This window comes from Kitasatospora sp. NPDC058048 (assembly GCF_042885555.1).
GTDB lineage: Bacteria > Actinomycetota > Actinomycetes > Streptomycetales > Streptomycetaceae > Kitasatospora > Kitasatospora lactacystinica.
This window is the reverse complement of the sequence record NZ_JBHVRT010000026.1, coordinates 1-55,780: the sequence shown is the minus strand read 5'-3', so window position 1 is coordinate 55,780 and position 55,780 is coordinate 1. Positions and strand designations below refer to the sequence as shown.

The following is a 55,780-nucleotide window of genomic DNA, read 5'->3' as shown; positions in this document are numbered from 1 at the left end:
ACCGTGAAGCGGCCGCCGAGCGCCCGCGCCCGGGCCCGCATCGAGGGCAGCCCGAACCCGCCGTCCCCGTCGGGGCGGCCGGCCGCCACCACCACCGGGTCGAACCCGGCGCCGTCGTCGTACACGTCCAGTGCCACTTCGCCCTCCATGTAGCTGAGCGTCACGTCGGCCCGCGAGGCGCCCGCGTGCCGGACGGTGTTGCCGAGCGCCGACTGCGCGATCCGCAGCAGCGCGACCTCCTGCGCGGCCGGCAGCCGGACCGGGTCGCCGAAGACGTGCAGGTGGACGGGCAGCGTGCCGTGCGCCGTCGTCGTCGCGCACAGCCGCTCCAGCGCGACCGGCAGCGGGTCGCCGTCCAGCGCGGGCGGGGTGAGCGCCCGGACGAACCTGCGGGCCTCGTCCAGGTTGTCCTGGGCGGCCTGCCGCGCCTGCTCGACGTACCCGGCGGCAGCCTCGGTGCGCTCCGGCAGGGCCCGCTGGGCCGCCCGCAGCAGCAGCTGGATGGAGCTGAGGCTCTGCGCGAGGGTGTCGTGGATCTCCCGGGCGAGCCGCTCCCGCTCGGCCAGCACCCCGGCCGCGTGGTGCGCGGCGGCGAGGTCGGCGCGGGCGGCGGTCAGTTCGTCGATCAGCCGGCGGCGCTCCTCGCTCTCCCGGTACAGCGCCTGGTAGCCGAGCACGGTGGCGGTGGCGACGGCCGCGCCGAGCGCGGGCCCGATCGAGGCGGCGAAACTGAAGCTGTGCTGGTGCCAGGACCAGGCGGCGATCGACGCGGCGGCGGTCAGCCCGACGGCGACGAGCCCACCGCGCCGCCCCAGCAGGTGCAGTTCCAGGAAGTACAGCGGGAACGCCAGCCAGACCCCGTCCTGGGTGGCGATCAGCACGCCCGCCCAGGTGGCGCCGAGCAGCACCAGCCAGAGCGCGGCCGCCCGGCGCGAGCGGCGCACGGCGGCCAGCTGCGGTCCGACGGTGTAGACGGCGGCCATCGCGGTGGCCGCGGCGGCGACGGCGGCGGGGTCGCCGCCCCGGTCGACGAAGACGGCCCGGGCGACGGCGAGCGCGAGCAGGCCCGCAACGAGCAGGTGCAGGCAGACCTGGAGGACGCGGGCGACGGGGGTGGTTCTGGATCGTTCGGTCGCCATCCGTCCAGCCTAAGTTCCGCGCCGGCGTCCGGCATCAATCAAAAGGTTGAACTCGACCTCTTCCCTTTGATGCCCAGGATGCAATCCCCGGCGCGATGCCCCGGGCCCCCTCCGTCCGGGACGGTGGAAGAGTCGAAAACACCTGTGCAGAGGAAGGTTCACCGTGTTCGTCGCCTGGAGGGACCTGAGGTTCGCCAAGGGGCGGTTCGCCTTGATGGGAACCGTCATCGTGCTGATCACCGTACTGGTCGGCCTGCTGTCCGGGCTGACCGCCGGGCTCGGCCGGCAGAACATCTCCGCGATCACCGGCCTGCCCGCCGACCACCTGGTCTTCGGCAAGCCCGCCGACGGGCAGAAGCTCTCCTTCACCGATTCCCAGGTCACCCCCGACCAGTGGCAGGGCTGGGCCCGCGAGCCCGGCGTCACCTCCGCCCAGCCGCTCGGCATCACCACCACCAAGGCGGCAGCCGGGCAGCGCACCGCCGCGCTCTCCGCCTTCGGCGTCCCGGAGGACTCCGGGCTCGCCCCGCAGGGCACCCGGATCGCCCCCGGCCAGGCCGTGCTGTCCAAGACCGCCGCCGAGAACCTGGGCGGCCTCGCCCCCGGCGCCGAGTTCACCCTCGGCGGCCACCCGCTGCGGGTCGCCGCCGTCCAGGGCGACGCCGCGTACAGCCACACCCCGGTGATCTGGACCTCCCTCGGCGACTGGCAGCAGGCCGCCCCCGGCGGCACCGGCCACGCCACCGTCATCGCCCTCACCACGGCGAAGGGCGCCGACCTGGCCGCCGCCGACGCCCGCCACGGCACCGAGACCCGCACCCGCGACGACGCCCTCACCGCGATCGGCTCCTACACCTCGGAGAACGGCTCCCTCCAGCTGATGCGCGGCTTCCTGTTCGCCATCTCCGCCCTGGTGATCGGCGCGTTCTTCACGGTCTGGACGATCCAGCGCAGCGGCGACATCGCCGTCCTCAAGGCCCTCGGCGCCTCCACCCGCTACCTGCTGCGCGACGCCCTCGGCCAGGCCGTCCTGCTGCTGGTGCTCGGCGCCCTGCTGGGCACCGCGGTCGCGGCCGGCTTCGGCGCGCTGATCGGCTCCGCCGTCCCCTTCGTCCTGGACGCCCCGACCGTCCTGCTGCCCGCCGCCGTCATGATCGCCCTCGGCGCGATCGGCGCGGCCCTGTCCATCCGCCGGATCACCTCCGTCGACCCGCTGACCGCCCTGGGGAGCGCCCGATGAGCCTGACCCTCGACCGCATCACCCTGACCTACCCGGACGGCGACGGCCGGCTCACGGCCCTGGACGAGGTCTCGCTGACCGTCCCCAAAGGCTCGCTCACCGCCGTCGTCGGCCCCTCCGGCTCCGGCAAGTCCAGCCTGCTGGCGGTCGCCGCCACCCTGATCACCCCGGACTCCGGGCAGGTCGTCATCGACGGCACCGACACCACGGGCCTCGACCGGGCGGAACTCACCGCGCTGCGCCGCACCAGGATCGGGATCGTCTTCCAGCAGCCCAATCTGCTGCCCTCGCTCACCGCGGTGGAGCAGCTGCAGGTGATGGCCCACCTGGACGGCCGCGCCCCGCGCACCGCCCTGCCCCGGGCCCTGGAGCTCCTGGACGCCGTCGGCCTGCGCGACCAGGCCGCCCGCCGCCCGCACCAGCTCTCCGGCGGCCAGCGCCAGCGGGTCAACATCGCCCGCGCGCTGATGAACGACCCCACCGTCCTGCTGGTGGACGAACCGACCAGCGCCCTCGACCACGAGCGCGGCGCCGCCGTCCTGGACCTGATCACCGACCTCACCCACCGGCGGGCCACCGCGACCGTCCTGGTCACCCACGACCGCACCCACCTGACGGCCGTCGACCAGGTCGCCGAGGTCCACGACGGCCGGCTGACCCTGCCCGCGGCGGCGCTCTGACCTACTTCTTGGCCGTCAGCACGTCGTCCACCGAGAGCGTCACCGACGCTCCGATCGACTCCGGCAGGGTGAAGGACTGCCCGGGGTGGTGGACGGCGTGCACCCGGTACTCGCCGTCGTCGGGTTCGGTCAGCACCATCACGCGCTGGTTCATCCGGTCCACGATCACGTAGACCGGCACCCCCGCCGATGCGTAGGCGGCAGGCTTCTTCTTCAGGTCGTCGCCGAAATTGGAGGAGGTCACCTCCAGCACGAGCCGGAAAACCGCCGGGTCGTAGCAGTTGTACTCGATCAAGTGATCGTCGCTGTACGCGTCGAGGATCGACAGGTCGGGGATCGCGAAGTCGGACGGGCCGCCCGGCAGCCAGATACCCACGTTCTGGAAGACCTCGACGGCGTCGTCGTCGAGGCCGGCAGCGAACAGCAGACGCATGAGCCTGGTCAGCGACCGGCTGTGCTTGATGTTCGGCGGCGGCGTCACGGTGATCTCGCTCCCGATGATCTCGACCCGGTAGCCGGGGAGCTGCCCGGAGATCAGCTCGGCGGCTTCGAGCAGCGTCGGCTGCTCCATGGGCTCTTCCACTGCTGCGGCGGACATGGAATTCCTCCTGGCTGCCGATGTCGAGAGCATCATCGTAGAACTCGGACGCCTCCCGGCGCCCGGTCCTCGATCCTCACCCGGACGAGTGGTTCAGCTCCGGCGGGCCCCGAGTCGCAGGGCCGAGGCCTCCGGCTCGGCGGGCTTCTCGCCGCCGGCCCACAGCGAGCGGACGTGGCTGAGGTGGCGGGTCATGCAGGCCTCGGCCCCGGCCGAGTCCCCGGCGAGCATCAGGTCCAGCAGCTCCAGGTGCTCCTCGGCCGAGGAGACCAGCTCGCCGCGCTCGTCGAGCCGGTTGAGGCCGTAGAGCCGCGAGCGCTTGCGCAGGTCGCCGACGACCTCGACCAGGCGGGAGTTGCCGGCCAGCCCCAGCACGTCCAGGTGGAACTGGCGGTCGGCCTCCAGGTAGCCGATCAGGTCGTGCTTGCGGGCCGCCGCGACGATCGCCTCGGCCTGCGGGCGCAGCCGTTCCAGCTGCTCCTTGGTGGCGGTGCGCGCCACCCGGCCGACGGTCGGGACCTCGATCAGGGCGCGGATCTCGGTGAAGTCGTCGAGGTCGCGGTCGGTCAGCTCGGTGACGCGGAAGCCCTTGTTGCGGACGGCCTCGACGAGGCCCTCGCGGGCGAGGTCGAGCATGGCCTCACGGACCGGGGTCGCGGAGACCCCGAAGTCGGCGGCGAGCGCGGGTGCGGAGTAGACCACGCCGGGGCGCAGTTCGCCGGAGATCAGGGCCGCCCGGAGTGCGTGGGCGACCTGGTCGCGAAGCCGCTCCTGTACGGAGATCAGGGTGCGGGATTTGAGGTCGGCCATGGTGTTCCTCCGGGTGGGTGCAGAACACCAGCGTACAATGTCACGTTACGTTGCGTACGCGACAGCCGGTGATTCGAACACCCGTCACCGGCCCGCCGGACCGGCCCTCCGTGACGCCGAATGCCATGGTGGCAGCGGCCGTCGGCCGTGACAACGGCCGACGGCACACGATCTTCAGGTCCGCACGGAGGGCTACGCCCGACGGAACCGGCCCACCAGGGTGGTCAGGCCGGCCGCACCGTCGCCGGCCGCCACGCCCCGCCGGACCGCCTCCGCGAGGACGGCCGGCAGGGCGCCGTCCACCCCGGAGGCCTCCGCGGTGTCCCGGACGTGCTCGATGCTCGCGAGTGCCATCGTCAGCCGGTCGACGTCCCCGCGGTGGTCCCCGGCGGTGATCCGCGGCGCGTAGAACTCGATCATCCGCGGCACCAGCGAGGCGGTGGGCACGGCGTACGGCCGGAACTCCTCGGCCGAGATGCCGTTGGCCTCGGCGATCGCCGTGGCGTGCAGGTAGCCGACCATCGAGGACCAGAACAGGTCCATCTGGATCTGGTAGTACAGCTGCGCCAGCCCGGGGTCGTCGCCCCGGTAGTCGGCCCCGGTGAGCACCTCCAGGGCGGCCCGGTGCCGCTGGAACAGTTCGACCGGGCCGCTGTAGAAGGTGGACGACTCGGGGCTGCCGATGCCCGACGGCGGCACCTGCACCCCGCCGGTCAGGTGGCCGGCGCCGCGTTCGGCCAGCCAGCGGGCGGCCTCGCGGGCCCGCCCGGGAGTGTCCGAGCCGAGGTTCACGATCGTCCTCCCCCGCAGCGCCGGCCCGACCGGCTCCAGCACCTCGAACACCGCGTCGTAGTCGGTCAGGCTGAGCACCACCAGGTCGTTCGCCGCCACCGCCGCCCCGGCGTCGGATGCGGCCCGCGCACCCCGGGCGACGAGCGCGTCGGCGCGCCCGGCGGTGCGGTTCCACACCGTGACGGCGTACCCGGCGTCCAGGAACGCCCCGGCCATGGCCTGCCCCATCGGGCCGAGCCCGATCACCGTCACGGATCGCCGCGCCTGCTGCTCCACGGACATGCGCTTCCCCTCCTCTGGAACGAACGCTCTATTTAGAACGCCGGGCCGACGCTAGCACAGGACTGGAACGAACGCTCTACCCAGAGTCTCGGCTAGGATCGCGGCGTGAACACGCCCGAGAGAGCCGACGCGAAAACGAACGCGAGGACGAGCTCGAAGACGAGCGCGAAGCCCGAAGCGAAGCCCGGCACCCGCGAGCGGATCGTCCGGGCCACCTCCCGGCTGCTGCAGCGCCAGGGGTACGAGGGCACCGGAATCAAGCAGATCTCCCGCGAGGCCGAGGCCACCCTCGGCTCCGTCTACCACTTCTTCCCGGGCGGCAAGCAGGAGTTGGCCGCCGAGGCGATCCGGCACGGGGACGAGGAGTTCGCCGTCCTGCTGCGCGCCGGGCTCGGCTCCTCGCCGGACCTGGGCGAGGCGATGACCTCCTGCACCCGGATGCTCGCCACGGAACTGCGCGAGTCCGACTGGCAGGACGGCTGCCCGATCACCAGCACGGCCCTGGAGACGGTCGGCCGGGTGCCGGTGATCGAGGAGGCGGTGACCGAGGCCTTCGCCAACTGGCGGGCCGTCGTGGCGGAACGGCTGCTCGCCGCCGGCATCGGCGAGCAGGACGCCCGCGAGCTGGCCGGCACCGTGATCAGCACCCTGGAGGGCGCCGAGCTCGCCGCCCAGGTCGCCCGCAGCGAGCAGCCGCTGCTGGTCACCGGCAAGCACCTGGCCCGCCTGCTCACCGCCTACGCCGACGACCGGGCCTGACCCGCGGCACCGGACCGCCTGCCCGCAAGACGAACCGAAAGACGAACCGAAAGACGAGCCGAGAGACGGGCCCGAAAAGCCCGGGAGACGGCCGGAAAACGTGAGGAGCCGACGCAGCGGGGGATCCCTTCCCGCCGCGCCGACTCCGGTTTCACAACTCCCAACCACGGCCAGGAGTAACGCACTTGTCGATCGAAGCCGCGCTGTACGACGGCCGCCCGAACAACGGCCGCCGCACCAGCCCGAACCTGCTGCACCTGTCCACCGACCACGGCGCCGGTCTCGCCGACGCCCTGGCCGCGCACGCCCGTCCGTCCGACCACCGGCTCGGCCGGATCGACCCGTACGGCGACACGCTGTTCAATGAGCAGGACGCCGGCGCCGCCTTCGAGGAGGCCACCGCGCTGCTCGCCCGCTGCACCACCGGGGAGCAGCGGGCGGCCGTCCGCGACCTGCGCAATCTGCTCGCCAACTGCGCCGCCACCCCGGGCAGTTGGCTCATGTTCCTCGGCGACTGAACGGCGCCCTACGACGCGGCCCGGTACACCTCCGCCGCGACGGCCAGGTCCTGCCAGGCCATCCCGACGCTCTTGAAGAACCGCGGCCGCCCGTCCGGCACCAGCGCGTCGCCGCGCACCAGCTCGGAGAGGTTCCACAGCTGCCGCCCGGCCACACCCGCCATCAGCAGGTCCCCGGCCTCCCGGCCCGCGACCGTGCGCGCCTCCACGTACAGCTCGGCCCGCTGGACCAGCAGTTCGTCGACCTCCCGCGCGTCCGGCTCGTGCGAGCCCACCGCGGCCACCGCCGCGTGCGCGGGCACCAGCGCGCCGTCGAACAGCGGCGTGCGCGCGGTGGTGCAGCAGACCACCAGGTCCGCCTCGCGGACCGCCCGCGGCCCGCCGACCTCGGCCGTCAGCCCGAGCTCCCGCCCGTACACCGCCAGCGCCTGCGCCCGGTCGGCGTTGCGCGCCACCACGGTGAGCCGGCGCAGCGGCCGGACGGCGAGCAGGGCGTCCAGGTGCCCGTACGCCTGCGGCCCGGAGCCGAACAGCACCAGGTGCTCGGCTTCCGGCACCGCCAGCCGCCGCAGCGCGGCCGCGGTGACGGCGGGCGTGCGCAGCGCGGTGAGTGCGGCGCCGTCCAGCAGGGCGAGCGGCTGCAGGGTGGGCCCGTCCAGCAGCAGGTAGCTGCCGGTGATCCGGGGCAGCCCCTGCTCCGGGTTGGCCGGCGCGACACCGGCGATCTTCACGCCCGCGTACGGCCCGGCGGCGGCCGGCATCATCAGCAGTTCCCCGGCGGGCACCGGTACGGCGGATCGGGCGGGTGCCGCCTCCGGGTCGAACCCGTCCAGCAGCACCCGCTCGATCGCCCCCACCGCACCGGCGGGTCCGACTCCGCCGGTGCCCGCCACGGCGTACTGGAGCGGCACAACCGCCGTACGGGGCAGTGCGGTCGGGCTCGGGTCGCTCGGAACCACAGCGGTCCGGTTCTCGGCCGTCCGGCTCTCGGCGGCGGCCCGGCTCTCGGATGTCCGGCTCTCGGATGTCCGGCTCACAGCAGGAACCCCGCTCCCAGCTCGTCGTCCGGCTCCAGGACGAAGCCGTGCTCGCCGGTGCGGAAGGCCGCCCCGCCGACCTCGGTGACCACGCCCTCGCCCTGCGGGTCGCCGCCCGGCAGGAAGCGGCCGGAGAAGACCGTCCCGATGATCGACTCGTGCCGCAGCGGCTCGCCGGGGGCCAGCCGCCCCTCGGCGGCGAGCACCGCCAGCCGGGCGGAGGTTCCGGAGCCGCAGGGCGAGCGGTCGATCTGGCCGTCGGCGAAGACGGTGACGTTCCGCTGGTTCAGCACCCCGTCCACCGAGGGGAGTTCGTCGTACAGCACCACCCCGTACACACCCGAGAGCCGGGCGTCCGTCGGGTGCGCGACCGCCTCGGCGCCGGCCAGCGCGGCCCTGATCTCCCGCCCCACGGCGGTGAGCTCGGGCAGCCGATCCGGTTCCACGGCGAGCCCGAGGGCGGCCGCGGACACCGAGGCGTAGCAGGCGCCGGAGTGCGCCACGGCGACCTCCACGGTGCCGAGCGAGGTCTCCACGGGCAGCTTCAGCGCGGTCACCCGGCTGGGCACGTTGCGGAAGGTCACCCCGGTGGTGCGCCCGCCGGCCCGGTGCACCAGGGCGGTGACCCGGCCGGACGGCACGTCGATCCGCACCCGTGCCACGCCGTCCTCGGGAGCGGCCACCAGTCCGGAGTCCACCGCCCAGGCGCCGAGCGCGATGGTGCCGTGCCCGCAGGCGGTGGAGTAGCCGTCCTTGTGCCAGAACAGCACGCCCAGGTGCGCCTCGTCGTCGTCCGGCGGCACCAGGAAGCCGCCATACATCCCGGCGTGGCCGCGCGGCTCGCGGACGAGCAGCTGCCGGACGTCGTCCAGCGCGCTGGGCCGGGGCGCGGTCGCGCTGCCGCCCGCGCCGAGCGCGATGGCCCGGCGCTCGGCGACGGTGTCGCCGGGGATCGGCGGCACGCCGTCCAGCACGATCCGGAACGGCTCGCCGGCCGTGTGGTAGTCGACGGTGCGGACGAACATCAGGCGCCACCTCCCGGCAGCACGCTGACGGTCCGGCTGACGGTGTAGAAGTCCAGGGCGGCCTGGCCCTGCTCGCGCTCGCCGTGGCTCGCGCCCTTGGCCCCGCCGAAGGGCAGGTGGAAGTCGACGCCGCTGGACGGGGCGTTGACCCGGATCATGCCCGCGTCCAGCCGGTCGGCGGCGGCCAGCGCCACGTCCAGGCTGCGGGTGTGCACCGAGGTGGAGAGGCTGTGCGGGGTGTCGTTGGCGAGCGCGATGGCCTCGTCGAGGTCGGCCGCGGCGTGCAGCACGGCGATCGGGCCGAAGAACTCCTCGCGGGCCAGCGGGTGTTCGGCCGGCACCTCGGCGAGCAGGGTCGGCTCGACGTACCAGCCGTCCCGCTCGGGCACCCGGCCGCCGGTGAGCACGCTCGCCCCGGCCTCGACGGCCGAGGAGACGGCGCCGGTCAGCCGCTCCCGGGCGGCGGCGTTGATCACCGGCCCGCAGACCGCGTCGTCGACCGCCGCCAGCGCCTTGACCAGCGCCTCGCGCAGCGGCTCGTGGGCGGCGCCGACCGCGATCACCCGGCTGGTGGCGGTGCACTTCTGCCCCGCGTACCCGGCGATGGCCGCGGCGATGTGCCCGGCGGCCTGCGTGATGTCGGCGTCCGGCAGCACCAGTGCGGCGTTCAGCCCGCCGAGTTCGGCCTGCACCGGCACCCCGCGCTCGGTCGCGGCCCGCACCACGGCCCGGCCGACGCCGGTCGAGCCGGTGAAGGAGATCACGTCCGCGGTCTCCACCAGCGCCGCGCCCTCCTCGGCCCCGCCGGGCAGCACCGTGAACACGTCCTCGGGCAGCCCGGCCAGCTCGGCCAGCCGCAGCGCGCAGGCCGTCGCCTCGGGCGCCGGCTTCAGCACCACCGCGTTGCCGACGGCGAGGGCCGGCGCGGCCTTCCAGGTCGGGATCGCCAGCGGGAAGTTCCACGGCGCGATCAGCCCGGCGACCCCGTAGGGGCGGCGCCGGGTGAGCAGCAGCCCGGGGCCGGCGGCGGTCTCGTGCACCGCCCCGGAGGGCGCGTACGGCGCCTGCGCGTAGTAGCGCCAGATCGCCGCCGTGCGGGCGACCTCGCCGAGCGCCTCGGCCAGCGGCTTGCCGACCTCGCGCACGATCAGCGCGGCCAGCTCGTGGGCGTGCGCCTCCACGGCGTCCGCGATCCGGCCGAGCGCCGCCGACCGGGCGCCCGCTCCGGCGGCGAGCCAGTCGCCCTGCGCCGCCCGGGCCCGCCCGACGGCGGCCCGCACGGCCTCGGCGCCGGGCTCCTCGACGGCGACCACGAGGTCGGCGGGGTCGGCGGGGTTGTACGAGGTGATGGTCACAGCCAGCAGCCCTTCGAGGGAGGTACGGGGAACGAAGGAGGGAGGAGGGGGGTCAGAGCAGGAAGCCCGCCGGGAACGGGTCGCTCGGGTCGAGGAAGTACTGGGCGGTGCCGGTGACCCAGGCCCGCCCGGTGACGGTGGGCACCACCGCGGGCCGCCCGGCCACCTCGGTCTCCTCGACCAGCCGTCCGGTGAAGGTGGTCCCGATGAAGGAGTCGTTGCGGAAGTCCCGCCCGAGGGACAGTTCGCCGCGCGCGTGCAGCTGGGCCATCCGCGCCGAGGTGCCGGTGCCGCAGGGCGAGCGGTCGAACCAGCCGGGGTGGATGGCCATCGCGTGCCGGGAGTGCTCGGCGGTGGAGCCGGGGGCGAGCAGCTGGACGTGGTGGCAGCTGTGGATGGACGGGTTCTCCGGGTGCACCGGCCGGTCCGGGCTCGCGTTGATCGCGTCCATCATCGCCAGGCCGGCGTCCAGGATCTCCTGCTTGCGCTCGCGCTCGAAGGGCAGCCCGAACTCGGCGAGCGGCAGGATGGCGTAGAAGTTGCCGCCGTACGCGAGGTCGTAGGTCACCGTGCCGTAGCCGGGCACCTCGATCTTGCGGTCCAGGGCGACCGAGTAGGAGGGCACGTTGCGGATGGTCACCGCCTTGGCGGCGCCGTCCTCGACGTGCACCTCGGCGACCACGAGTCCGGCCGGGGTGTCCAGCCGTACGGTGGTGACCGGTTCGACCACCGGGACCATCCCGGTCTCGACCAGCACGGTGGCGACCCCGATGGTGCCGTGCCCGCACATCGGCAGCAGTCCGGAGACCTCGATGTAGAGCACGCCGAAGTCGGCGTCCGGCCGGGTCGGCGGCTGGAGGATCGCGCCGCTCATCGCGGCGTGGCCGCGCGGCTCGTACATCAGCAGGGTGCGGAAGTGGTCCAGGTGCTCCTGGAAGTGCACCCGGCGCTCGGCCATGGTGGCGCCGGGGATGACGCCGAAGCCGCCGGTGATCACCCGGGTCGGCATGCCCTCGGTGTGCGAGTCGACGGCGTGGAACACGTGACGGCTCCGCATGGGTCACAACTCCCGTACAGGTTCGGATGGTGGGGGGTGGGCCGGGCCGACTGCCGCCGCAGCCGGCCCGGAGGCCCGGGTTCGCGCCGGTGTCAGACCAGGCCGTCGGCCAGCGCCTTCTCGGTGGCCGCGCGGACGGCCGCCTCGATCTCCGGGACGAGCGGCTGGCGCGGGGCGCGCACCGGGCCGCCGGGGCGCCCGGCGATGTCCATGGAGAGCTTGATGGCCTGGACGAACTCGGTCTTGGAGTCCCAGCGCAGCAGCGAGTGCAGCGACTTGTAGAGCGGCAGCGCGCTCTCCAGGTCCTTGGAGACGGCGGCGTCGTAGAGCGCCACCGAGGCGGCCGGCAGGGCGTTCGGGTAGCCGGCGATCCAGCCGACCGCTCCGGCGAGCGCCAGCTCCAGCAGCACGTCGTCGGCGCCGATCAGCAGGTCCAGCCCGGGGGCCAGCTCGGCGATCTCGTACGCCCGGCGGACGTCGCCGCTGAACTCCTTGACCGCGACGATCGAGCCCTCGGCGTGCAGCTGGGCGAGCAGCGGGGGGACCAGGTCGACCTTGGTGTCGATCGGGTTGTTGTAGGCCACGATCGGCAGGCCGGCCTTGGCGACCTCGGCGTAGTGGGCGCGCACCGAGGCGTGGTCGGCCCGGAAGGCGTTCGGCGGGAGCAGCAGGACGGAGCCGGCGCCGGCCTCGGCGGCCTGCTCGGCCCAGCGGCGGGACTCGGCGCTGCCGTAGGCGGCGACGCCGGGCATGACCCGGGAGCCGTCGCCGGCCGCCTCGACGGCGACCTCGACGACCTTGGCGCGCTCCTCGGCGGTGAGCGTCTGGTACTCGCCCAGCGAGCCGTTGGGGACGACGCCCTCGCAGCCGGAGTCGATCAGCCAGCGGACGTGCTCGGCGTAGGCGTCGTAGTCGACGGAGTGGTCCGGGCGCAGCGGGAGCGTGGTGGCGACCATGATGCCGCGCCAGGGACGGTTGGTGTCGTGCTGGGTGATGGACACATGAGCTCCTTGATGAGGTGTGACATTTTACAAGAGGGGACGGGCCGGAGACAAGGTCCCCGGCCCGCCGTTCGACGGCGGGCCCGTTACGACTCCGGGGTGGGCCCCGCCGCCAGCTGGGAGAGCGGCACCGGGCAGCCCAGTGGGCGCCGGTCGGGCCCGGGCTCACCCGAACCGGCCAGGCAGGCCACGGCCGGACCGCACATCCGGCCCTGGCACCAGCCCATCCCGGCCCGGGTGAGCAGCTTGACGGTGCGCGGATCGCCCGCGCCCAGTTCCTCGACGGCCTCCCGGATCGCCTCGACCGGCACCTCCTCGCACCGGCAGACGTCGGTGTCCGGACGCAGCCAGCCGGTCCAGCCGGGGCCCGGCCGGTGGGCGGCGGCCATCAGGTCGGCGAAGGCCCGCAGCCGCGAGCGGCGGCGCATCAGCGCGGCCGCGGGCCGCTCCCCGGCCACCGCGTACGCGGCCAGCTCGCCCTCGGCGAGCGCGAGGTCCGCGCCGCCGACGCCATTGGTCTCCCCCGCGGACCAGAGGCCGGGCACGCTGGTGCGCAGCCGGGCGTCGACCTCCAGCGCGACCGCGCCGTCCGGCCCGGTCACGGTCCGCGCACCCAGCTCGGTGGCCAGGTCGATCTGCGGCAGCAGGCCGTGGCCGACGGCGAGCGCGTCGCAGTCGATCCGCCGCCCGGTGCCGGGCACCGGCCGCCAGTCGGCGTCCAGCCGGGCCACCGTGACGCCGGTGACCCGGTCCGTCCCGTGCGCCTCGACCACCGCGCTGCGCGGGCGCAGCCGCACGCCGTGGCGCAGCAGCGCCCCGCCGTGCCCGGCGCCCTCGACCAGCTTGCCGGGCACGCCCGCCAGCACGCCGGGGTGCCGCGCGTACCCGAGGTAGGCGGTCGCCTCGACCACGGCGGGCACCTCGGCCCCGGCGGTGACCAGCGAGGAGGCGGCCGCGAGCAGCAGCGGGCCGCTGCCGGCCACCACGATCCGCTTCCCGGGCAGCACCAGCCCGGCCTTGAGCATGGCCTGGGCGCCGCCCGCGGTGACCACCCCGGGCAGGGTCCAGCCGGGGAACGGCAGCTGCCGTTCGTACGCGCCGGTGGCGAGCAGCACCGACCGGGACCGGACGGTGGCCCGGTCGGTGCTCTCCGGCCCGCGGGTGACGTGCACCGCGAAGCCGTCCCCGGTGCGCTCCAGGGCCCAGACCTGGTGCCCGGCCAGGAAGGCGGCCCGCCCGGCGCGCTCGTGCGCGTCGAGCCGGTCGGCCCGGCCCGTGTAGGCGGACCAGTGGTGGTGCAGCCGGTCCGGCCGCGCCGCGCCCAGGCCGGGCGCCGGGTGGCGGTAGTACTGCCCGCCGGTGCTACCCCCGCCGTCCAGCAGGGCGCAGCGCAGCCCGAGGTCGGCGGCGGTGACGGCGGCGGCCAGCCCGGCCGGGCCGGCGCCGACCACCACGAGGTCGTACGGCTGGCTGTCGTGGGCGTCAGACGGCGAGGTCGGCACGGCCGTGGCCCTCCTGGGTGGTGACGGTGGTGCCGGGCTCCGCGGGGAGCAGGCAGGTGCGCTGGTTGGGGCGGCCGTCCACGGTGGCCAGGCAGTCGAAGCAGGCGCCGATCCCGCAGAACGCCCCGCGCGGTTTGCCGCCGACCCGGGTGGTGCGCCAGGCGAGCACGCCGTCGGCCCAGAGCGCGGCGGCGATCGACTGCCCGGGCAGCGCGGGGACGGGCCGCCCGTCGAACTCGATGTGGTGGGCGGGCCCGGGCTCGGCCTGGACCAGCCCGGCGGGGGTGCGGCGGCGCATCGGCGGCTTCTCCAATCCTGGACGGAATCTCATGTGTGGCGATGGCGGGCCGGCGCTCACCCGGCCGGGAAGCGGTCCGCCCGGAACGGTTCGAGGTCCAGCTCCGGCCGCTTGCCGGTGAGCTGCTCGCTGATCAGCAGCCCGGTCGCCGGGGCCAGCCCGATGCCGGCCCCCTCGTGCCCGCAGGCGTGGTAGAGCCCGGGCACCCGGGGGTCCGCGCCGATGGCCGGCAGGTGGTCCGGCAGGTACGGGCGGAAGCCCCGGTAGGTGCGCATCACGGTGACGTCGGCGAGCACCGGGAACAGTGCGGCGGCCTGGGCGGCGAGCCGGCTCAGCACCTCCTGGGAGAGCGTGCGGTCGAAGCCGACCCGCTCCCGGCTGGCACCGATCAGCACCGGCCCGCCCGGGGTGCCCTCGATCACGGCGGAGGTCTCCAGCCCGGCCGATCCGCTGGCCACGTTGGCCACGTAGTCGGCGGCGTAGACCTTGTGCCGCACGACCCGCGGCAGCGGCTCGGTGACCAGCACGAAGCCGCGCCGGGGCAGCACCGGCAGGTGCACTCCGGCCAGCGCGGCGATCTCGCCGCCCCAGGTGCCGGCCGCGTTCACCACGGCGGCGGCGGCCAGGCTCCGCCGGTCGGTCCGCACGCCGCGCACGGCGCCGTCCGGGCCGCGGTCGACGGCGGTGACGCTCTCCCCGGTGATCAGCTCGGCGCCCATCCGGCGGGCCTCGCGCAGCAGGTGGGCGGCGGCCAGGGCGGGCTGGACCTGGGCGTCCTGCGGGTAGTGGAAGCCGCCGGCCAGGCCCTCGGCCAGGTGCGGCTCCAGCTCGCGCAGCCGCTCGCCGGGCACCTCCTCGGCCTCGACCCCGACGGTCCGCTGTCCGGCGGCGAAGGCCCGCAGCGCGTCCTGCCCGGCGGCGGTGGAGGCGACCACCACGCCGCCCTTGGGCTCGTACTCGATCGCGGGGCCGAGCCGCTCGGCGAGTTCGCGCCAGAGCCGGGTGCTGAGCAGGGCGAGGTCGAGTTCGGGGCCGGGCTCCTTGTCGGAGACCAGCAGATTGCCCTCGCCCGCGCCGGTGGTGCCACCGGCCACCGGGCCGCGGTCCACGACGGCGACGGCGAGCCCGGCGCGGGCGGCGTAGTAGGCGCAGGCGGCGCCGACCACACCGGCGCCGACCACGACGACGTCCAGGGGAGGTCTCTCGGTCTTCAGCACCTCAGTAATATGTCACATGCCATGCGACCTGCCAAGACCGCCCCACCGAAACCCGGGACCACCCCCACCAGCGGAAAGGCCGGAACGGCGGGAAGCCCCGGCCCACCGCTCGGCAGAGCGGCGGACCGGGGCTCCCTCAAGCCCTACCGGCTCAGGTGATGTCGTCCATCTCCTCGCGACGGGACGCCGGCACCGACGCACCGGCCGCCGGGGTCGCCGAGGCCTGGACGGACTCCGCACCGGCCACCGGCTGCACCGAGAGGTCCACGTGCGAGGCCTCCTCGTCGTCCAGCCCGGCGTCCGGGTTGCGGCGCGCCTTGCGCCGGTCGTTCAGGAGCGCGATCCCCACCGCGACGAAGTACAGCCCCCAGATCGGCGCGGCCAGCCCCAGCATGGTCAGCGGGTCGGCGCTCGGCGTGGCGAAGGCCGCGAACACCGTGATGCCCATGACCATGCCGCGCCACCAGCCCAGCAGCCGCTTGCCGGTGACCATGCCGATGACGTTCAGCATCACCAGCAGCAGCGGGAACTCGAAGGCCAGACCGAAGACCAGCACCATCCGGGTGGCGATGTCGAAGTAGTCCTCGGGCGGCAGGATCGGCGTCGTGTTGTTCGGCGTGAACGAGATCAGCACGTCGATCGTGGTCGGCAGCACCAGGATGGCCACGCCCACACCGGCCAGGAACAGCGGCGTCCCGCAGAGCAGGAAGACGACCGTGTACTTCTTCTCGTGCCGGTGCAGACCGGGCGCCACGAAGGCCCAGACCTGGTAGAGCCAGATCGGCACGGTCGCGACCACGCCCGCAGTCAGGGCGACCTTCAGCATCCAGGTGAAACCGGCGGTCAGACCGATGTTGGAGACCTGGGCGCACTTGCCCTGGTAGTGCTTGGCCTGCTCCAGGGTGTCGCACCTCGGCAGCGGCTTCAGGAGGAAGTCCTCCAGGTGCTTGTGGTAGATCGCCGCCACGATGGTGATCAGCACGATCGCCAGGACCGACTTGACCACGCGGTTGCGCAGTTCCCGCAGGTGGTCGGCGAGGGCCATCCGCCCCTCAGGATCCTTTGACGCCTTCGGCGCCTTGGAGAGCTTGCTCAACCCCGGTCCTCAACTCGTGCGTCGGGGCCCGTCGGTCGACGGGCCTCCGTGGTCGCGCGACTCCCGCACGTCGTGCGCGCGGCGCGCGTCAGCTGCCTCACGTGCGCCGCGCTCAGTGCGGGCGGTCGCCGTCCGGCGCGGAGGCCCCGGCGGCGGGCTCGTTCACCGGACGGGCCGTGGCCGAAGCGCCCGGAGCGGACTGGATGGTCCGGCCCGCGGCACCGTCGACCGAAGCCGCTGCCTGGGCGGGCGGGGCCGGCTGCTCGGACCGGCCGTCCGAACGCATCGCCTGGGCCTCGCTCTTCAGGATCCGCATCGACTTGCCCAGCGAGCGCGCCAGGTCGGGCAGCCGCTTGGCTCCGAACAGCAGGATGGCGAGAACCACGATCACCACGATCGCGGTCGGCGAGATGCGCATGCGCGACCACCTTCAGTCATGGCGGCCCGTCGGGCCGTCCGCTGCGGATGGTAACCGCTGCGGATGACGCCACGACGACGGCCGCCCGAACAGGACAGCGGCCCCCGGTACGCGGTTCAGGAGCCAACTGAGAGCGTAACCCGCCCCCACCCGCGCGCAGCAGCCCCCGTACCACCCGGAGCCGCGCCGTGCTAAGCGGCCGGGACCCGCTCCGCCGCCGGGGCGTTCGCCGCCGGCATCGCGTCCGCCAGGTCCTCGGCCGCCGCGGCCAGCGCCCGCGAGGCCCGGTCCACGCCTTCGGCCAGCGCCCGCACGTCCAGCCAGAGCCGGATCGCGAGGACCCCGAGGACCAGCAGGCCCGCGGTGGCGAGCAGGACGGCGGCGACGAGCATCCAGGACATGCGCCCACCCTATACGGGGGTCACCCCTCCGCCGGGACGAGCCGCATGGTGCGCACCCCGGCCCCGGTGAGCGCCTCGACGATCTTCTCCCCGGCCGGCTTGCGCACCGCCGCACCGCACCGCGGGCAGCCGAAGCTGTAGTGCGCCTGGGCCGGGGTGCGACCGAGGGTCAGGCGGAAGTCCTCGGCCGGGAGCTCCACCTTCTCCCGGCACTCGGAGCAGTACACCTTGAATCTGGTCCCGGGTTCCACCGCTCAGGCCCGCCCCTCCCCGTAGGCGGCCAGCGCCTCCCGCGCGGCCGAGCGCGCCTGCTCGGCCAGTTCGGGCGGCGAGACGATCCGGCCGTCCCGGCCCAGCCGCAGCGCCAGCGGGCGCAGCTGGGAGGGGTCGGCGCTGCGCAGGGTGATCCGCAGCCCGCCGTCGGGCAGTTCCTCGGCCCGGTCGTGGGTGTAGTACTCGGCCACCCAGCGCCCCCCGGAGGAGACCTCGACGACCACCTCGGGGTCGTCCGCCGCCGGGTTGACCAGCCCGCCGCTCAGGTCGCGCGGCTCGCGCCGGGGCGGGTCGGCCGGGACGTCCAGGACGCGGATCTCGGCGACCCGGTCGAGCCGGAACATCCGGTGGTCCTCGGAGGTGCGGCACCAGGCCTCGAGGTAGGTGTGGCCCTCGGTGAGCAGCCGGATCGGGTCCACCTCGCGCTCGGTCATCCCGCCGCGCCCGTGCGAGTAGTAGCGCAGCCAGAGCCGGCGGCCCTCGCTGAGCGCGCGGTCGATGTCGGCGAACACGTGGCTCTCCGCCTCGAAGGTCACGCCGACCCGGGCGCTGCCCTCGGCACTCTCCCCGGCCGCGTTCTCGATCTTGGCGACGGCCCGGGTGAGCGCCTCCCGGTCCCCGGCCCGCAGGCCCGGCAGCCCGGCCACCGCGCGGGCGGCCACCAGCAGCGCGGTCGCCTCGTCGGCGGCCAGCCGCAGCGGCTGGGCCACGTCGTCGACGTTGTGCCACCAGATCCGCTCGCCGTCGGTGTCGATGTCGAGCAGGTCGCCGCCGCGGAAGCTGGTGCCGCACATCGGCAGCACGTTGAGGTCCGCGATCAGCTCGCGCTCGCTGATCCCGAACGCCCGGGCCACCTCGGCGACCTCGGCCCCGGGCCGCTCGCGCAGGTAGGTGACCAGCGACAGCATCCGTCGCGTCTGGTCGATGGCATTACTCACGGACGCTCTCCCTCGATACCCGCGACCGCCCGCAGCCGGTCGACCACATCCGCCCGCAGCTCCTCCGGCCCGAGCACCAGCACGTCCGGCCCGAACTCCGCCAGGTCCGCGCCCAGCCCGTTGCCGTACGGGATCTCCAGCTCGTCCCAGGCCTCGTCCACCCGGGTGCTGCCCAGCGCCTTGGTGCGCAGCGGGAAGCCGGCGCCCCGGCGGACCCGGACGGTCGCGGTGGCGGTGGCCCCCTCCCCCGCGAACTTCGCCACGGTGGCCCGGACGTCCACGTGCTCGGGCACGGTGCCGAGGAACGCCCCGGACCTCGCCTTCACCTTGCCGGTGATCCGGCTGAGCCGGAACACCCGGGCGTCGCCGCGGTCGCGGTCGTACCCGGCCAGGTACCAGTGCCCGCGCCAGCACTCCAGCGCCCACGGCTCGACGCTGCGCTGCTCGGCGGCGGCGGCGCCGGCCTTGCGGTACTCGAAGGCGACCGGACGGCGGTCCCGGGCGGCGGTGAGCAGCGGCTCGAACGCGGCCTCCCGGGCGGGGATGCGCGGCTCCAGGGCGGTGCGGCCCTCGGCCTCGGCGAACGGCACCCCGGCCGCGCGCAGCTTCTGCAGGGCGCCGCTGGCCGCACCGGACATCTTGGCCTGCTGCCAGACCCGGGCGGCCAGGGTCAGCGCGGCCGCCTCCTCGGCGTCGAGGGCGATCTCGGGCAGCCGGTTGCGGTCGGCGCGGGCCAGGTAGCCGAGCTCGCCGTCCAGGGTGCTCTCGTCGACGTCGATCACCAGGCCGAGCTCGCGCAGGTCGTCCTTGTCCCGCTCGAACATCCGGTTGAAGGCGTCCTCGCTGCCGTTCTGCCAGGCCTCGCGGTACGCCTCGATGGACTCCCGCAGCTCCTTCTTGGAGAGCGGACGTCTGGTGTTCATCAGGCACAGGGCGAGATTCATCAGCCGCTCTGCCTTCGCGATCGCCATCGCTGACCCTTCCGGTGTGCCGCGCCGAGCGCGGGGTGCGCCAACCGGGCGATCACCACCCGGCGGGACCGACCGTACCGGTAGCGGTACGCACCGCAAAAGCGGCATCCCCGAACACCCCCGGACATGCCCGTGGGCCGGGCCCCCGGAGGGGTCCGGCCCACGGTCACGGCAGGCTCAGACGGCCAGCAGGTCGACCACGAAGATCAGGGTCGAGCCGGCCGGGATGAGCGGCGTCGGCGACTGGTTGCCGTACGCCAGGCGCGCCGGGATGGTCAGCTCGCGGCGGCCGCCGACCTTCATGCCGACGACGCCCTGGTCCCAGCCCTTGATGACGCGGCCGCCGCCCAGCGGGAAGCGGAACTCGTTGGGGCTCCGGTTCCAGCTCGCGTCGAACTCCTCGCCGGTCTCGAAGGTCACACCGACGTAGCGGACGCTGACGTTCTGACCCCGCTTGGCCTCCTCGCCGTCACCGACGACGATGTCGCGGATCTGCAGCTCCGTCGGGGCGTCGCCGATCGGGAAGTCGATCTCGGGCTTCTCGTTGAGGTTGACGCTCACAGTCCCTCTTCTCACATTCGCTTCGCTGTCACGACCAAGCGGCGGGCGCCCGCACCCGGTCCGTTCTTCCCGGACCACGGTACGGGCGCCCGCCGCCCGTAAGGGACCGGCCACGCGGCCGGGCCCGAAGGTCACACGTGCACCATTGTCACCCGAAAGTGGATCAGCCCTGACCCGCGTCGAGGATGTCCACCACGAAGACCAGCGTCGCGCCGGGCGGGATGTCGCCCTGGCCCTTGTCGCCGTAGCCCAGCGAGGCGGGGATCACCAGCTCGACCCGGCTGCCGACGGTCTGGCCCTCCAGGCCCTGGTCCCAGCCCTGGATGACCTGGCCGCCGCCGACCGGGAAGGTGAACGCCTGGCCCTTGCTGAGCGAGGAGTCGAACACCTTGCCGCTGGAGAACAGCGCGCCGGTGTACTGGACGACGACCTTCTCGCCCTTCTCCACCTTCGGCCCGGTGCCCTTGATCAGGACGTGCGACTTCAGCTCGGTCGGGTCCTTCGCGCCGGCCACCGGGGTGATCTCGGCCGGCTTCTTGCCGTTGTCCTTGACCTGCGGGAAGTCCGCCGGCGGCGGGGTGACGGTTCCGCTCACCACGGCGTCGGGCGCGTTGGCGTTGCGGATGTCGATCACGAAGATCAGGTCGTCCTTGGCGCCGATCGACATGTCGGCCTTGCCCTGGGCGCCGAACGCGGCGGCCGGCGGGGCCACCACCAGCAGCCGGCTGCCGGCCTTCTTGCCGACCACGGCCTGGTCCAGGGCCGGGATCAGCGCGTCGGTGCCGGCCTGGAAGATCTGCGGCTTCCCGTCGGCGTCGTACGAGCTCGGGATGTCCTTGCCGGTGGTCCAGTCCTTGGCGGTGTAGTCCACCGAGGCCCAGGAGTTCTTCTCCACCTTGGCGCCGGTGCCCTCGGTGAGCACCTTGACGACGAAGGAGCCGTCGGAGGCCTCGCCCGGCACCTGGATCTCGGCCTTCTTGCCGAAGTCCCCGGCGACCGTCGGCAGCACCTTGGCGCTGTCCTTGATCGGCGGCACCGGGTCGGCGGTCGGCGTGGGCGGCGCGCTCTTGGCCGCGTCCGGCTTGGCCGCGGCGCTGTCCTTGGAGCCGTCCTTGTTCACCACGTAGAGCGTGATGCCGCTGCCGACCAGCAGCAGGGCCAGCACCGTGCCGAGGATCACGCCCAGCTTGCCGACACCGGGCGGGTTCTCGTCGTACCCGGCCTCCGAGCTGTCGGTCTTGCGCACGTTGGAGGCGAAGATCTGCGGGGCGTCGTCGTCCGTCCTGGTCCCGCCCGCGGGGCGCGGCGCGTCGCCGGGCTGCGCCCAGCCGGCCTGCTGCGCCAGGATCGCCGGGGGGACGACGATCGACTCGCGGTCCCCGCCGACCGGGCCGCCGGGACGGGAGGCGGCCGGGTCACCCGCAGAGCTGTCGTTCGCCGCGGTACCGGCCCCGCCCGGGCTCGGCGTCTTCTCAGTCATGACTCCCCATCCATCTCGCCACGAGGTCTTCCAGGTCTGCGTCCGGCGTGGGCACGCCGGCCTGCTGCCGCACCGCCCCGCCCGGACCTCGGCACCGGGCGGCGCCTGCCACAGTGCGTGGGCAGTATGACAGCTCAGGATGAGGGCGGACGCTTCGCTGTACGAGCGTCCGCCCAAGCGTACGGAATCCCTGGGGTGAGTTCCTAGACCGCTTCGAGAATGTCGATCACGAAGACCAGCGTCGAGTTCGCCGGCACCGAGCCCTGCGCCTTGTCCTGGTAGCCGAGCGCCGGCGGGACCACCAGCAGGACCCGGCTGCCGACGTTCTGCCCGACCAGGCCCTTGTCCCAGCCCTCGATCACGCTGCCGGTGCCGATCTGCACCGCCTGCGCGCCGCCGTGCGTCCAGGAGGAGTCGAACTGCTGGCCGTTGGCCCACAGCACCCCGGTGTACTGCACCACCAGGGTCTGCCCGCTCTTGACCTGCTTGCCCTCGCCCTTGATCAGCACCGCCTGCTGGAGGTCGGTGGGCGCGGCCTGCCCTTCCGGGATCGTGATCGTCACCGGCGCCTTGCCGTTGTCCTTGACCTGCGGCAGCGTCGCGGGCGGCTCGGTCATCGTCCCGGTGAGCGTGGAGTCCGGCGGCAGGCTCTCCATGATGTCCAGCACGAACACGACGGTGTCGCCCTTGCTGACGCCCAGCTGGCTGGAGCCCTGCTCGCCGAAGGCCGCCTCCGGCGGGGCCACCACCAGCAGCCGGGAGCCCACCTTCTTGCCGATCACGCTCTGGTCCAGCGCCGGCACCAGCTGCCCGCTGCCGGCCTGGTAGAGCTGCGGCTTGCCGTTGGCGTCGTACGAGCTCGGCAGGTCCTTGCCGGTGGTCCAGTCCTTGGCGGTGTAGTTGACCGTCACCCAGTCGCCCTTGTTGACGGTCGCCCGCTCACCCTCGATGACCGTGTTCACCACGAACTGGCCGCTGGGCTGCTGGCCCTCGGGAATGGTGATGGTGGCCTTGCTGCCGTATCCGCCACCCGAAAGAGTGGGCATCGGCGACGCCTCGGCGACCGGCGCGGGCACCGTCGGGGCGGCGCTCGCCGTGGACGGCGTCGCCGGGCCGGCCGCCTTGGGGGAACTGCTGCAGGCGACCGCGAGCAGCAACGGCAGGGTGAGAAGCAAACCGGCGGTGCGGCGCACGGTGGTCCTAACTGTCGGTCGAAGTCGGCTCTCCTGACTCGACGGACAGCGTATGCCCGGCACGCGTCCGGCCCCGGTAGACACCACCGGGGCCGGTCACCGCCTTGATCACAACGCCTCGATCACACCGCCTCCGCTACATCCCCGCGATCAGCTTCTCCACCCGCTCGTCCACCGAGCGGAACGGGTCCTTGCACAGCACCGTGCGCTGCGCCTGGTCGTTCAGCTTCAGGTGCACCCAGTCCACCGTGAAGTCCCGGCGCTGCTCCTGCGCCCGGCGGATGAAGTCCCCGCGCAGCCGGGCCCGGGTGGTCTGCGGCGGGATCGACTTGGCCTCGAAGGTCTTGAGGTCGGTGGTCACCCGCTGCGCCTGGCCCTTGCCCTGGAGCAGGTAGAACAGGCCGCGGCGGCGGTGGATGTCGTGGTACGCGAGGTCGATCTGGGCCACCCGCGGGTTGGACATGCTCATCCCGTGCTTCTCGCGGTAGCGCTCGATGAGCTTGTACTTCATGATCCAGTCGATCTCCTGGGCCACCCCGTCCAGCCGCTCGGTGCGGACGGCCTCCAGGGTGCGGCCCCACAGGTCGAGCACCCGGCCGACGGTGCCGGTGTTGATGCCCTTGCGGTCCGCGAACTCCAGGGCCTTCGTGTAGTACTCCTCCTGGATGTCCAGCGCGCTGGCCTCCCGGCCGTTGGCGAGCCGCACCTGGTGGGTGCCGGTGAGGTCGTGGCTGACCTCGCGGATCGCCCGGATCGGGTTCTCCAGGGTGAGGTCGCGCATCACCACGCCGGCCTCGATCAGCCGCAGCACCAGGTCGGTGGAGCCGACCTTGAGCAGCGTCGTGGTCTCGGACATGTTGGAGTCGCCGACGATCACGTGCAGCCGGCGGTAGCGCTCGGCGTCCGCGTGCGGCTCGTCCCGGGTGTTGATGATCGGACGCGAACGGGTGGTGGCGGAGCTGACGCCCTCCCAGATGTGCTCGGCCCGCTGGCTGACGCAGTACACCGCGCCGCGCGGGGTCTGGAGCACCTTGCCCGCGCCGCAGATCAGCTGCCGGGTGACCAGGAACGGGATCAGCACGTCGGCGAGCCGGGAGAACTCGCCGTGCCGGGCCACGCAGTAGTTCTCGTGGCAGCCGTAGGAGTTCCCGGCCGAGTCGGTGTTGTTCTTGAAGAGGTAGACGTCCCCCGCGATGCCCTCCTCGTGCAGCCGCCGCTCGGCGTCCACCAGGAGGCCTTCGAGGATCCGCTCGCCGGCCTTGTCGTGCGTCACCAGCTCGACGACGTCGTCGCACTCGGGGGTGGCGTACTCGGGGTGGGAGCCGACGTCGAGGTAGAGGCGGGCGCCGTTGCGCAGGAAGACGTTGCTGCTTCGGCCCCAGGAGACGACCCGGCGGAACAGGTACCGCGCGACCTCGTCCGGCGACAGCCGCCGCTGCCCGCGGAACGTGCAGGTCACGCCGTACTCGTTCTCCAGCCCGAAAATCCGGCGGTCCATGAGCACTCCATTCTCTGTCGGAGCTGTCCGAAACCGCCTCCACGACGGCTGGGCCGCCGCAGGGGCACCGGAGTCCCGCACGACGGCGGCGGGGCCGCCGTACGGAACTCCACAGGTACTGCTACACCGGCGTGCCGTCCGCCGGGTTGTCGTCGTCGTCCGCCTCGGCGGACTGGTCCCCGTCGAGCAGCCGGCCCAGCTGGTTGCCCAGGATCCGCTTGAACTTGCGCTGCTGGAACCGCTGGCGGTCGAGGACCGCGACCTCCAGCTGTTCCGGCGTGAGGCTGCGCGCGCTGCCGCCGTTGGGGTCGCGCGCCAGCGAGTCCACCGCGACCTTCACCGCCTCGGTGAGGCTCAGGCCGGCCCGGTGGCGCTGGCCCAGGTAGTTGCCGATCGAGTCGGCGTTGCCGCCGACCACCACGTAGTTCTTCTCGTCCACGACCGAGCCGTCCGGCGTGAGCCGGTAGATCTGGTCGTTGTCGGGGGTGCGGCCGACCTCGGCCACGATCAGCTCGACCTCGTACGGCTTCTCACCGACCGAGGAGAAGATGGTGCCCAGGGTCTGGGCGTACACGTTGGCCAGGCCCCGGGCCGTGACGTCGGCCCGGTCGTAGGAGTAGCCGCGCAGATCGGCGTAGCGGACGCCGCCGATGCGCAGGTTCTCGAACTCGTTGTAGCGGCCGACCGCCGCGAAGGCGATCTTGTCGTAGATCTCGGAGACCTTGTGGAGCGCCCTGGAGGTGTTCTCCGCGACGAAGACGATGCCGTCGGCGTAGGTGAGCACGACCACGCTGCGGCCGCGCGCGATGCCCTTGCGGGCGTACTCCGCGCGGTCCGCCATGGCCTGCTGGGGTGAGACGTAGAACGGTGTCGACACCGGCGGTCGTCCCTTTCCTGTGAGGTGGTGGCTAGATCAGCGGGGCCTGCGGGCCGTTGGGCCGGGCCAGGCGCTCGTCGGTGATGGCGACGGCGACCTCCGTGACCTCCGCCTCGGTGAGTCGGCGGAAGCCGTCCTCGGTGATCAGCGAGACGATCGGGAAGATCTTGCGGGCGAGGTCCGGGCCGCCGGTGGCGGAGTCGTCGTCGGCCGCGTCGTACAGCGCCTGGACGACCATGGTGACGGCCTGGTCGGCCGTCAGCCCCTCGCTGTAGAGCTTCTTCATCGAGCCGCGCGCGAAGACCGAGCCGGAGCCGGTGGCGGTGAAGCCGCGCTCCTCGGACCGCCCGCCGGTGACGTCGTAGTTGAAGATCCGGCCGCGGCCGAGGTCCAGGTCGTAGCCGGCGAACAGCGGCACCACCGCGAGGCCCTGCATCGCCATGCCCAGGTTGCCCCGGATCATGGTGGTGAGCCGGTTGGCCTTGCCCTCCAGGGAGAGCGTGGTGCCCTCGATCTTCTCGTAGTGCTCCAGCTCCAGTTGGAACAGCCGGACCATCTCGATCGCGAGGCCCGCGGTGCCGGCCACGCCGACCGCGCTGAACTCGTCGGCCGGGAACACCTTCTCCATGTCGCGCTGGGCGATCACGTTGCCCATCGTGGCCCGGCGGTCACCCGCGATCACCACGCCGCCGTCGAAGGTCGCGGCCACGATCGTGGTCCCGTGCGGGGCCTCGACCACGGCGCCCTCGGGGAGCCCGCGGCGACCGGGGACCAGCTCCGGCTTGTGCTCGGCGAGGAAGTCGATGAACGAGGACGACCCCGGGGTCAGGAAGGCAGCCGGTAGACGCCCGGTGCCACGAGTGTTGGCTTCCACACGATTCCTTCCAGGTAGCTTGAAGCGCGCGCTGCCCGCACCCTACCCGCCCGACGATCACTGTCCACGGGTGGAGGGGCCGGTGCCGGACGGCCGGGCGGTGCTCGCCGCCCGGCCGCCCCGGACGGTCGCGACCGTGAATTCGGAATGCCCGGGTGCGGGCTATTGCCCGCCCTTCTGGACGAATCCGCGCACGAAATCCTCGGCATTCGACTCGAGGACCTCGTCGATTTCGTCCAGCACCGCGTCGACGTCGTCGCTCAGCTTTTCCTGACGCTCCTTGAGGTCGTCGGAATTCTGGCTTTCCGCGGCCTGCTCCTCGACCTCCTCGGAGGAACGGTTTGCCCGCTGCTGGCCGCCGCCGGTGTCCTTGCTCGCCATTTCCCTCACCCCGCTCGATTCGTCTGGCACGGTTCGGTCGTTGCTTGCTGCACCGACCCTATACACAAGGTGCGACTGCCGCTCCCGGTTTGCCGGTGGCGCTTCCTGTCCAACACCCGCTGCCACCCCGGATGATTCCCATTCGGCGGACGTTCACCCATGGTGATCGAAAAGTTACCCGCCGGCCAGCACCCGGAGCAGGTCCTCGGCCGTGCGGCAGCGGTCCAGCAGCTCCTTGACGTGGTTGCGGGTGCCGCGCAGCGGTTCCAGGGTGGGGACGCGCTGCAACGAGTCCCGGCCCGGCAGGTCGAAGATCACCGAGTCCCAGGAGGCCGCCGCGACGTGGTCCGCGTACTGCTCCAGACAGCGACCGCGGAAGTACGCCCTGGTGTCCTCCGGCGGCTTGGAGACGGCCCGCTCGACCTCGTCCTCGGTGACCAGCCGCTCGAACCGCCCGCGGGCCACCAGGCGGTTGTAGAGGCCCTTCTCGGGCCGTACGTCGCTGTACTGGAGGTCGACCAGGTGCAGCCTCGGGTTGTCCCACTCCAGGGCGTCCCGGCTGCGGTATCCCTCCAGGATCTCCCGCTTGGCGATCCAGTCCAGCTGCCGGGACAGCGACATCGGGTCGCGCTCCAGCCGGCCCAGGACGTCCTCCCAGCGCGCCAGCACGTCCACCGTCTGCTCGTCCGCGTCGGTGCCGAAGCGGTCCTCCACGTACTTGCGGGCCAGCTCGAAGTACTCCAGCTGGAGCTGGACGGCGGTGAGCCGGCGCCCGTTGCGCAGGGTGATCAGGTGCTTGAGCGTCGGGTCGTGGGAGACCCGGTGCAGGGTGCGCACCGGCTGGTCCACCGCGAGGTCGGCGGCGATGAAGGAGTCCTCGATCATCGACAGGACCAGCGAGGTGGTGCCCAGCTTGAGGTAGGTGGAGATCTCGGAGAGGTTGGCGTCCCCGATGATCACGTGCAGTCGGCGGTACTTCTCGGCGTCGGCGTGCGGCTCGTCGCGGGTGTTGATGATCGGGCGCTTGAGCGTCGTCTCCAGGCCCACCTCGACCTCGAAGTAGTCCGCCCGCTGGCTGATCTGGAAGCCGTGCGCGGAGCCGTCCTGGCCGATGCCGACCCGGCCGGCGCCGGTGACCACCTGGCGGGAGACGAAGAACGGGGTGAGGTGGCGGACGATGTCGGCGAACGGTGTCGCCCGCTTCATCAGGTAGTTCTCGTGGGTGCCGTAGGAGGCGCCCTTGTTGTCGGTGTTGTTCTTGTAGAGGTGGATGGTCTGCCCGTTGGGCAGTTCCAGCGCGCGTTGTGCCGCGGCCGCCATGATCCGCTCGCCGGCCTTGTCCCAGAGCACGGCGTCACGCGGGTTGGTCACCTCGGGCGAGCTGTACTCGGGGTGCGCGTGGTCCACGTAGAACCGGGCCCCGTTGGTGAGGATGACGTTGGCGAGGCCGATGTCCTCGTCGGTCAGCTGGCTGGCGTCCGCGACCTCGCGGGCCAGGTCGAACCCCCGTGCGTCGCGCAGCGGATTCTCCTCCTCGAAGTCCCAGCGGGCCCGCCGTGCCCGGTGCATCGCCGCCGCGTACGCGTTGACGATCTGGGACGAGGTGAGCATGGCGTTGGCGTTGGGGTGCCCGGGCACGGAGATCCCGTACTCGGTCTCGATGCCCATCACGCGCCGTACGGTCATGCGGCCCTCCTTGCCCGGTGCACCGCCCCCGACGGGCGGAGCACTCTGACGTACCGCCGAACAACACCGACGCCGGGCCTCTGCCCGCGGACGGTGGGTCGAGCCTAGAACCCGGCGCCGAGCGGCGGGCCCGGAGACGCGCCGTCCGGCTGCGGGGCCGCGAGGCGCCACAGCCGGACGGTGTGCGTACAGCTCCGGGGACCGCTGCCGGCCCGGACAACCGCGTGCTTACAGGTACTGCCCCGTGTTGGCGACAGTGTCGATCGAGCGGCCGGACTCGGCGCCCTGCTTGCCGGTGACCAGCGTGCGGATGAAGACGATCCGCTCGCCCTTCTTGCCGGAGATGCGGGCCCAGTCGTCCGGGTTGGTGGTGTTCGGGAGGTCCTCGTTCTCCTTGAACTCGTCCACGCAGGCGGCGAGCAGGTGGGAGACGCGCAGACCGCGCTGACCGTGGTCGAGGAAGTCCTTGATGGCCATCTTCTTCGCGCGGTCGACGATGTTCTGGATCATCGCGCCGGAGTTGAAGTCCTTGAAGTACAGGACCTCCTTGTCACCGTTGGCGTAGGTGACCTCCAGGAAGCGGTTCTCCTCGGTCTCGGAGTACATCCGCTCCACCACCGACTGGATCATCGCGGCCACCGTGGCCCCGACGGAGCTGTCGTGCTCCTTGAGGTCGTCCGGGTGGAACGGCAGCGAGTCCTTGAGGTACTTGGAGAAGATGTCCTTCGCGGCCTCGGCGTCCGGGCGCTCGATCTTGATCTTGACGTCCAGGCGGCCGGGCCGCAGGATCGCCGGGTCGATCATGTCCTCGCGGTTGGAGGCGCCGATGACGATGACGTTCTCCAGGCCCTCCACGCCGTCGATCTCGGCGAGCAGCTGCGGGACGATGGTGTTCTCCACGTCCGAGCTGACGCCGGAGCCGCGGGTGCGGAACAGCGACTCCATCTCGTCGAAGAAGACGATGACGGGCGTGCCCTCGCCCGCCTTCTCCCGGGCCCGCTGGAAGACCAGGCGGATCTGCCGCTCGGTCTCGCCCACGTACTTGTTGAGCAGCTCGGGGCCCTTGATGTTGAGGAAGTAGCTCTTCCCCTGGGGGCGGCCGGTGACCTCGGCGACCTTCTTGGCCAGCGAGTTGGCGACCGCCTTGGCGATCAGCGTCTTGCCGCAGCCGGGCGGGCCGTAGAGCAGCACGCCCTTGGGCGGGCGCAGCTCGTACTCCTTGAAGAGGTCGGCGTGCAGGTAGGGCAGCTCGACCGCGTCGCGGATCAGCTCGATCTGGTTGCTCAGACCGCCGATCTGGCGGTAGTCGATGTCCGGGACCTCCTCGAGGACCAGCTCCTCGACCTCGGACTTCGGGACGACCTCGAAGACGTAGCCGGAGCGGGGCTCCAGCAGCAGGGCGTCCCCGGACCGGATGGTCAGCCCACGCAGCGGTTCGGCGAGGCGCACCACCCGCTCCTCGTCGGTGTGCCCCAGCACCAGGGCGCGCTCGCCGTCCTCCAGGAGCTCCTTGAGGGTGACGATCTCGCCGATGTTCTCGAAGGCCATCGCGTCCACGATGTTGAGGGCCTCGTTGAGCATCACTTCCTGGCCGCGCCGCACCTCGTCGAGGGCGACGCTCGGGCTGACGTTCACGCGGAGCTTGCGCCCGCCGGTGAAGATGTCCGCGGTGCCGTCCTCGTTCGCGTCGAGGAAGGTGCCGAAGCCGGCCGGGGGCTGTGCCAGCCGGTCCACTTCCTCCTTGAGGGCCACGATCTGGTCGCGGGCCTCTCGCAGGGTGGAGGCGAGCCGTTCGTTCTGGGCGGTCACGCCCGCCAGGTTGGTCTGGAGCTCGACGATCCGCTCTTCGAGGATCCTCGAATTGCGCGGCGAGTCGGCGAGCTTGCGGCGCAACACGGCGATTTCCTGCTCAAGGTACGAGACCTGAGCGGCCTCGTCGGAACCACGAGCGGGCCTGCCGGTGCTGCGGTTGTAGTCGTCATCGTGGGCTGCCACGGTCCTCACCTCCTCCGGGGAGCTGGACGCTTCCAGACCCTACCTGGGACCAGGGGTCCGTAAACCCCTAGATCAAGAAAGATGGAACGGGCGTGTCCGATCTTCGCCCCAGCGTGCTTCCCCTCTGCTAAGGGGGATACCCACCGCGCACCACCCAAAGCGGGCCAGATGTATCGTCGAGCGAAGTGATATCCGATCGCGACCACAAGTCGAGGTCCGATCGTTGTACGAATGGCGGGATTGCTCCAGGAATAGGGGCGACCCGGGACAGAAACGGCAGGGGACCATGTCGGTGACCGAGCAGACGGCGGCAGCGGCCGAAGAGCTGGAGGTGTGGATCGACCAGGATCTGTGCACCGGCGACGGCATCTGCGTGCAGTACGCGCCCGAGGTCTTCGAGCTCGACATCGACGGGCTGGCCTATGTGAAGGGGCCGGACGACGAGCTGCGCCAGCAGCCCGGGGAGACCGCCCCGGTGTCGCTGACGATCCTTCAGGACGTGGTGGACTCGGCGAAGGAGTGCCCCGGCGACTGCATCCACGTGCGCCGGGTCGCCGACCGGGTCGAGGTGTACGGGCCGGACGCGGAGTAGCCGGCCCGCGGATCAGCGGGTCCGCACGGCGGTCGGTCCGTCACACGGCGGAGAGCGGGGCGGCGGTCTGGGAGCGTTCCCAGCCGCCGCCCTTGCGCGTCCAGGTGAGGTCGACCGAGATGTCGGGCCGGAACCGCGGCACGTCCTCGCTCGAATACCCCTGCGCGTGGCCGGTGATGGCGCCGTCCGAACGCACCGCGATCCGGCTCACGGTGAGGTTCTCGCGCTCGGGCAGCAGCGTGGCCACCACCTCCGGGCGCCCGCCCGGGCCGAAGCCGAGCAGCAGGACGGCGTCCGGCGGGGTGCCGGTCTCGGTGGCGCAGTGCGCGGTGACCACCGTGGCGGGGCGCCCGTCGCCGAGCCGCGCGGACACGCTGAGCGCCGTCTTGACCGGGAACGGGCCACAGTCCAGCGGGAGTTGGACCTGGGACGGGTCGGGGCCCGCGCTCACCGCGAGGGACGTGGGCACGGGGTGCGCGGGTACCGGGGTGCCGGTCGCCGGGGAGGCGGCCAGCGCGGCCCCCACGACCGCGCCGCAGCCGGCCAGGGCGACGGCCCAGTGCCAGGGGGCGGTGCGCGCGTGCCCGGGCCCGGAGCGGCTCCGCGGTGTCCGCTGTCCAGCCGTCGCCGTCGTCCCGACCGCGGTCTCCACCAGGCGTCCCCTCCAGAGCTCCAGGAGCTGGTCTGCGTGCGCGAGCATCGTCCCACACCGTGATCGGCGGGATGCGAAAGGGGTGGTACGAGCGGTGTGCTCGTACCACCCCTTTCGCGGTGGGTTCCGGGGCTCAGCCCAGGTCGGGCTGCTCCGTCTCCGTGTCGCGGGCGGCCTTGCGGGCGGCGGCGCGCTCCTGGAGGGTGGGCTCGGGTGCCCCGTTGTCGTAGTCCTCGCCGTACGCGCCCTTGGCCGGGCGGCGGCGGCGCAGCGGCGGCTCCACACCGTCCGCCAGGCGGCGGGCGGTGAGCAGGAAGCCGGTGTGGCCGATCATCCGGTGGTCCGGGCGGACCGCCAGGCCCTCCAGGTGCCAGGTGCGGACCATGGTCTCCCAGGCCTGCGGCTCGGTGAAGGTGCCGTGGTCGCGCAGCGCCTCGACGGTCCTGGACATCTGCGTGGTGGTGGCCACGTAGCAGCAGATGAGGCCGCCGGGGACGAGCGCCTCGGAGGCGACGTCCAGGCACTCCCAGGGGGCCAGCATGTCGAGGATGACGCGGTCGACGTCGGTCTCGACCAGGTTGTCCTGGAGGTCGCCGACGGTGAGCTTCCACGCCGGGTGCGGGCCGCCGAAGTAGCGCTCGACGTTCCCCTGGGCGATGTCGGCGAAGTCCTGCCGGCGCTCGTAGGAGGCCAGCATGCCGTGCTCGCCGACGGCGCGCAGCAGGTACATGCTGAGCGCGCCGGACCCGACGCCGGCCTCGATCACGCGGGCACCCGCGAAGATGTCGGCCATGGCCAGGATCTGGCCGGCGTCCTTGGGGTAGATCACGGCGGCGCCGCGCGGCATGGACAGGACGTAGTCGGGGAGCAGGGGACGCAGCGCGAGGTACGGGACGTTCCCCGTGGTGCGCACGACCGTGCCCTCGGGAGCGCCGATCAGCTCGTCATGCGGGAACGCACCCTTGTGGGTGTGGAACTGGTTCCCGGCCTGGAGCGTGAACGTGTAGTGGCGACCCTTGGGATCGGTCAGCTGGACCTGGTCCCCGACCTGGAAGGGCCCGCGTCTGCGGGCGGCACCGGTCGGTTCGGACATGCCGACAATCCTAAGGGAAGCGGAGCCTCCCGCCCTACCACCATGATCGGCGGCCGTCGGTCAGCGGCCGGAGACGGCGGCGGTCAGCCGCTGCTCGATGTCGCTGAGCGAGGCGACGCCGTACACCCGGCCGTCCGCCTCGACCACCAGGTACTCCCCCGCCGGGGTGGCCTGGACGGCCCGCAGCAGGTCCTCGCCGCCGAGGTCGGCGCTCAGCCGCATCCCGGGTTCGAGGTCGCGGGCGAGCGGTCCGACGGCCACCCAGGGGCGGCGGTGCTCGGGCACCGACCGGACGGCGGCCTCGCGCACGAGGGCGATCGGCTCGCCCCGGCCGTCCACCACGATCACCGCGCCGGCCCGGGCCTCGCGGGCGCGGCGCAGCGCCTCGCCCAGCGGGGTGTCGGCGGTGACCTCGACGGCCCGCCGGGCCAGCTCGCGCAGCCGCAGGCCGGGCAGCACCTCCTTGAGCCGGGCGTTGCGCAGGCTGCCGGTGGCACCGTTCCAGATGATCGCGGCGAGCACCGCGGCCAGCAGGGCGTCCACCAGGGTGTCGGTGGTGGTGCGCTCGACCCCGCGGGCGGCGCTCAGCAGCGGCAGGCCGATCAGCACCGCGACGGCCAGCCCGCGGCCGACCCAGGCGGCGACCACCGTGCCGGTCATCGGCTTGCCGCTGATCGCCCAGACGACCGCGCGCAGCATCCGGCCGCCGTCCAGCGGCAGGCCGGGCAGCAGGTTGAAGGCGGCGACCACCAGGTTGGAGATCATCAGGCCGGTGAGCAGCACCCCGGGCACGGTGGAGAGCTCCACCGCCCGCACCCCGAGGTAGAACAGGCCGCCGAGCAGCAGCGAGAGCAGCGGGCCGACGAAGGCCAGCCAGAACTCCCGCCAGGGGCTCTCCGCCTCGTTCTCGATCTCGGAGACCCCGCCGAAGAACTGCAGCTGGATCCGCCGCACCCCGAGCTTGTAGCGCAGCGCGACCAGGGTGTGGGCGAGCTCGTGCACCAGGACGGAGGCGTAGAAGGCGACCGCGAAGAAGAACGCGACCAGGTAGCGGGCGCCGCCGAGGTCGGGCAGAACCTCGCCCAGCTGTCCGCCGAACACCCAGGTGATCAGTGCGGCGATGGCGAACCAGGACGGAGTGACGTAGACGGGCACGCCGAAGGGCCGGCCCATCAGGATGCCGCCGCGGCGCTCGGGCGGCGCCCCGGCCGGGCGCCCGTCGCCCGCCCGCGGTGGCCGGTCGGAGGGCTGCTGCCCCCTGCTGTCGCTCACCGTGATCCCTTCGGTCGTCTCCCCCGTCGTGCCCGGTACGCCCACGCTACGTGATCGCCGCCCTCCGGCGCCGCGCGGCCCTCCCCCCGGCTTCATACCCACTCCCGCGCGTCCGTGGCAGCACCGTGGCAGCGGGATGACAGGAAAGGGCAATAGGGTCGTAGCCATGCAGCACACCGAGACCAGCAGTGCCGCCGTGCGTCCGGCGGCACCCCCGACCGGGCTCTCCCCGTCCCGAGCGGGGGACTTCCTCACCTGTCCCCTGCTGTACCGACTGCGGGTGATCGACCGGCTGCCGGAGCCGCCGAGCTCGGCGGCGACCCGGGGCACGCTGGTGCACGCGGTGCTGGAGAGGCTGTTCGACAGCCCGGCGGCCGAGCGGACGCCGGAGCGGGCGCTGGGCCTGCTGCGCCCGCAGTGGGAGCGGCTGCTGGGCGAGCGCCCGGAGCTGGGCACGCTGTTCCCGGAGGACCCGGACGGCGCGGCACTCACCCGCTGGCTGGCGGACGCCGAGAAGCTGGTCGGCCAGTGGTTCCGGCTGGAGGACCCGACCCGGCTGCACCCGGTGGAGCGGGAGCTCTACGTGGAGACGGCCCTGGGTTCGGGGCTTCTGCTGCGCGGCTACATCGACCGGGTGGACGTCGCCCCGACCGGTGAGGTCCGGCTGGTGGACTACAAGACCGGCCGGGCGCCCTCGCGGGACTTCGAGGGCAAGGCGATGTTCCAGATGAAGTTCTACGCCCTGGTGGTGTGGCGCTGGAAGGGCGTGATCCCCAAGCGCCTCCAGCTGGTCTACCTCGGCGGCGGCGGGGACGTGGTCAGCTACGACCCGGACGAGGCCGACCTGCTCGCGGTGGAGCGCAAGCTCCAGGCGCTGTGGGAACGGATCGGCCACGCGGTGGCCACCGGGGACTTCCCGGCCACCCGCAACCGCCTCTGCGACTGGTGCGACCACCAGGCCAGCTGCCCGGAGTTCGGCGGCACCCCGCCGCCGTACCCGCTGCCGCTGGCGCGTACGTCGGATGAAAGCGATCCCACGGGGGATCCGATGAGCAAGGAGTCCTAGGTGACGATCCGAGTGCTGCTGGTCGACGACCAGCCGCTGCTGCGCACCGGTTTCCGGATGATCCTGGAGGCCGAGTCCGATCTCGTGGTGGTCGGCGAGGCCGGCGACGGCCAGCAGGCGCTGGACCAGGTGCGGGCGCTGCAGCCCGACGTGGTGCTGATGGACATCCGGATGCCCAGGATGGACGGCGTCGAGGCGACCCGCCGGATCGCCGGCCCGGGGCGGGACGGCCCGGCCAAGGTGCTGGTGCTGACCACCTTCGACCTGGACGAGTACGTGGTGGAGGCGCTGCGCGCGGGCGCCAGCGGCTTCCTGCTGAAGGACGTCCCGGCCGAGGAGCTGGTGCAGGCGATCCGGGTGGTCGCGGACGGCGCGGCGATGCTGGCGCCGAGCATCACCCGCCGGCTGCTGGACATGTACGCCACCAAGCTGCCCTCGGGCGACGAGGCGCCGCCGCAGGCGCTGAGCGCGCTGACCGAGCGCGAGCTGGAGGTGCTGAAGCTGGTGGCGCGCGGGCTGTCGAACGCGGAGATCGCGGCCGAGCTGTTCGTCAGCGAGACCACTGTGAAGACGCACGTGGGCCATGTGCTGACCAAGCTGCAGCTGCGCGACCGGGTCCAGGCGGCCGTGTACGCCTACGAGAGCGGGCTGGTGCGCCCGGGCGCCCTGTAGGGGCGGCGGCGGCCGTCCGCGGCTGCTGAAACGTCACGGCGGCCCGCCCGCTCCCCCGTCGGTACGGGGAAGCGGGCGGGCCGCCGTTCTGCGGGCGCTACTTGTTGGTCCGGCTGATCTCCCAGAAGCGGAAGTAGCCGGTGGTGTCGACGGTGGACTCGACGCCGGTGACGTACGAGCGGGCCGCGAAGAAGGACTTGTTCTGGTACAGCGGGATCAGCGGCACGTTGTCGGCCTCGATCTGCTGGATCTGCGCGTAGGTGGCGGCCGCGGCGCTGCGGTCGGTCTGCTTGAGGCCCTCCGGCACCAGCCTTCCGCTGATCCGCGGGTCGTCCCAACCGTGGTGGTAGGCACCGCCGTTGATCAGCAGCGGGGCGAGGTAGTTGTCCGGGTCCGGGTAGTCGGCGAACCAGCCGATGACGTACGCCTGGTACCTGCCCTCGGTCCAGCCCTTGCGGTACGAGTCCCAGTCCGGCTCCTGGGCGAGCGTCACCTGGAAGAGGCCGCCGGTCTCCAGCTGCTTCTTCAGCGTCTCGGCCTCGTTGCTGCCGGCCCGCGAACGGGACCAGGTGAGGGTGAACTTGACCGGGGTCTGGACCTTGGCGTCGGCGAGGATCTTCTTCGCCTTGTTCACGTCCTGGTCGCCGTAGCGGTCGAAGAAGACCGTGGTGTGGCCGGGCAGGCCGGCCGGGACCATGGAGTAGAGCGCCTGGACGGTGCGGGCGAAGACGTCGCGGGCCAGCGCCTTGCGGTCCATCATCTGGGCGACGGCCTGCCGGACGGCGACGTTGCTCATCAGCGGGTCCTTGGTGTTGAGGACCAGCGAACGGGTGTCGTTGCTGTCGCCCTCGGTCACCTGGAGGTCGGTCTTGCCGCCCTGCTGGTCGGAGCGGACCTGGGCGGCGGTGTTCGGCTCCAGGCTGTTGTCGGTGAGGTCGACCTCGCTCTTGTCCAGCGCGGCCTTCAGGTCCTCGGACTTGTCGAAGTACCGCACGGTGAACTTGTTGTTCCGCAGCTTGGCCTCGCCGCCGTACTTGTCGTTGGCCGACATCACGACCTTGCCCAGCTGCTTGCCGCCGTTCAGGTTCTCGACCGAGTCGATGCGGTACGGGCCGGAGCCGATCAGCTTGTCGTTGGGAACGAGCTTGTCGGCGGGGTAGACCTGGTGGTCCACGATGGCGCCGGCCGGGCTCGCCAGCTTGGCCGGCAGGGTGGCGTCGGGCGCGGAGAGGTGGAAGAGCACCTCGTTGTCGCCCTTGGCCTCGACGGACTTGATCGAGTCGAGCAGCTCGACCGGGCCGTTCGCGTCGTTGATCTTCTTGGTGCGCTCGATCGAGAAGACCACGTCCTGGGCCGTCATCGGGTGCCCGTTGGAGAACTTCAGGCCCGGCTTCAGGGTGCAGTGGTACTCGACGGCGTCGCTACCGGTGAACTCGCAGGCCTGCGCGGCGTCCGGGGAGGGCGAGCTGGCCGCCGCCTGGAACGTGAGCAGCGACTGGAAGGTGTTGCGCAGCAGCAGCCACGAGCCGGAGTCGTAGGCGGCGGCCGGGTCCAGGACACCGGTCAGCTGACTGGTGCCCATGGTGATCGACTTGCCGCCGTCCCCCTTGACCACGTCGGTCACCGATCCGCAACCCGTTACCGACACGGCGACCAGACCGGCGCAACCGAGTACTGCCAGGCGTTCAGCTGAAGTCTTCACGAGGCGCGTCCTTTTGGGTGGCACGAACTGGAGTAGCGTGCCATATCGAACACGCACGACCGATACCCGAGCAGATGACGTTTGGGACACGGCGGTTCAGGGCATCACGGCACGCCAGACGAGTTGTCAGCCAATGACCGTTTTCTCCCCCGGCGACTTCGCTCCGGGGGCCCGCCGGGCCGTTTACCGGCCAGTAGGGCGGGGTCGCAATGAGACGACAATCACACCCGCGAAGCGACCAGGGAACGCAACAGGTCGAGGTCGACCTGCTCCAGCGACGACAGCACCAGCCGCCCCGGGGCCGGCTCGATCGCCGCCACCGAGGGCACCGCGATCACCGGGCAGCCGGCCTCCTCGCCCGCCCGCACCCCCGTCGGGGTGTCCTCGATCACCACGCAGCGGGACGGCTCCGCACCCAGCCGCCGGGCCGCCTCCAGGTACGGGTCCGGGAACGGCTTGGTGCGCGGCACCTCGTCCCCACCGATGGTGAAGGCGAAGTGGTGGGCCCCCAGCGAGCGCAGCACGATGTCGATCACGTGCCGGTGCGAGGCGGACACCATGGCGGCCGGAATGCCGTGCGCGGCAAGGGTGTTGAGCAGCCGCTCGGCGCCCGGCATGAGCGGCACCCCGCCGGCCAGCAGATCGACGAAGCGCTGGTTCACCAGCACGCCGAGGTCGTCCGGCGCGATGTCCGCCCCGGTCCGGGCGACCAGGTACTCCATCACCCTGGCCATCGGGCCGCCGACCACGTGGGCGCGGTCCGCCTCGTCCAGCTCGTGGCCCAGCTCGGCGAAGAGCGAGGCCTCGGCCTGCCACCAGAAGTCCTCGGTGTCCACCAGCGTCCCGTCCATGTCCAGCAGCACCGCCTGGAGCCCGCGGTCGTCCCCGTGGTCGAGGATGCGCGTGGCGGTGGGACTGGTCGTCATGGCAGGGGTCCTTCCGGCAGGCCCGGGGCGGCCCCGGGGAAGGCACGGGCCGGCCCGCAGGTGAGCGGACCGGCCCGTTCAGGATCATCAAGGATACGCCCGCTTCGTCCGGAAAGAGCGAACGCGGTGGAAACCGGGCGTTACCGGGCGTTGAAGTACTTCGCCTCCGGGTGGTGGATCACGATCGCGTCGGTGGACTGCTCCGGGTGGAGCTGGAACTCCTCCGAGAGCACCACGCCGATCCGCTCCGGCCTCAGCAGGTCGGCGATCTTGGCCCGGTCCTCCAGCTCGGGGCAGGCCCCGTAGCCGAGCGAGAAGCGGGCGCCGCGGTACTTGAGCGCGAACATGTCCTTGACGTCCTGCGGGTCCTCGCCGGAGAAGCCCAGCTCGTAGCGGACCCGCGCGTGCCAGAACTCGGCCAGCGCCTCGGCCAGCTGCACCGAGAGGCCGTGCAGCTCCAGGTAGTCCCGGTAGGAGTTGCCGGCGAACAGCTCGTTGGCCGCCTCCGAGATCCGGTTGCCCATGGTGACCACCTGGAGGCCCACCACGTCCCGCACCCCGGACTCCTCCGGGCGGAAGAAGTCGGCCAGGCAGAGCCGGCGCCCGCGCCGCTGGCGCGGGAAGGTGAAGCGGGTGCGCTCGGTGCCGTCCTCGTGGAAGACGATCAGGTCGTCGCCCTTGGAGTTGGCCGGGTAGTAGCCGTAGACCACGGCGGCCTCCAGCCAGCCCTCGGTCTGCAGGCGGTCCAGCCAGGCCCGCAGCCGCGGCCGGCCCTCGGTCTCCACCAGCTCCTCGTAGGACGGCCCGTCGCCGGCGCGGGCGGCCTTCAGACCCCACTGCCCCTTGAACAGCGCGTCCTCGTCCAGCCAGGAGGCGTAGTCCGCGAACGGGATGCCCTTGACGATCCGGTCGCCCCAGAACGGCGGGACGGGCACGGTGTTCTCGACCGTGACGTCGGAGCGGATCTGGCCGAGGTTGACCTCGGGCTCCGGCTCCTCCACCTCGACCCGGGCGTGCCGGCGCTGCTTGAGCTCCGGCAGGGTGGCGCCGGGCACGCCGCGCTTGACCGCGATCAGCGCGTCCATCAGCCGCAGGCCCTCGAAGGCGTCCCGGGCGTAGCGGACCTCGCCCTCGTAGATCTCGTGCAGGTCCTGCTCGACGTAGGCGCGGGTCAGGGCGGCGCCGCCGAGGATCACCGGGAAGTCGGCCGCCAGCTTGCGCTGGTTCAGCTCCTCCAGGTTCTCCTTCATGATCACGGTGGACTTGACCAGCAGACCGGACATCCCGATGACGTCCGCCCGGTGCTCCTGCGCGGCGTCCAGGATCGCCGAGACCGGCTGCTTGATGCCCAGGTTGACCACGTTGTAGCCGTTGTTGGACAGGATGATGTCGACCAGGTTCTTGCCGATGTCGTGGACGTCGCCCTTGACGGTGGCCAGCACGATGGTGCCCTTGCCCTCGTCGTCGGACTTCTCCATGTGCGGCTCCAGGTGGGCCACCGCGGTCTTCATCACCTCGGCCGACTGGAGCACGAACGGCAGCTGCATCTGGCCGGAGCCGAACAGCTCGCCGACCACCTTCATGCCCGCCAGCAGGGTGCTGTTGACGATCTCCAGCGCCGGGCGCTCCGTCAGCGCCTCGTCGAGGTCGGCCTCCAGGCCGTTCCGCTCGCCGTCGATGATCCGCCGCTGGAGCCGCTCCTCCAGCGGCAGCGCGGCCAGCTCCTCCGCCTTGGAGGCCCTGACCGAGGACGAGGAGACGCCCTCGAACAGCTGCAGCAGCTTCTGGAGCGGGTCGTAGCCCTCGCTGCGGCGGTCGTACACCAGGTCGAGCGCGACCTCGCGCTGGTCCTCGGGGATCCGCGCCATCGGCAGGATCTTGGAGGCGTGCACGATCGCCGAGTCCAGGCCCGCCTCGACGCACTCGTTCAGGAAGACCGAGTTGATCACCATGCGGGCGGCCGGGCTGAGGCCGAAGGAGATGTTGGACAGGCCGAGGGTGGTCTGCACGTCCGGGTGGCGGCGCTTGAGCTCGCGGATCGCCTCGATGGTCTCGATGCCGTCGCGGCGCGACTCCTCCTGCCCGGTGCCCAGGGTGAACGCCAGGCAGTCGACCAGGATCGAGCCCTCGTCGACGCCGTACTCGCCGGTCAGCTGGGCGATCAGCCGCTCGGCGATCTCGACCTTCTTGGCGGCGGTGCGGGCCTGGCCGTCCTCGTCGATGGTCAGCGCGATCAGGCCGGCGCCGTGCTCGCGGGCCAGTGAGGCGATCCGGCCGAAGCGGGTGTCCGGGCCGTCGCCGTCCTCGTAGTTCACCGAGTTCAGCACGGCGCGCCCGCCGAGCGCCTCCAGGCCGGCCCGCAGCACCTCCGGCTCGGTGGAGTCCAGCACGATCGGCAGGGTGGAGGCGGTGGCCAGCCGGCCCGCGATCTCCTTCATGTCGGCGACGCCGTCGCGGCCGACGTAGTCGACGCAGAGGTCCAGCAGGTGGGAACCGTCCCGGATCTGGTCCCGGGCGATCTCCACGCAGGCCTGCCAGTCGCCGGCCAGCATCGACTCGCGGAACTTCTTCGAGCCGTTGGCGTTGGTGCGCTCGCCGATCGCCAGGTACGAGGTGTCCTGCCGGAACGGCACCGCCTGGTAGAGCGAGGCCGCCGAGGGCTCGGGCCGGGGGTCGCGCGGGGCGATCGGACGGCCCTGGACCCGCTCGACCACCTGGCGCAGGTGCTCGGGGGTGGTGCCGCAGCAGCCGCCGACCAGCGAGAGGCCGTACTCGCGGGTGAACACGTCGTGGGCGTCGGCCAGTTCGGCCGGGGAGAGCGGGTAGTGGGCGCCGTCCTTGCCGAGCACCGGCAGGCCCGCGTTCGGCATGCAGGACAGGCCGATCCGGGCGTTCTTGGCCAGGTAGCGCAGGTGCTCGCTCATCTCGGCCGGGCCGGTCGCGCAGTTGAGGCCGATGTAGTCCACGCCCAGCGGCTCCAGCGCGGTGAGCGCGGCGCCGATCTCCGAGCCGAGCAGCATGGTGCCGGTGGTCTCCACCGTCACCTGCACCAGCACGGGCAGGTCCAGCCCGGCCTCGGCCAGGGCCCGCTTGGATCCCAGGATCGCGGCCTTGGTCTGCAGCAGGTCCTGGCTGGTCTCGACCAGCAGCGCGTCGGCGCCGCCGGCGATCAGGCCGGCCGCGTTCCGCTGGAAGCCGTCACGCAGCGTCTCGTACGGGGCGTGGCCGAGGGTCGGCAGCTTGGTGCCGGGGCCGATCGAGCCGAGCACCCAGCGGGTGCGGCCGTCGGCGGCGGTGTGGGCGTCGGCCGCCTCGCGGGCGATCCGGGCGCCGGACTCGGACAGCTCGAAGATCCGCTCCGGGATCTCGTACTCGCCGAGCGCGCTGAAGTTGGCGCCGAAGGTGTTGGTCTCCACGCAGTCCACGCCCACCCCGAAGTAGGCCTCGTGGACGGACCGGACGATGTCCGGGCGGGTGACGTTGAGGACCTCGTTGCAGCCTTCGAGGTTCTGGAAGTCCTCCAGCGTCGGATCCTGCGCCTGGAGCATGGTGCCCATGGCACCGTCGGCGACCACCACCCGGGTGGCGAGCGCTTCGCGCAGCGCGTTCGCGCGGCTCTGCTGAGTGATGGACGGGGTGGCTGCTGTGGCCATGGGGCTTCTCCCTGGTGCGACGGCTGTCGGCTTTGCGGACCCGCTTGATCGGGCCCGCACGTCGCCAGGGTATCCGGCCCACGGGTCGGCCCGCCGTTCGTTTCGTATCCTGAGCGCTCGACCGCAAGGGGGGAGCAAGCGCGTGGCCCGATACCGGACCTCCGCGCAGCGTGCCGGTCGGGCCCTGGGGGCCCCGTTCCGCGCGCTGCGCAACCGCTGGCGGGCATGGTCCCGCTGGCGCCGGGCACTGCTGGTCCTGGCGCTGGTGGCGGCGCTGCCCCCGGCCGCGCTGGGCTCGGCGTTCGTGATGTTCCGGCTGCACTACACCGGCGAACCCGCCGCCGACGCCCGCACCCGGGGCCGGGACGCGCTCTGGCTCGGCCACGCCTGGGTGGACGGCCGCAAGACCGAGGCCGACGTGGCCGCACTGGTCCGGCAACTGGCCGGCACCGGCATCCGGGACCTCTACGTGCACACCGGCCCGCTGGAGCACGACGGCTCGCTGCCGCCCTCCGTCCACCCCCGGGGCCGCTGGTTCACCGACACCGTGCACCGGGCGCTGCCCGGCGTGCGGCTGCAGGGCTGGCTGGGTGACGAGGTCAAGCCGGAGAAGGACGCCCTGGACCTGGAGGACGGCCCCACCAGGGACCGGGTCACCGCCTCCGCCGGCCAGGTGCTGGACCTCGGCTTCGACGGCGTGCACTTCGACATGGAGCCGATCCGCCCCGGCTCGCCGGGCTGGCTGGCCCTGCTCGACCGGGTCCGGCCGGTCACTGCGGCGCGCGGCGCCAAGCTGTCGGTGGCGGCCCCGCAGATCGACCCGGTCCCGGGCCTGCACACGGCCGGCATCCTGCTCACCGACCACGGCAAGTGGTGGGACGGGGCGTACTTCACCGAGACCGCCCGCCGGGTCGACCAGATCGCGGTGATGACCTACGACACCTCGATGCCCACCGAGCCGCTGTACGGCGGCTACGTCGCCCGGCAGACCGAGCTCGCCCTGCGGGCCACCCCGGCCGACGTGGACCTGCTGATGGGCCTGCCCTTCTACTGGGACGACAAGTGGGGCCACTGGGGCGACGCCGAGACCGTCCGGGCCGCCGTCCGGGGCGTGCGACTGGGCCTGGGCCGGGAAGACCGGCAGCGGGCCAACTTCGGCGTCGCGCTGTACGTGGACTTCGCCTCGCTGCCCGAGCACTGGGCGGCGTACCGCAGCGGCTGGGTGGACGTCGGGTAGCGCGCCCGGACGGCCGTCCGGCAGGGCCGTGCGTCCCGGCCGCGTCCGGACGGCCGTCACGTTCCGTCGCGAATCGAACACCCTTCGCCCCCACCGGACACCTGACGGCCCGTCAGCCGCGGGGTCGCCGATATCCGGTGGATCGCGGCGGCCCGCTCCCCCAGACTGTCCCGGTGCCCGGCCGCGGTGCGCATCAAAGCCCGTAGGCTGGGCAGGTAGGGACCGTGGGACGAGACGTTCCACGGGAGACGAGAGGTTCGACAGTCGGCAGCCGGCCCGTCGGCGCCCAGGCAGGCCAGCCGGGGCGGCGCAGGTCCGACCGCCGACCGGAGGGAGACGCTGGGTGATCGAGCTGGAAGATGTTCCCGAGTTGATCGACCCGGTCATGGTCTGCGCCTTCGAAGGCTGGAACGACGCGGGCGACGCCGCCTCCGCCGCTCTGGCGCATCTGGACGAGACCTGGGGCGGCAAGGTGTTCGCCGCCCTGGACGCGGAGGACTACTACGACTTCCAGGTCAACCGGCCCACGGTCTGGCTGGACGGCGGCATCCGCCGGATCACCTGGCCGACCACCCGGCTCTCGGTGATCCGGGTGACGGAACCGACCACCCGGGACGTCGTGCTGATCCGCGGCATCGAGCCGAGCATGCGCTGGCGCTCGTTCTGCAACGAGCTGCTGGGCTTCGCGCACGAGCTGGGCGTCGAGCTGGTGGTGATCCTGGGCGCGCTGCTCGGCGACACCCCGCACAGCCGCCCGGTGCCGGTCAGCGGGGTCACCTCCGACCCGGAGCTGGCCCGCCGGCTGGACCTGGAGGAGAGCCGCTACGAGGGCCCCACGGGCATCGTCGGGGTGCTCCAGGAGGCCTGCACCCACGCCGGGGTGCCAGCCGTGACGCTCTGGGCGGCGGTGCCGCACTACGTCTCGCAGCCGCCGAACCCCAAGGCCACGCTGGCCCTGATCAACAAGCTGGAGGACCTGCTGGACCTGCGCATCCCGCCGGGCGAGCTCGCCGAGGACGCGCGGGCCTGGCAGCTCGGCGTGGACCAGCTGGCCGCCGAGGACAGCGAGGTGGCCGAGTACGTCCAGCAGCTGGAGGAGGCCCAGGACACCGCGGAGCTGCCGGAGGCCTCCGGCGACGCCATCGCCCGCGAGTTCGAGCGCTACCTGCGCCGTCGGGAGAACGTCGGGCCGACCGGCGAGAAGCCGGTGTCCGGGCATGCCACGGCGGAGCGGCCGGCCGATCCGGAGGCGCCGGGCGGCGCCCGGGAGAGCCAGGACGGCGCCGAGGAGGAGTAGCGGCACCGCACGCCGAAGGGGCGTCGGGACACCTGGTCCTGACGCCCCTTCGGCGTGTGTGCTGCGGGGTGCGGGTTACAGCGCGACGCCGAGCAGGGCGTCCACGGTGCGGGTCACCAGGCCGGGCGCGCCGATGTCGGTACCGCCCTCGGCCTCCTGCCGGGCCGCCCAGCGGTCGACCGCGGCCAGCGCGGCGGGCGCGTCCAGGTCGTTCGCGAGCGCCTCGCGCACCTCGGCGAGCAGCTGCCCGGCCGCCGGGCCGTCCGGGCGGGAGACCGCGGCGCGCCAGCGGGCGAGGCGCTCGACGGCCTCGTCCAGGGTGCCCTTGGTCCACTCCCAGTCCGCGCGGTAGTGGTGCGAGAGCAGCGCCAGGCGGATCGCGGCCGGGTCGACGCCCTCGCGGCGCAGCACCGAGACGAAGACCAGGTTGCCGCGGGACTTGGACATCTTGTGGCCGTCCAGGGCGACCATGCCGGCGTGCACGTACGCCTTGGCGTACGGGTGGGCGCCGGTGGCGGCCTGGGCGTGCGCGGCGCCCATCTCGTGGTGCGGGAAGGAGAGGTCGCTGCCGCCGCCCTGGATGTCGAAGGACATGCCGAGGTACTGGAGGGCGATGGCGACGCACTCGATGTGCCAGCCGGGGCGGCCGTGGCCGAGCTCGGTGTCCCAGGCGGGCTCGCCCGGGCGGGCGGCCAGCCAGAGCAGGGCGTCGAGCGGGTTGCGCTTGCCGGGGCGGTCCGGGTCGCCGCCGCGCTCGGCGAAGACCGGGCGCATGGCCTCGCGGGTGAGGCCGGAGACCTCGCCGAAGCGCGGGTCGGCGTCGACCGAGAAGTAGATGTCGCCGTCCACCCGGTAGGCGGCGCCGGAGGCCAGCAGCTTCTGGACGATCGGGACGATCCACGGGATCGACTCGACGGCGCCGATGTAGTGGGCCGGCGGGAGCATGCGCAGCGCGGTCATGTCCTCGCGGAACAGGGCCGTCTCGCGCTCGGCCAGGTCGGTCCAGTCCTGGCCGGTCTCGACCGCGCGGGCGAGCAGCGGGTCGTCGACGTCGGTGACGTTCTGGATGTACAGGACGTCGTGGCCGGCGTCCTTCCAGACGCGCTGCACCAGGTCGAACGCGTTGTAGGTGGCGGCGTGGCCCATGTGGGTCGCGTCGTAGGGGGTGATGCCGCAGACGTAGATCCGGGCGGTGCCGTCCTGCGGCACCACCTCGCGGACGGTGCCCGCAGCGGTGTCGTGGATACGGAGGGGGAGCCCCTGACCAGGCAGGTCGGGAACCTCGGAGGCGGGCCAGGCATGCATGGAAACAACTTTAACCTTGCGAACATTTGAAAGCCTAACCAGTACGAAAGATCGACTGGATTCGCTTCTTGCCATTGCCCAGCGGTTTTCCGACTGGTATTGCAAGGATCCGGTGCGGCGCGGAGCCGGCCAGGAGGCGGGGCGCGGCCAGGACCCGGCCCCGGTTCCGGACGTGGTTGAGCGCCCGGTCGGCCCTGCCGCCGACCGGGCGCCCGGCGCCCCGGGGGACGCGGTCGGAGCCGCTACGACCGCTGCCAGAGGGCCGGCACGTTCGGCGGCTCCCAACCGGCCATGGCGGTGTGCGCCTGGAGGCAGGTGTAGGAGACGCCGGAGTAGGTGACGCGGTCGCCCGCCTTGTACGCGGTGCCCGCGGCCCAGGTGCCGCTCGGCGGCGTGCTGGGCCCCCCGGTCGGGGTGACGGTGGGCGACGGGCTCGGCGTGCCGGGGGTCTGCGGAACGTCCAGCACGAAGTCGAAACTGGCCTCGCGGGTCTGGCCGTTCTGGCGGACGTTCATCAGCAGCCGGGGATCGTAGATGCTGTCCGTGCTGTTGCGCGGCTCGCCCGGGAAGTACAGCTGGGTGGTGATGATCGAGCGGCCGGGGGCCTGCAGCTTGACGTGCAGGTGCCGGGTGCGGCCCGGGTAGAGGCCGGGCACGATGGTGTCCAGCTTGTACGCCCCGTTGGCGTCGGTGAACTGGTGGCCGCGGAAGGTGTAGGTGACGTTGTCGTAGTTGCCGCCGTTGTCGGCCTGCCAGAAGTCCAGCAGCACACCGGAGATGGGCCGGCAGGCGCGGCCGAAGACGTAGCCGCTGACCACCAGGCGGGTGCCGGGGCCGTCGTTGACCATCGAGCTGCGCAGCGGGGAGTTGGGCTTGAAGTACGGACCCTCGATCTGCTCGACGGTGGGGGCGTCCCCGTCGTGGCACTCGGGGGTGAAACCGATCGGTTCGCCGCTGTCGATCCGGTCCCGGGCCAGTGCGACTCCGCCGCCGACCAGCAGCGGAGCGGCCCCTAGCGCGGCGGCGGCCTTCAGTACGGTCTTGCGGCTGATCATGCCGTCGGGCGTGGGCATGCGCCGTCTCCTTCTCGTGAGGCGGGGGGTGGGGGCGGCCCTTGCCATGGTGGGGGCATGACAAGGGCCGGACCGGTCGCCCGTCCGTGCGCGCCGGGCCGGCCACCGGTGGCCAGCAGCAAAGTTACGGGCCGTCCGGCGTGACCGCGATGGACATGATCCGGGGATCGTGGTGATTTCCGTCGACCCTGGCCCGGAACTCCCCCGGGGTCATCCCGGTCTCCCGGCGGAAGAACCGGCAGAAGTACGCCGGGTCGACGAAGCCCGCCTCCTTGGAGACCTGACGAATCGTCAAATCCGTGCAGGCGAGCAGCCGTTTGGCCTCCAGGGTCTGCTGCCGGCGGATCAGGCCGCCCGGGGTCCGGCCGGTGGCCTGCTTCACCAGGGTCTGCAAGTGCCCCGGGGAGACGCCGAGTTCCTGCGCGGTGGAGGCCACCGAGTGCCGCACCCCGCCCGGCCGGGCGATCAACCGGGTGAAGGCGGCGGCCACTTCGGCCGGGCGGCTGGGCACCGTCGGACGGTCGGCCGGGGCGCAGGCGCGCAGCGCCCGGACGATCAGGATGTGCAGGCTGGCCCGCAGCACACCCTGGTAGCCCGGCGCCCTGGTCCGGTACTCGTGCTCCATGTCGGCGAGCAGCGCGGCGATCGCCCCGGCCTGCTCACCGAGCGCGAGGGCCGGGCGGGTGGCCAGGGCCCGCAGGGCGGCGAGGTCCTGGGGGTGGCCGAGCAGGAAGTCCTCGTTGAACAGGACGACCTGGCCGGTCAGCTCCTCGGCGTCCGCCCAGTAGTGCACCTGGCCGGGCGTGATCACGCACAACTGCGGTGGCGCCAGCGGCCGGTGGACGAGGTCCAGGACGTGGGCGCCGTGGCCGCCGGTGACGTGGACGATCTCGTAGAACGAGTGCCGGTGGGGGAAGCCGGCCCGCGAGAGCGGGCCGATCGCGTCGAAACTGCCGATGGCGAAGGGGAGCAACTGGGGCAGCGGGACCTGCAACCGATGCAACGGCAGGTCCGGCGTGGTCCGGGGGGTGGGGGTGGTCCGTCGCACATCCATCGGAGCAGTGTGCGACCCGTTCCGGGCACAGGTCCAGACCATCTGCCGCCGTTCTCACGGACCGGCCCGGACCGCCGGCGCTCGCGCGGCCGGCGGCAAGGACCGGTCGGCACCCCCGGCCGCACCCCGGGCCACTCCCCCGACTACACCGGCGGCCAGGGAATCGCCGGCCAGTCCTCGGGCGGCAGCGGATGCCGGCCGGAGCCCCGGAGCCCGGCCACCCGGGCCCGGGTCGCGTCCAGTTCGGCCGCCGTCAGGTGCGGGGCGAGCCGCTCGGCGAGCTCGCCGTCCAACTGCTCGGCCAGCCGGGCCAGCACCTCCAGCGCCTCGGTGGGCAGCGGGTCCCCGGCCCAGCCCCAGAGCAGGGTGCGCAGCTTGTCCTCGGTGTTGAAGGTGACACCGTGGTCGATGCCGTACACCCGTCCGTCGGCGGCCGGAATCAGGTGCCCGCCCTTGCGGTCGGCGTTGTTGAGCACCGCGTCCAGCACGGCGAGCCGACGCAGCCGCCGGTCGTCGTGGTGCACCAGCAGGGCCGTCCGCCCGCCCTCGACCTCGGCCCGGACGATCGGCAGCCAGCCCTGCTCCGGGCCGCGCGGGTCCTGGAGCGCGAGCAGCGGCTCGGCCCCCGGGTCCGGCTCGACCCACAGCTGCACCATGCCGGGCCCGTGCGGGCCCTCGCGCAGCACGGTGGGCGGGATCAGCGCCCAGCCGGTCGCGGCGGACAGCTCGTACGCGGCGACCTCGCGGCCGGCCAGCGTGCCGTCCGGGAAGTCCCACAGCGGGCGCTCGCCGGCCACCGGCTTGTAGACGGCCTGCGCGCTCAGCGAGCCGTGCGAGACCGTGCAGTACAGCGCGGCGTTGGAGGCCTCGGTGAGGCGGCCGTGCACGGTCAGGCCGCCCTGGCGCAGCAGCGCGAGGGCGGTGGGCACGTCGGCGGCCAGCGCTGCGGCGGCCGCCGGGTCGGCCTGCGGCGGGGTGTCGGTGTTCAGCGCCGGTAGCCGTTCGCGCGCGGGCACAGGTGGCCCTCCGGGTCGAGCGGCAGGTTGCAGAACGGGCAGGGCTTGCGGCCCGCCGCGACCAGGTCCAGCGCGCGCTTGGCGAAGACCCGGGCCATCGCACCGGACAGCCGCACCCGGAGCATGTCCGGGCCGGTCTCGTCGTCGGTGAAGACCGCCTCGGCGGCGTCCTCCTCCTCCTCGTCCTCGACCAGCGCCTGGGCCTCGACCACCAGGCAGCTGTCCACGCTGTCCCAGGCCAGCGCCATGGTGCCGACCCGGAACTCCTGCTCCAGCGGGAGGTCCAGCGGGGCGGTGTCGAGCAGGTCCTTCGGCGCGGCGGCCGGGATGGCGGAGTCTCCGCCACTGCGCCGCAGCGCCTCGTCCAGGACCTCCTCGATGCGCTCGGCGAGCGCCGCGACCTGGGTCTTCTCCAGCAGCACGCTGGTGATCCGGCCCCGGGCACTGGCCTGAAGGTAGAACGCCCGGGCGCCGGGCTGGCCGACGGTGCCGGCCACGAACCGTTCGGGCTGGTCGTAGAAGTAGACCTGACGGGGCACGCTCTCGCTCCGGATCGTGTCGGTCGGCGCGGTACCGCCGGGGGCGGATCGCGGCCGGATGGACTCGTAAGTCACCCTACGACCTTCGGGCTCCGGCCGGGGAGCCGAGCCGACGGCCGCGGGCGGGGTGGCACCCGGGGAACCGACGGTGCCGCCCCGGACGGCGCCTCCCCGGACGGCCCGTCGGCGGCGTGCCTCAGACGGCGCCGCCGACCACCGCGTCACCGGTCGGGGTGGCCGCGGCCGGGTGGGGCCGGGGGGCGAGCGAGGCGAGGTCGCCGGTGTCGCCCATCCTCAGGACGAAGGGCCGCTGCGGGGTGTAGCGGATCGCGGTGACCGAACAGGGCTCGACGCTGATCCGCTGGAAGTGGTCCAGGTGCAGCCCGAGCGCGTCGGCCACCACGGCCTTGATCACGTCCCCGTGCGAGCAGGCGATCCAGACCGCGTCCTCGCCGTGCTCGGCGGCGATCCTCCGGTTCCACTCGCGCACCGCGTCCACCGTGCGGTGGCTCAGCTCGCGCAGCGACTCCCCGCCGGGGAAAGCGGCCCCGGCGGCGTGGTCCTGCACGGTGCGCCAGAGCGGCTCCTTGGCCAGCTCCGCCAGCGGGCGGCCGGTCCAGTCGCCGTAGTGGCACTCCCCCAGCCGCTCGTCCTCGGTCGGCGCGCCCAGCTCGGGCCGGACCGCCAGCAGCGGCTCCAGCGTCTGCCGGCAGCGCTCCAGCGGGCTGCTGACCGCCTGCACCAGCGGGATGCCCGCCAGTCGGCCGGCCAGCGCGGCGGCCTGCGCGCGCCCGGTGTCGTCGAGGTCCACGCCGGGGGTCCAACCGGCCAGGATTCCGGCGGTGTTCGCGGTGGAGCGGCCGTGACGGACGAGCAGCAGGGTGGGCATGGGGTCAGCCTACGGCTTCCGGGCCCGGCCGTGGACCCCGGTTCTTCCGCCCGGTCGCCTCCCGGCCACCGGGAGGCCGGAAGGCCGGGCACCACCCGGGTCCGTGCCGAACAGCCCCGCTCGGGTGACAATGGCCCGCATGATCGTCCACTGCGCCGCCTATCACGACGGCCACCGGGTCGAGGCCCCCGCGGACCTGGCCGGTGCGCTCGCCGCCGCCCGCGCGGCCGGTCCGGACGGCTTCGTCTGGATAGGCCTGTTCGAGCCCACCGCCGAGGAACTCGACCACGTCGGCAAGGAGTTCGCGCTGCACCCGCTGGCCGTCGAGGACGCCGTCAGCGCCCACCAGCGCCCCAAGGTGGAGGCCTACCAGGGCTCGCTGTTCGTCACCCTGAAGACCCTCGGCTACCACCCCGGCGGTCACGTCGTGACGGTCGGCGAGGTGATGGTCTTCCTCGGCCCGGACTTCGTGATGACCGTCCGGCACGGCGAGGACAGCCCGCTCAGCGGCCTGCGGGCCGCCCTGGAGCAGGATCCCGAGCAACTGCGCTACGGGCCCAGCTCGGTGCTGCACTCGGTCTGCGACACCGTCGTGGACGGCTACATGGAGGTGGCCACCGCGCTCCAGACCGACCTGGACGAGCTGGAGGCGGACATCTTCTCCCCCGGCCGGGTCGGCCGCGACACCGCCGGCCGGATCTACGGCTACAAGCGCCAGGTGATGTCCGTGCGCAGGGCCACCGGACCGCTGCTGGAACCGATGCTGGCCCTGGAGCGCGGCGCCCGCTTCGTCCGCCCCGAGACCGCGCCCTACCTGCGGGACGTCGCCGACCACGTGGCCCGGGTGAACGACCAGGTGGACGGCATGGACCGGCTGCTGTCCGACATCCTGAACGCCAACCTGGCGCAGGTCAGCGTCCAGCAGAACAACGACATGCGGAAGATCTCGGCCTGGGCGGCGCTGGCCGCCGTACCGACGATGATCGCGGGCATCTACGGGATGAACTTCGACCACATGCCCGAACTGCACCAGGTCTGGGGGTACCCGGCGGTGCTGGTGCTGATGGTGGTGGTCTGTCTGGTGCTGCACCGGGTGTTCAAGCGGCACGACTGGCTGTAGTGCCGCTCCCCCACCGGCCGTCCGGTTGGTCGGGCCCGTCCGGTTCGTCGGGCCCGTCCCGTCCGTGCTGTCCCGTCAGGCCAGTCCGGCGCGCTCCAGCGCCTCGACGCCGGTGCGCAGCGCCAGGATCCGCTCGTCCAGGGTGAATCCGGACGGGGCCAGGGTGAGCGTGGTGACGCCCGCCTCGGCGTAGGCCTGCATCCGGTCGGCGATCCGGGCGGTGTCGCCGATCAGCGAGGTGGCGTCGATCAGGTCGTGCGGGACGGCGGCCGCGGCACCCGCGTAGTCCCTGGCGAGGTACTTCTCCTGGATCTCGTCGGCGGCCTGCTCGTAACCCATCCGCCGGGCGAGCTGGTTGTAGAAGTTCTTCTCCTTGCTGCCCATGCCGCCGATGTAGAGCGCGGCGTACGAGCGCAGGCCGTCCACGCCGGCCTTGATGTCCTCGCCGACCGCGAGGTTCACGGTCGGGCAGAGGTCGAAGCCCTCCAGCGTCCTCCCGGACTTGGCGCGGCCGGCCGTCAGCGGGTCGACGGAGAGCGCGGCGTGCTCGGGCGAGAAGAAGATGCCGAGCCAGCCGTCGGCGATCTCACCGGTCAGCTCCAGGTTCTTCGGGCCGATCGCCGCGATGTACAGCGGGATGTGCTCGCGCACCGGGTGCACGGTGAGCTTGATCGGCTTGCCGGGGCCGCCGGGCAGCGGCAGCGTCCAGTGCGCGCCCTCGTGCACCAGGCGCTCGCGGGACATCGCCTTGCGGATGATCTCCACATACTCGCGGGTGCGGGCGAGCGGCTTGTCGAACTTCACGCCGTACCAGCCCTCGGACACCTGCGGGCCGGAGACGCCGAGGCCGAGCCGGAACCGGCCGCCGGACAGGGTGTCCAGGGTCGCGGCGGTCATCGCGGTCATGGCCGGGGTGCGGGCCGGGATCTGGAAGATGGCCGAGCCGACGTCGATCCGCTCGGTCTTCGCGGCGACGAAGCTGAGCACCGTCGCGGCGTCCGAGCCGTACGCCTCCGCCGCCCAGCAGACCGAGTAGCCGAGCCGGTCCGCCTCCTGGGCGACGGCGATGTTGTCGGCGTCCATGCCGAGCCCCCAGTAGCCGAGGTTGATCCCGAGTCGCATCTGCCGCACCTTCCAGTGGGTTGGGGTTGCCAGCGAGGGTAGCCGTGCCCGCGCCGAACATGCTACTGACGGGTAGGAGTGGGTTGGGTCACACCGGTGCTGTTGATCGTTCTGCGGGTCGGCACCTCCGCCCGCGCACCGGCCGCTACGCTCAGCCGACGTGGGGAGCGCTCTTCCCACCTGCGCGTTCACAGGGCTGCCGGGCCTCCCGGGGCCACCGGCCAGTGAAGGGCCCGTCCGATGGAAAAGCGTCACCTCGGCCGCACCGGCCTGCAGGTCTCCCGGCTCGGCCTCGGCACCATGACCTGGGGCCGCGACACCGACGAGCACGAGGCAGCGGAGCAGCTCAAGGAGTTCGTCGACGCCGGCGGCAACCTGATCGACACCGCCGACGTGTACGCGGACGGCGGCGCCGAGTACCTGATCTCCCGGCTCACCGACAGCCTGATCCCCCGCTCCGAGCTCGTCATCGCCACCAAGGCCGGCAGCGTCCCGGAGTCCGCCCGCCGCTTCGACGGCTCGCGCGGCCACCTGCTCGCCGCCCTGGACGCCTCGCTGCGCCGGCTCGGCACCGACCACGTCGACCTGTGGCAGGTGCACTCCTTCGACCCGGCGACCCCGGTCGAGGAGACGCTCAGCGCCCTCGACATCGCCGTCTCCTCCGGGCGCGCCCGCTACGTCGGGGTCTGCGACTTCAGCGGCTGGCAGCTCGCCAAGACCGCCACCTGGCAGCACGCCCACCACGGGCGGGCACCGCTGGCCGGGGCACAGCTGGAGTACTCGCTGCTGCAGCGCGGCATCGAGCGGGAGGCGCTGCCCGCCGCGCTGGACGCCGGGGTCGGGGTGCTGGCCGGCTCGCCGCTCGGGCGCGGGGTGCTCACCGGCAAGTACCGGCACGGCGTCCCGCAGGACTCGCGCGGCGCCTCGCCGTACCTGACCGGGTTCGTCCAGCCGTACCTCGGGGAGCGCTCCCGACGGATCGTGGACGCCCTCGCCACCGCCGCCGACGGGCTCGCCAGCAGCCCGCTGGCGGTCGCGCTGGCCTGGGTCCGGGACCGGCCCGGGGTGGCGAGCGCCCTGGTCGGGGCCCGGACGGTGGCCCAGCTGCAGGCGGCACTGTCGGTGGAGGCGCTTACGCTTCCGGATGAGATCCGTGGTGCGCTGGACGACATCTCGTCGCCGGTGCACCACTACCCGGACCAGGGGTGGACCGAGCTGTGACCCCCGGCCTGGGTTGTCGAGCAGAACCTGCAGTGGAGTGACCTTGGAGCGGACGACGATGACTGACACGGGGAACGGCGCTCCGGAGGTGACCGCCGGGGCCCGGTTGACCCCGGAGGCGAAGGCCGCGAAGTTCGCGGAGCTGGCCCAGCGGATCCGCGAAATGCAGCCGGAGGACGCCGCGGACCGTGCCGCACGGGCGGGCGCCGCCCGCGCGGAGGCCTCGATGGCGGACGCCCCGCCCGCGGAGGCCCCGACGGCGGAGGTCCCGGAGGCGGAAGGGTCGGAGCCCGGAGGCTCGGAGCCCGGGGAGTCGGAGCCGGCCGCTCCGGCCCCGGTCCCGGCCGCGCCCGTTCCCGTCCCGGCCGCCCCCGCTCCCGCCCCGGCCGCCCCCGCCCCGGTGGTGTCCGACCGGCAGCGCGACGAGGTGCTCCGCGCCACCGTCGAGGTGCTGACCGCCGGCGGCGCCCCGGCCGACCTGGCGACCGCCGCCGTGGCCGCGCTCGGCGAGGAGGCACCCGCACGACTGCGCAAGGACCCGTGGGCGGTGCTGGGACTGCCCGGCGTCCGGCCCGAGCACGCGGACGGCTTCGCCCGGGAGCTGCTCGGCCCCGGAGCCGGCCCCGGCGACGAGCGCCGCGCCCGCGCACTGGTGCCGTGGCTGCTGGAGCAGGCGGCGCTGCGCGGGCACTCGGCCCAGGAACTCGCCGAGGTGGCGGTCGGGCTCGACCGGCTCCGGATGCCCGAGCCGGCCACCGCGATCCAGGCCGCCGTCGAGGACGGGCGAGTGCTGTCCTTCCAGGAGGAGCTGACCGGCCCCGAGGCTCACGCGGCGGGGGGCGACGAGGAGGACGAGGCGCCGACCCGGACGCTGCTCGCCCTGGCGGGGCTGGCGATGGCCGAGGACAGCCTCGCCGAGAAGCTGCTCCAGCTGATGGCCACCTTCGTGCCGGGCGAGGACGCCGAGGAGACCGAGGACGCGGCCGAGGCTGCCGACGGGTCCGAGGACGCCGACGAATCCGGGAAGGCGGCCACCGACGCGGAGGCAGCGGCAGAGGCCACCGAGGCCACCGCCGAACAGCCCCCCGTCGCCCCCGGCCCGGCCGCCTGGGCGGCCGCCGCCGAGGCGGCGCCGTCCTCCTCCTCGACCGCCCTGATCAAGGCCGTCGCCGAGCACGCCCTGGTGCTGCACACCGGCGGCGAGGCGGCCCGCGCCGAGCCGGCCGTACTGGTCGCCGCAGCCCGCGGCCTCGGGCTGCGGGCCTGGGCCGCCACCTGGACCGACCAGGGCCGGGATTCCTTCGCCGCACTCGCCCGGGCGGAAGCCGGCGCCGAGGCCCCCGTGGTCACCCTCGCCGAGCTGCTCTCCGGTGCCGCCGGCCCCGGCCGCGCCCCGGACGGCACGCTCGCCCTGGACCTGCTGGTCGTGCTGGACGCCCCGCTGCTGGACGTCGAACTGGCCGCCACCGTCCTGGAGTCGCTGGCCGACGGCACCCGGCTGGTGCTCAGCGGGGACCCGGGCCAGCTCTGGTCGGCCGGCCCCGGCCGGTTCTTCGCCGACCTGCTGGCCGCCAAGGCCTGCCCGGCGGTCTCCTCCCGCACCCCGGACTTCGGCCCGATCGGCGAGCTGGTCTCCGGCATCGGCGTCGGCGAGCTCCAGCCGGTCGAGGCGCCGGACAAGGAGGTGGTCATCCTGACCGCCAAGGACGCCGGCGAGGCCGTCCACCGCGCCGTCCAGCTGCTCACCGACTCCATTCCGCGCGCGCTGGGCATCCCGGTCGAGCAGGTGGTGCTGCTCACCCCGGGCCACGGCGGCCCGGCCGGCACCCGCGCGCTGAACGCCGCCGCCAAGGCCCGGCTCAACCCCGGCCCCGGCCGCTTCGGCGGCTTCGACCCGGGCGACCGGGTGGTCGACTCCCCGGCTCCCGGCATCACCCGCCCGGCCCGGGTGCTGGACGGCGACGCCGCCGGTCTGCACCTGGAGTACGCGGACGGCTCGCACCGGACCGTCCCGCCGGCCGAGGCCGCCCGACTGCGGCACGGCTGGGCGCTGACCGTCCACCAGGCGCTCGGCCGGCGCTGGCCCGGCGCGGTCGTGGTGCTCCCGGAGGACGCCGCCCCGGCGCTCACCCGGCAGTGGGTCTACACCGCCTTCAGCCGCGGCGAGCGGCACCTGTCCGTGGTGCACGCGGCGGGCCCGGCCCTGGCCCAGGCCGTCGCCAAGCGCCCGGCGCAGCCGCGCACCACCCGGCTGCGGGCGGTCCTCGCCGAGAACGCCGCCGCCTCCGAGTACTGAGCGGCGTCCGGCCGGCGGCCCGCCGTGGCGG

Annotated in this window: 52 protein-coding genes and 1 pseudogene (1 of these 53 cut by a window edge); 12 read left to right on the top strand and 41 right to left on the bottom strand. The window is 73.0% G+C overall.

The features are described 5' to 3' along the window. Positions 1 to 1,139, bottom strand: the 5' portion of a protein-coding gene (locus tag ACFVVA_RS25745) for a sensor histidine kinase (RefSeq protein ID WP_387693035.1). It extends 70 nt beyond the left edge of the window; only the first 1,139 of its 1,209 coding nucleotides appear in the window; it begins with the start codon at positions 1,137 to 1,139; the stop codon falls past the left edge of the window. 163 nt (positions 1,140 to 1,302) lie between these two features. Here ACFVVA_RS25745 and ACFVVA_RS25740 point away from each other — a divergent pair, with 163 nt between their 5' ends. Both ACFVVA_RS25740 and ACFVVA_RS25735 read left to right on the top strand, forming a co-directional pair. After that, positions 1,303 to 2,379: an ABC transporter permease gene (locus ACFVVA_RS25740; RefSeq protein ID WP_387693033.1), complete on the top strand. Its 1,077-nt coding sequence runs from the start codon at positions 1,303 to 1,305 to the stop codon at positions 2,377 to 2,379. Further along, complete coding sequence (locus tag ACFVVA_RS25735) at positions 2,376 to 3,059, top strand: ABC transporter ATP-binding protein (protein ID WP_380352890.1); 684 nt, start codon at positions 2,376 to 2,378, stop codon at positions 3,057 to 3,059. The genes ACFVVA_RS25740 and ACFVVA_RS25735 overlap by 4 nt, the downstream gene beginning before the upstream one ends. A 1-nt stretch (position 3,060) precedes the next feature. Here ACFVVA_RS25735 and ACFVVA_RS25730 read toward each other — a convergent pair whose 3' ends face one another. The 3 genes from ACFVVA_RS25730 to ACFVVA_RS25720 all read right to left on the bottom strand — a co-directional run bounded on the left by ACFVVA_RS25730 (position 3,061) and on the right by ACFVVA_RS25720 (position 5,541). After that, positions 3,061 to 3,657 carry a Uma2 family endonuclease gene (locus tag ACFVVA_RS25730; RefSeq protein WP_387693031.1) on the bottom strand — a complete coding sequence of 199 codons (597 nt, stop codon included), beginning with the start codon at positions 3,655 to 3,657 and terminating at the stop codon, positions 3,061 to 3,063. A 93-nt stretch (positions 3,658 to 3,750) separates the two neighbouring features. Then, positions 3,751 to 4,467 carry a GntR family transcriptional regulator gene (locus ACFVVA_RS25725; RefSeq protein ID WP_380352892.1) on the bottom strand — a complete coding sequence of 239 codons (717 nt, stop codon included), beginning with the start codon at positions 4,465 to 4,467 and terminating at the stop codon, positions 3,751 to 3,753. Positions 4,468 to 4,659: 192 nt separating this feature from the next. Beyond that, the gene (locus tag ACFVVA_RS25720) at positions 4,660 to 5,541 is read right to left on the bottom strand and encodes an NAD(P)-dependent oxidoreductase (RefSeq protein WP_387693028.1); all 882 of its coding nucleotides are present in this window, start codon (positions 5,539 to 5,541) and stop codon (positions 4,660 to 4,662) included. A 201-nt stretch (positions 5,542 to 5,742) separates the two neighbouring features. Here ACFVVA_RS25720 and ACFVVA_RS25715 point away from each other — a divergent pair, with 201 nt between their 5' ends. Both ACFVVA_RS25715 and ACFVVA_RS25710 read left to right on the top strand, forming a co-directional pair. Next, positions 5,743 to 6,300, top strand: a complete 558-nt coding sequence (locus ACFVVA_RS25715; protein ID WP_359901262.1) for a TetR/AcrR family transcriptional regulator — start codon at positions 5,743 to 5,745, stop codon at positions 6,298 to 6,300. 185 nt (positions 6,301 to 6,485) lie between these two features. Beyond that, positions 6,486 to 6,818, top strand: coding sequence for a hypothetical protein (locus ACFVVA_RS25710; RefSeq protein ID WP_359901125.1), 333 nt, complete (start codon positions 6,486 to 6,488; stop codon positions 6,816 to 6,818). Between the two features lie 8 nt (positions 6,819 to 6,826). On the opposite strand, the gene ACFVVA_RS25705 is transcribed toward ACFVVA_RS25710, so the two are convergent. From ACFVVA_RS25705 to arc, 24 genes and pseudogenes are all read right to left on the bottom strand, one after another. After that, positions 6,827 to 7,855, bottom strand: coding sequence for an ornithine cyclodeaminase family protein (locus tag ACFVVA_RS25705; RefSeq protein ID WP_387693026.1), 1,029 nt, complete (start codon positions 7,853 to 7,855; stop codon positions 6,827 to 6,829). Continuing rightward, positions 7,852 to 8,880: a proline racemase family protein gene (locus tag ACFVVA_RS25700; RefSeq protein WP_387693024.1), complete on the bottom strand. Its 1,029-nt coding sequence runs from the start codon at positions 8,878 to 8,880 to the stop codon at positions 7,852 to 7,854. The genes ACFVVA_RS25705 and ACFVVA_RS25700 overlap by 4 nt, the downstream gene beginning before the upstream one ends. Next, entirely contained in the window at positions 8,880 to 10,235 is a 1,356-nt protein-coding gene (locus ACFVVA_RS25695; protein ID WP_387693022.1) for an aldehyde dehydrogenase family protein, read from the bottom strand. Before ACFVVA_RS25695 ends, ACFVVA_RS25700 begins: the two co-directional genes overlap by 1 nt. Before the next feature lie 52 nt (positions 10,236 to 10,287). Further along, positions 10,288 to 11,292: a proline racemase family protein gene (locus ACFVVA_RS25690; RefSeq protein ID WP_387693020.1), complete on the bottom strand. Its 1,005-nt coding sequence runs from the start codon at positions 11,290 to 11,292 to the stop codon at positions 10,288 to 10,290. 92 nt (positions 11,293 to 11,384) lie between these two features. Next, the gene (locus tag ACFVVA_RS25685; protein ID WP_380352909.1) at positions 11,385 to 12,248 is read right to left on the bottom strand and encodes a dihydrodipicolinate synthase family protein; all 864 of its coding nucleotides are present in this window, start codon (positions 12,246 to 12,248) and stop codon (positions 11,385 to 11,387) included. Between the two features lie 131 nt (positions 12,249 to 12,379). Further along, positions 12,380 to 13,795 (bottom strand): NAD(P)/FAD-dependent oxidoreductase, encoded by a 1,416-nt coding sequence (locus tag ACFVVA_RS25680; protein ID WP_387693017.1) that lies wholly within the window; start codon positions 13,793 to 13,795, stop codon positions 12,380 to 12,382. Beyond that, positions 13,776 to 14,093: a (2Fe-2S)-binding protein gene (locus ACFVVA_RS25675; protein WP_359901145.1), complete on the bottom strand. Its 318-nt coding sequence runs from the start codon at positions 14,091 to 14,093 to the stop codon at positions 13,776 to 13,778. Before ACFVVA_RS25675 ends, ACFVVA_RS25680 begins: the two co-directional genes overlap by 20 nt. 56 nt (positions 14,094 to 14,149) lie before the next feature. Then, entirely contained in the window at positions 14,150 to 15,310 is a 1,161-nt protein-coding gene (locus ACFVVA_RS25670; protein ID WP_387693015.1) for an NAD(P)/FAD-dependent oxidoreductase, read from the bottom strand. Positions 15,311 to 15,461: 151 nt separating this feature from the next. Then, positions 15,462 to 16,406 carry a twin-arginine translocase subunit TatC gene (gene tatC, locus ACFVVA_RS25665; protein WP_387693012.1) on the bottom strand — a complete coding sequence of 315 codons (945 nt, stop codon included), beginning with the start codon at positions 16,404 to 16,406 and terminating at the stop codon, positions 15,462 to 15,464. Between the two features lie 112 nt (positions 16,407 to 16,518). Further along, positions 16,519 to 16,824 (bottom strand): Sec-independent protein translocase subunit TatA, encoded by a 306-nt coding sequence (gene tatA / locus ACFVVA_RS25660; RefSeq protein WP_387693010.1) that lies wholly within the window; start codon positions 16,822 to 16,824, stop codon positions 16,519 to 16,521. Between the two features lie 191 nt (positions 16,825 to 17,015). Next, on the bottom strand, positions 17,016 to 17,225 hold the full coding sequence (locus ACFVVA_RS25655) for a hypothetical protein (RefSeq protein ID WP_359901157.1): 210 nt from the start codon (positions 17,223 to 17,225) through the stop codon (positions 17,016 to 17,018). 20 nt (positions 17,226 to 17,245) lie between these two features. Further along, a complete protein-coding gene (locus ACFVVA_RS25650) occupies positions 17,246 to 17,452 on the bottom strand; it encodes a hypothetical protein (RefSeq protein ID WP_375876040.1) in 207 nt (68 codons plus the stop codon). A gap of 27 nt (positions 17,453 to 17,479) precedes the next feature. Further along, entirely contained in the window at positions 17,480 to 18,406 is a 927-nt protein-coding gene (locus ACFVVA_RS25645) for a WYL domain-containing protein (protein WP_359901265.1), read from the bottom strand. Between the two features lie 26 nt (positions 18,407 to 18,432). Then, positions 18,433 to 19,407 carry a helix-turn-helix transcriptional regulator gene (locus tag ACFVVA_RS25640; RefSeq protein ID WP_387693008.1) on the bottom strand — a complete coding sequence of 325 codons (975 nt, stop codon included), beginning with the start codon at positions 19,405 to 19,407 and terminating at the stop codon, positions 18,433 to 18,435. 177 nt (positions 19,408 to 19,584) lie between these two features. Continuing rightward, a complete protein-coding gene (locus ACFVVA_RS25635) occupies positions 19,585 to 19,968 on the bottom strand; it encodes an FKBP-type peptidyl-prolyl cis-trans isomerase (RefSeq protein ID WP_359901163.1) in 384 nt (127 codons plus the stop codon). 163 nt (positions 19,969 to 20,131) lie between these two features. After that, positions 20,132 to 21,448: an FKBP-type peptidyl-prolyl cis-trans isomerase gene (locus ACFVVA_RS25630; RefSeq protein ID WP_387693006.1), complete on the bottom strand. Its 1,317-nt coding sequence runs from the start codon at positions 21,446 to 21,448 to the stop codon at positions 20,132 to 20,134. Positions 21,449 to 21,651: 203 nt separating this feature from the next. Further along, positions 21,652 to 22,641 carry an FKBP-type peptidyl-prolyl cis-trans isomerase gene (locus ACFVVA_RS25625; RefSeq protein WP_387693004.1) on the bottom strand — a complete coding sequence of 330 codons (990 nt, stop codon included), beginning with the start codon at positions 22,639 to 22,641 and terminating at the stop codon, positions 21,652 to 21,654. Between the two features lie 136 nt (positions 22,642 to 22,777). Beyond that, positions 22,778 to 24,139 (bottom strand): Pup--protein ligase, encoded by a 1,362-nt coding sequence (pafA, locus tag ACFVVA_RS25620; protein ID WP_387693002.1) that lies wholly within the window; start codon positions 24,137 to 24,139, stop codon positions 22,778 to 22,780. Between the two features lie 121 nt (positions 24,140 to 24,260). Continuing rightward, entirely contained in the window at positions 24,261 to 25,016 is a 756-nt protein-coding gene (gene prcA / locus ACFVVA_RS25615) for a proteasome subunit alpha (RefSeq protein ID WP_387693000.1), read from the bottom strand. Positions 25,017 to 25,047: 31 nt separating this feature from the next. Next, complete coding sequence (prcB, locus tag ACFVVA_RS25610; protein WP_380352913.1) at positions 25,048 to 25,845, bottom strand: proteasome subunit beta; 798 nt, start codon at positions 25,843 to 25,845, stop codon at positions 25,048 to 25,050. Then, positions 25,842 to 25,919: pseudogene (locus ACFVVA_RS25605) on the bottom strand (recombination endonuclease VII); the annotation flags it as partial. The pseudogene ACFVVA_RS25605 and the gene prcB, both read right to left, overlap by 4 nt. A gap of 133 nt (positions 25,920 to 26,052) precedes the next feature. Beyond that, positions 26,053 to 26,271 (bottom strand): ubiquitin-like protein Pup, encoded by a 219-nt coding sequence (locus ACFVVA_RS25600; RefSeq protein ID WP_188299085.1) that lies wholly within the window; start codon positions 26,269 to 26,271, stop codon positions 26,053 to 26,055. 174 nt (positions 26,272 to 26,445) lie between these two features. After that, positions 26,446 to 27,957: a depupylase/deamidase Dop gene (dop, locus tag ACFVVA_RS25595; protein WP_359901180.1), complete on the bottom strand. Its 1,512-nt coding sequence runs from the start codon at positions 27,955 to 27,957 to the stop codon at positions 26,446 to 26,448. Between the two features lie 228 nt (positions 27,958 to 28,185). Next, the gene (gene arc / locus ACFVVA_RS25590; RefSeq protein WP_359901182.1) at positions 28,186 to 29,952 is read right to left on the bottom strand and encodes a proteasome ATPase; all 1,767 of its coding nucleotides are present in this window, start codon (positions 29,950 to 29,952) and stop codon (positions 28,186 to 28,188) included. Positions 29,953 to 30,238: 286 nt separating this feature from the next. On the opposite strand from arc, the gene ACFVVA_RS25585 reads away from it, so the two are divergent. Further along, entirely contained in the window at positions 30,239 to 30,544 is a 306-nt protein-coding gene (locus ACFVVA_RS25585; protein WP_359901185.1) for a ferredoxin, read from the top strand. 40 nt (positions 30,545 to 30,584) lie between these two features. Here the strand turns inward: ACFVVA_RS25585 and ACFVVA_RS25580 are convergent, their stop codons facing one another. The 3 genes from ACFVVA_RS25580 to ACFVVA_RS25570 form a co-directional block, all read right to left on the bottom strand. Further along, complete coding sequence (locus ACFVVA_RS25580) at positions 30,585 to 31,244, bottom strand: hypothetical protein (RefSeq protein WP_387692997.1); 660 nt, start codon at positions 31,242 to 31,244, stop codon at positions 30,585 to 30,587. Positions 31,245 to 31,329: 85 nt separating this feature from the next. Then, the gene (locus ACFVVA_RS25575) at positions 31,330 to 32,289 is read right to left on the bottom strand and encodes a tRNA (adenine-N1)-methyltransferase (protein WP_359901190.1); all 960 of its coding nucleotides are present in this window, start codon (positions 32,287 to 32,289) and stop codon (positions 31,330 to 31,332) included. A 60-nt stretch (positions 32,290 to 32,349) separates the two neighbouring features. Continuing rightward, positions 32,350 to 33,567, bottom strand: coding sequence for a site-2 protease family protein (locus ACFVVA_RS25570; protein ID WP_387693147.1), 1,218 nt, complete (start codon positions 33,565 to 33,567; stop codon positions 32,350 to 32,352). A gap of 160 nt (positions 33,568 to 33,727) precedes the next feature. On the opposite strand from ACFVVA_RS25570, the gene ACFVVA_RS25565 reads away from it, so the two are divergent. Continuing rightward, on the top strand, positions 33,728 to 34,627 hold the full coding sequence (locus ACFVVA_RS25565; RefSeq protein WP_387692994.1) for a RecB family exonuclease: 900 nt from the start codon (positions 33,728 to 33,730) through the stop codon (positions 34,625 to 34,627). Beyond that, positions 34,628 to 35,299, top strand: a complete 672-nt coding sequence (locus ACFVVA_RS25560; RefSeq protein ID WP_188299078.1) for a response regulator transcription factor — start codon at positions 34,628 to 34,630, stop codon at positions 35,297 to 35,299. It abuts the gene before it with no gap. A gap of 97 nt (positions 35,300 to 35,396) precedes the next feature. Here ACFVVA_RS25560 and ACFVVA_RS25555 read toward each other — a convergent pair whose 3' ends face one another. From ACFVVA_RS25555 to metH, 3 genes are all read right to left on the bottom strand, one after another. Then, positions 35,397 to 36,923 (bottom strand): ABC transporter substrate-binding protein, encoded by a 1,527-nt coding sequence (locus ACFVVA_RS25555; protein ID WP_387692992.1) that lies wholly within the window; start codon positions 36,921 to 36,923, stop codon positions 35,397 to 35,399. Positions 36,924 to 37,222: 299 nt separating this feature from the next. After that, positions 37,223 to 37,927: an HAD family phosphatase gene (locus ACFVVA_RS25550; RefSeq protein ID WP_359901201.1), complete on the bottom strand. Its 705-nt coding sequence runs from the start codon at positions 37,925 to 37,927 to the stop codon at positions 37,223 to 37,225. A 140-nt stretch (positions 37,928 to 38,067) separates the two neighbouring features. Next, entirely contained in the window at positions 38,068 to 41,580 is a 3,513-nt protein-coding gene (gene metH, locus ACFVVA_RS25545; RefSeq protein WP_387692990.1) for a methionine synthase, read from the bottom strand. Between the two features lie 142 nt (positions 41,581 to 41,722). Here metH and ACFVVA_RS25540 point away from each other — a divergent pair, with 142 nt between their 5' ends. Then, complete coding sequence (locus tag ACFVVA_RS25540; protein WP_387692988.1) at positions 41,723 to 42,817, top strand: hypothetical protein; 1,095 nt, start codon at positions 41,723 to 41,725, stop codon at positions 42,815 to 42,817. A 343-nt stretch (positions 42,818 to 43,160) separates the two neighbouring features. After that, positions 43,161 to 44,114, top strand: coding sequence for a PAC2 family protein (locus tag ACFVVA_RS25535; RefSeq protein ID WP_359901210.1), 954 nt, complete (start codon positions 43,161 to 43,163; stop codon positions 44,112 to 44,114). Between the two features lie 75 nt (positions 44,115 to 44,189). Here ACFVVA_RS25535 and mshC read toward each other — a convergent pair whose 3' ends face one another. The 6 genes from mshC to ACFVVA_RS25505 all read right to left on the bottom strand — a co-directional run bounded on the left by mshC (position 44,190) and on the right by ACFVVA_RS25505 (position 49,990). Next, entirely contained in the window at positions 44,190 to 45,419 is a 1,230-nt protein-coding gene (mshC, locus tag ACFVVA_RS25530; protein ID WP_387692985.1) for a cysteine--1-D-myo-inosityl 2-amino-2-deoxy-alpha-D-glucopyranoside ligase, read from the bottom strand. Positions 45,420 to 45,661: 242 nt separating this feature from the next. Further along, positions 45,662 to 46,492 (bottom strand): carbohydrate-binding protein, encoded by an 831-nt coding sequence (locus tag ACFVVA_RS25525; protein ID WP_359901216.1) that lies wholly within the window; start codon positions 46,490 to 46,492, stop codon positions 45,662 to 45,664. Between the two features lie 124 nt (positions 46,493 to 46,616). Then, positions 46,617 to 47,546: an AraC family transcriptional regulator gene (locus ACFVVA_RS25520; RefSeq protein WP_387692983.1), complete on the bottom strand. Its 930-nt coding sequence runs from the start codon at positions 47,544 to 47,546 to the stop codon at positions 46,617 to 46,619. Positions 47,547 to 47,689: 143 nt separating this feature from the next. Next, a complete protein-coding gene (locus ACFVVA_RS25515) occupies positions 47,690 to 48,487 on the bottom strand; it encodes an SCO1664 family protein (protein WP_387693145.1) in 798 nt (265 codons plus the stop codon). 44 nt (positions 48,488 to 48,531) lie between these two features. Further along, positions 48,532 to 49,101, bottom strand: coding sequence for a DUF3090 domain-containing protein (locus ACFVVA_RS25510; protein WP_387692981.1), 570 nt, complete (start codon positions 49,099 to 49,101; stop codon positions 48,532 to 48,534). A gap of 196 nt (positions 49,102 to 49,297) precedes the next feature. Next, positions 49,298 to 49,990, bottom strand: a complete 693-nt coding sequence (locus ACFVVA_RS25505) for an MSMEG_4193 family putative phosphomutase (RefSeq protein WP_387692979.1) — start codon at positions 49,988 to 49,990, stop codon at positions 49,298 to 49,300. A gap of 139 nt (positions 49,991 to 50,129) precedes the next feature. On the opposite strand from ACFVVA_RS25505, the gene ACFVVA_RS25500 reads away from it, so the two are divergent. After that, positions 50,130 to 51,110, top strand: coding sequence for a magnesium and cobalt transport protein CorA (locus ACFVVA_RS25500; protein ID WP_387692977.1), 981 nt, complete (start codon positions 50,130 to 50,132; stop codon positions 51,108 to 51,110). Positions 51,111 to 51,185: 75 nt separating this feature from the next. Here ACFVVA_RS25500 and ACFVVA_RS25495 read toward each other — a convergent pair whose 3' ends face one another. After that, positions 51,186 to 52,232, bottom strand: coding sequence for an LLM class F420-dependent oxidoreductase (locus ACFVVA_RS25495; RefSeq protein ID WP_387692975.1), 1,047 nt, complete (start codon positions 52,230 to 52,232; stop codon positions 51,186 to 51,188). Positions 52,233 to 52,472: 240 nt separating this feature from the next. Here ACFVVA_RS25495 and ACFVVA_RS25490 point away from each other — a divergent pair, with 240 nt between their 5' ends. Further along, positions 52,473 to 53,453 (top strand): aldo/keto reductase, encoded by a 981-nt coding sequence (locus tag ACFVVA_RS25490; RefSeq protein ID WP_359901232.1) that lies wholly within the window; start codon positions 52,473 to 52,475, stop codon positions 53,451 to 53,453. A 58-nt stretch (positions 53,454 to 53,511) separates the two neighbouring features. Then, entirely contained in the window at positions 53,512 to 55,749 is a 2,238-nt protein-coding gene (locus ACFVVA_RS25485) for an ATP-binding domain-containing protein (protein WP_387692973.1), read from the top strand. The last annotated feature ends 31 nt before the right edge of the window (positions 55,750 to 55,780 follow it).

Bases quoted from the DNA above. Each gene is read 5' to 3' on its own strand.
- ACFVVA_RS25735 (WP_380352890.1), top strand. From the start codon at position 2,376: ATGAGCCTGACCCTCGACCGCATCACCCTGACCTACCCGGACGGCGAC.
- ACFVVA_RS25730 (WP_387693031.1), bottom strand. From the start codon at position 3,657: ATGTCCGCCGCAGCAGTGGAAGAGCCCATGGAGCAGCCGACGCTGCTC.
- ACFVVA_RS25725 (WP_380352892.1), bottom strand. From the start codon at position 4,467: ATGGCCGACCTCAAATCCCGCACCCTGATCTCCGTACAGGAGCGGCTT.
- ACFVVA_RS25720 (WP_387693028.1), bottom strand. From the start codon at position 5,541: ATGTCCGTGGAGCAGCAGGCGCGGCGATCCGTGACGGTGATCGGGCTC.
- ACFVVA_RS25700 (WP_387693024.1), bottom strand. From the start codon at position 8,880: ATGTTCGTCCGCACCGTCGACTACCACACGGCCGGCGAGCCGTTCCGG.
- ACFVVA_RS25690 (WP_387693020.1), bottom strand. From the start codon at position 11,292: ATGCGGAGCCGTCACGTGTTCCACGCCGTCGACTCGCACACCGAGGGC.
- ACFVVA_RS25685 (WP_380352909.1), bottom strand. From the start codon at position 12,248: ATGGTCGCCACCACGCTCCCGCTGCGCCCGGACCACTCCGTCGACTAC.
- ACFVVA_RS25675 (WP_359901145.1), bottom strand. From the start codon at position 14,093: ATGCGCCGCCGCACCCCCGCCGGGCTGGTCCAGGCCGAGCCCGGGCCC.
- tatA (WP_387693010.1), bottom strand. From the start codon at position 16,824: ATGCGCATCTCGCCGACCGCGATCGTGGTGATCGTGGTTCTCGCCATC.
- ACFVVA_RS25655 (WP_359901157.1), bottom strand. From the start codon at position 17,225: ATGTCCTGGATGCTCGTCGCCGCCGTCCTGCTCGCCACCGCGGGCCTG.
- ACFVVA_RS25645 (WP_359901265.1), bottom strand. From the start codon at position 18,406: ATGCTGTCGCTGGTCACCTACCTGCGCGAGCGGCCCGGGGCCGAGGTC.
- ACFVVA_RS25640 (WP_387693008.1), bottom strand. From the start codon at position 19,407: ATGGCGATCGCGAAGGCAGAGCGGCTGATGAATCTCGCCCTGTGCCTG.
- ACFVVA_RS25630 (WP_387693006.1), bottom strand. From the start codon at position 21,448: ATGACTGAGAAGACGCCGAGCCCGGGCGGGGCCGGTACCGCGGCGAAC.
- pafA (WP_387693002.1), bottom strand. From the start codon at position 24,139: ATGGACCGCCGGATTTTCGGGCTGGAGAACGAGTACGGCGTGACCTGC.
- ACFVVA_RS25600 (WP_188299085.1), bottom strand. From the start codon at position 26,271: ATGGCGAGCAAGGACACCGGCGGCGGCCAGCAGCGGGCAAACCGTTCC.
- dop (WP_359901180.1), bottom strand. From the start codon at position 27,957: ATGACCGTACGGCGCGTGATGGGCATCGAGACCGAGTACGGGATCTCC.
- ACFVVA_RS25585 (WP_359901185.1), top strand. From the start codon at position 30,239: ATGTCGGTGACCGAGCAGACGGCGGCAGCGGCCGAAGAGCTGGAGGTG.
- ACFVVA_RS25580 (WP_387692997.1), bottom strand. From the start codon at position 31,244: ATGCTCGCGCACGCAGACCAGCTCCTGGAGCTCTGGAGGGGACGCCTG.
- ACFVVA_RS25575 (WP_359901190.1), bottom strand. From the start codon at position 32,289: ATGTCCGAACCGACCGGTGCCGCCCGCAGACGCGGGCCCTTCCAGGTC.
- ACFVVA_RS25565 (WP_387692994.1), top strand. From the start codon at position 33,728: ATGCAGCACACCGAGACCAGCAGTGCCGCCGTGCGTCCGGCGGCACCC.
- ACFVVA_RS25550 (WP_359901201.1), bottom strand. From the start codon at position 37,927: ATGACGACCAGTCCCACCGCCACGCGCATCCTCGACCACGGGGACGAC.
- metH (WP_387692990.1), bottom strand. From the start codon at position 41,580: ATGGCCACAGCAGCCACCCCGTCCATCACTCAGCAGAGCCGCGCGAAC.
- mshC (WP_387692985.1), bottom strand. From the start codon at position 45,419: ATGCATGCCTGGCCCGCCTCCGAGGTTCCCGACCTGCCTGGTCAGGGG.
- ACFVVA_RS25525 (WP_359901216.1), bottom strand. From the start codon at position 46,492: ATGCCCACGCCCGACGGCATGATCAGCCGCAAGACCGTACTGAAGGCC.
- ACFVVA_RS25520 (WP_387692983.1), bottom strand. From the start codon at position 47,546: ATGGATGTGCGACGGACCACCCCCACCCCCCGGACCACGCCGGACCTG.
- ACFVVA_RS25505 (WP_387692979.1), bottom strand. From the start codon at position 49,990: ATGCCCACCCTGCTGCTCGTCCGTCACGGCCGCTCCACCGCGAACACC.
- ACFVVA_RS25500 (WP_387692977.1), top strand. From the start codon at position 50,130: ATGATCGTCCACTGCGCCGCCTATCACGACGGCCACCGGGTCGAGGCC.
- ACFVVA_RS25495 (WP_387692975.1), bottom strand. From the start codon at position 52,232: ATGCGACTCGGGATCAACCTCGGCTACTGGGGGCTCGGCATGGACGCC.
- ACFVVA_RS25490 (WP_359901232.1), top strand. From the start codon at position 52,473: ATGGAAAAGCGTCACCTCGGCCGCACCGGCCTGCAGGTCTCCCGGCTC.
- ACFVVA_RS25485 (WP_387692973.1), top strand. From the start codon at position 53,512: ATGACTGACACGGGGAACGGCGCTCCGGAGGTGACCGCCGGGGCCCGG.